Below are 56,673 nucleotides of genomic sequence, written 5' to 3'. Positions count from 1 at the left end.
ATCTGGGAGCCAAGCGCGCAGTGCTGCTGCCCGTCTCGGCGCCCTTCCATTGCCCGTTGATGCAGCCTGCGGCCGAGGCGATGGACGCGGCGCTGGCCGACGCGACGATCGGCGCGCCGCTGGTGCCGGTCTACGCCAATGTCGAGGCGGCCGCAGTCGCCGATCCGGGCGCGATCCGCGCGCTGCTGGTGGCGCAGGTGACGGGCATGGTCCGCTGGCGCGAATCGGTGCTGGCGATGCAGGATGCGGGCGTGTCGAACTTCGTCGAGTTCGGCGGCAAGGTGCTCGGCCCGATGGTCAAGCGCATTGCACCCGACACCAATGCGGTCAGTGTCGTGACCATGGATGACATCGAAGGGCTTCTAAAGACCCTGTAATTTGCTCACGCGAAGGCGCGAGGACGCGAAGATGAAAGACATTGAAACGATAGCGTTCGATGCAATCGATCTTTCCTTGCGCCTTCACCGTGAGCTCGGTCCGGGCCTGCTGGAGAGCGTCTATGAGACGATCCTGGCGGCCAAGCCGGGCGCCATGGGCTATCGGGTGGAACGCCAATGTCCCGTCGATTTCAGCTTCGATGGATTGCGGTTCGATGCTGCCTTTCGGATCGACCTGCTGGTCGAGGGGCAGCTCCTTCTTGAAATCAAATCGGTTGAGCGGCTGAACGCCGCTCATGCCAAGCAACTGCTTACCTATCTGCGCCTGACAAAGCGGCCCTTGGGGCTGCTGATCAATTTCGGCGGTGCTACCTTGAAGGAAGGGCTTCGCCGCATCGTCAACGACTACACGCCCATCGCGTCTTCGCGTGAACCATAGAATCGGAGAATAACCATGTTCGACCTGACAGGAATGACCGCCCTCGTGACCGGCGCGTCCGGGGGGCTTGGCTCGGCGGTCGCGAAGGCGCTGGCCGCGCAGGGCGCCAAGCTGGCGCTCTCGGGCTCCAATATCGACAAGCTGGAGGCGTTCCGCGCCGAACTCGGCGGCGATCATGTCGCGGTGCCGTGCAACCTCTCCGATCCGGCCGCCGTCGATGCGCTGATCCCGCAGGCGGTGGAGGCACTGGGCGGCAAGCTCGACATTCTGGTCAACAATGCGGGCGTCACCCGCGACAACCTGACCATGCGGATGAAGGACGAGGAGTGGGACCAGGTCATCAGCGTCAACCTGGAGGCGACCTTCCGCCTGATCCGCGCCGCCGCCAAGCCGATGATGAAGGCACGCTTTGGCCGCATCATCTCGATCACCTCGATCGTCGGCGCGACGGGTAATCCGGGCCAGGCCAATTATGCCGCGTCCAAGGCCGGGATCGTCGGCATGTCAAAGGCCGTGGCGCAGGAATTGGCCAGCCGCAACGTCACCGTCAACTGCGTAGCACCGGGCTTCATGCGCTCGGCAATGACCGACGTGCTGCCCGACGCACAGAAAGCCGCCTTGCTCAGCAAAATTCCGGCAGGCGATCTGGGCAAGGGCGAGGATATCGGCGCGGCGGTCGTGTACCTGGCGTCGAAGGAAGCGGGCTACGTGACGGGCCAGACGCTGCACGTCAATGGCGGCATGGCGATGCTATAAAAGGCATAATTGCCACGAATGACCTTATCCTGGCCCAAGTCCGTCGCTGGACGGGCTTGCCAGACATGGGCGCGCGTTCTACGTGCGTTCAGCAAGTATCAACCCCCGATGAATTACGAGAAGGGATTACCATGAGCGAGACCGCCGACCGCGTGAAGAAGATCGTCGTCGAGCATCTCGGCGTCGAAGCCGACAAGGTGACCGAGGACGCGAGCTTCATCGACGACCTCGGTGCCGACAGCCTCGACATCGTCGAGCTCGTCATGGCGTTCGAGGAAGAGTTCGGCGTCGAGATCCCGGACGATGCCGCCGAGAAGATCACGACCGTCAAGGACGCGATCACCTATATCGACGAGAACAAGGCCTGATTCCGGGGTCCGTCCGGCTCGCAGATCATGCGGGTCGAATGGGCCGCCAAGGCTAGGTTGAAAGCGGCTCCCCGACCCCGACATAGCGGGCGGGGAGCCGTTTCGTTTTGGAGTGGAGTGTAGTTATGCGGCGCGTCGTCGTCACCGGACTGGGTCTTGTCACGCCGTTGGGCGCGGATGTGGAAACCGCCTGGGCCAATCTGATCGCTGGCAAGTCCGGCGCCGGTCCGATCACGCGGTTTGATACCACGGGGCAGAAATGCACCATCGCATGCGAGGTGAAGCCCAAGGACCATGAATACGGCTTCGACCCCGACAAGCGCGTCGACCACAAGGTCCAGCGTCAGGTCGATCCCTTCATCGTCTATGGCATCGACGCCGCCGGTCAGGCGCTGGAAGACGCCGGTCTGACCGAGATGGATGAGGCGACCAAGCTGCGCGCGGGCGTGTCGATCGGCTCGGGCATCGGCGGCCTGCCGGGCATCGAGATCGAATCGGTGAACCTGCATGAGCGCGGCCCCGGCCGTGTCAGCCCGCACTTCGTCCATGGCCGCCTGATCAACCTGATCTCGGGTCAGGTCAGCATCAAATACGGCCTGATGGGACCGAACCATGCGGTCGTCACCGCTTGCTCGACCGGCGCGCATTCGATCGGCGACGCGGCGCGGATGATCCGCGACGACGATGCCGACATCATGCTGGCCGGGGGTGCGGAAAGCACGATCAACCCGCTCGGCGTGGCGGGCTTCGCCCAGGCACGCGCGCTCAACATGAGCATGAACGACCGTCCGACCGAGGCGAGCCGTCCCTATGACAAGGGTCGCGATGGATTCGTGATGGGCGAGGGCGCGGGCGTGGTCGTGCTCGAGGAATATGAGCACGCCAAGGCGCGCGGCGCGAAGATCTATGCCGAGGTCGTCGGCTATGGCCTGTCGGGCGACGCCTATCACGTCACCGCGCCGCATCCCGAGGGCAAGGGTGCCGAGAACGCGATGCGCATGGCGCTGCGCAAGGCGGGCATGGAGCCGTCGGACATCGATTACATCAACGCCCATGGTACCTCGACCATGGCCGACACGATCGAGCTGGCGGCGGCGAAGCGCGTGTTCGGCGACGACCTGTCGGGTGCGTCGATGTCGAGCACCAAGTCCGCGATCGGCCATCTGCTTGGCGGCGCTGGCGCGGTCGAGAGCATCTTCTGCATCCTCGCGCTGCGCGACCAGATCGTGCCGCCGACGCTGAACCTCGATAATCCGGATGAGGGCACCGAGGGCGTCGATCTGGTTCCACACACCGCCAAGAAACGGGAGGTGAAGGCGGTGCTGAACAACTCGTTCGGCTTCGGCGGCACCAATGCCTCGCTGGTGATGAAGGCGATCTGACGAGTTCGGACCCGAACCTCCGTTCCGCCTGACCATATTCGAAGGCCAAAGGACCTGGGCGGAGCTCAGGGCGTGCACCTTGACTTCGATCGGTGCGAACGGAGCGTGGGGCCTGGCACGGCCCCAAATAAGATTCCAACCCCGGCGATGTTCGGGTCCGGTTGCAAAATGGTTCGGCTCGCGTCATCGGGCGGACGAGCAAGCGGACCCGGATCATCGCCGGGGTTGTTCTATGTCCGGGCCTGTGCGCCCTTGTCGAAAACCGGGTGAGATATGCGCAAGGTCGGCTGTATCGGGTTGCTGCTGGGGCTGATCGGCATCGCCGTCTTCGCCTGGGTCGCGCATGACTGGGCGGGCAGCGGCCCGGCGGACAAGCCGCTGGCGGTAGTGGTACCGGAGGGCGCCAGCCTCGCCCGCGCCGCCAACGAATTGCAAAAGGCGGGTGCGATCCGCTCGGCCAGCCGCTTCCGCCTTTACGCCCGACTGTTCGGCGACGGCGGTGCGATCAAGGCGGGCGAATATGCGATCCCCGAACAGGCCAGCGCGTCCGATGTGCTGGCGCTGCTGCAGGAGGGCAAGGTCCGCCAGCGGCTGGTGCCGGTGCCGGAGGGCTATCCGTCGGTTCTCGTCCATGATGCGCTGATGCGCGCGGACGGGCTGACCGGCGATGTGCCCGTGCCTGCGGAGGGATCGGTCCTGCCCGACAGCTATGCCTATCAAAAGGGTGATACCCGCGCCTCGGTGGTCGCGCGGATGCAGAAGGCGATGAAGGATTACCTCGCCAAGGCCTGGTCGAACCGGAAGCCCGGCATCGCGGTCAAGACGCCGCAGGAGGCGATCATCCTCGCCTCCATCGTCGAGAAGGAGACGGGCAAGCCCTCCGAACGGCGGACGGTCGCGGCGGTCTATGGCAACCGCCTGCGCATCGGGATGCCGCTCCAGGCTGATCCGACCGTGATCTACCCGATCACCAAAGGCCGTCCACTCGGCCGCCGCATCCTGCGCTCCGAGTTGCACGCCAAGAACGGCTACAACACCTATGCCAGCCCCGGCCTGCCGGTCGGGCCGATCGCCAATCCGGGCCGCGCCTCGATCGACGCGGTGCTGGACCCGGCGGACAGCAAGGCGCTGTATTTCGTGGCGGACGGATCGGGCGGCCATGTCTTTGCGGACACGCTGGCCGAACATAACGCCAATGTGCAGAAATGGTATGCAATCCGCCGCCAGCGAGGAGAAATGTGAGGTTCAGCGCGCCTCGCTGTTGATCCGTTCGGCGAGTTTGCGCTGCGACGACAGGGCATAGGCGCGGCACGCTCCCGGCTTGGTCAGATAGCGTTCGGTAGCGCCGTCCTGATCGGCATGGGCGGTGATCAATATGTCGCAGGGCAGAGCGCGCATCGCCGCCTGACCACGCGCAAAGGCGGCCACGACGGCTTTGTGGGACGGGGCGGAAAAGCGATAGTCGTCGGTCGACACCGGGTTCAGGCTCGCGGCAAAGACGATGGCCTTGCAACGCTGACCTTCGCAGGCGCGCCAGCTCCAGCTCATGCTGCCCACGGTATGGCCCGGCGTCGCACGCGCGGTGATGACGGTGTTGCCCAGCGCCAGCCGCTCGCCGTCGCGGATGACCTTCACCATGGGCACAGCGGGAAAGCGGCTGTCATAACCACGCTGCGGATCGTCGGCGGCCAGCCGGCCGGTGCGCAGCGCTTCGGCCCCGCGCGGACCGGCGACGACCGTCGCGCCGGTATCCCGGGCCAGCGCCGCGATCCCGCCCGCATGATCGAAATGCGGCTCGGTGCTCAGAATATATTTGATGTCCCGAGGCGCGAAACCCAGCCTGCGGACATTGGCGAGGATGGCAGGAGCCGCTTGCGGCAGGGCGCCGTCGATCAGGATCAGGCCCTTGCCGGTATCGATCAGCGCGACGTTCAGCCCGCCAAAGCCGACCAGATAGGTCGAGCCGAAGACCCTCATCGGCGGACGCGGTGCCAGCCATTCGGCCGTATGCTCAGTGACGATCGGTCTGGTCAGGGGATCGGATGCCTGGGGCATGGCAGGCGCGGCGGCGATGGCCATCAGCGAGAGCAGGGTCGGTCTGGCGAGCATGGGGTGTCTCCTTGCCCGGCATGATGGATTGCTTCGACACGCGGCACAAAGCATCTTCGCTCGACAGACCCATGAGTAGAATTCATGATAAGACATGGACCGCGCCCAGCTTCCCCTTAATGCCTTGCGCGCTTTCGAGGCAGCGGCACGGCATCTGAACTTCACCCGCGCCGCGATCGAACTTTGCGTCAGTCAGGGGGCGGTCAGCCATCAGGTCGCGGCCTTGGAAAAGCGGCTTGGCGCGCGGCTGTTCCACCGGCTTCCGCGTGGCTTGGCGCTGACCGATGACGGCCATGCGCTGGTCCCGGTACTGGCCCAGACGTTCGACCGGATCGGCGCGACGCTCGATCGGTTTGCCGACGGGCGCTTCCAATATGCGCTGGGACTGGGGGTGGTGGGGACCTTTGCGACCGGATGGCTGCTCGAGCGGCTCGACGATTTCGCGGCGACCCATCCGCACATCGATGTCCGCGTGTCGATCAACAACAACCGGGTCGATCTGGCCGGGGAGGGGCTCGATTACGCCATCCGCTTTGGTGACGGGGCGTGGCATGGCACGCACGCCGAGCCTCTGCAGCCCGCCCCGCTGACGCCGTTGTGCTCGGCCGGGAGAGCAGGAGGTTTAGGCCGCCCCGAGGATTTGGCGCGCGAAAGGCTGCTGCGGTCCTATCGTGTCAGCGAATGGGAACGATGGTTCGATGCGGCTGGAGTTGCGCCGCCCGCCTTGCGTGGGCCGATGTTCGACAGCTCGGCCTTGATGGCGGGCGCGGCGATGGCGGGGCTGGGCATCGCGCTGGCCCCGCGTGTGATGTTCCTGCGCGAGCTGGCGGCGGAGCAACTGGTCCAGCCCTTTGCGCTGGAGATCGATGCGGGCCGCTACTGGCTGACGCGGTTGCTGTCACGGAAGGAAGGGCTGGCGATGCGGGCGTTTCGCCAGTGGTTGTTAGAGGCGGTACAAAGCTGATCCTCCCCGGTACGGGGAGGGGGACCGCCGCGAAGCGGTGGTGGAGGGGGAGTGCCACAATAGAAGTCCTATGTGGCTGGCCCCCCTCCGTCAGTCCTTCGGACTGCCACCCCCCCGAGCCGGGGAGGATTTGGGATTACCCGCGCAGAGCAGCCGCCGCACGGGCCTTTGCCTCCACATCGGCCATCGATCCGCCGGTCACCCAGCTACCACCGACGCACAGCACGCGATCGAAGGCCAGCCAGTCGGGCGCGCTCGCCTCGGTGATGCCGCCGGTCGGGCAGAAGCGCGCCTGATAGAAAGGCGCCGCCAACGCCTTCAGCGCCTTCAGGCCACCGCTCGTCTCGGCCGGGAAAAACTTGAAATGGGTCAGGCCCAGGTCCAGCCCGCGCATGATGTCCCCCGCATTGGCGATGCCGGGCAGATAGGGGATGCCGCTGTCGATCACCGCCGCGCCCAGGCGATCGGTCAGGCCCGGCGAGACGATGAACTCCGCGCCCGCATCGGCCACGTCGCGCAACTGCTGTTCGTTGACGACGGTGCCGGCGCCGACGATCGCGCCGGGAACCTTCTTCATTTCGGCCATCGCCTCCAGCGCGGCGGGGGTGCGCAGCGTCACCTCCAGCACCTTCAGGCCGCCCGCGACCAGCGCCTCGGCCAGCGGCTTGGCGGTGGCGGCGTCGTCGATGACCAGCACGGGGATGACCGCGCTGGTGCGCATGATGGTGGCGATGTCGGTCATGAATGCTCCTGGGCAAAGGCCGCGGCCGCGCCGAACAGGCCGGGCTGGGGATGGGTGATGAGCTTGACGGGGATGCGTGCCATCAGCGACTGGAACCGCCCCTTGGCGACGAAGCGCTGGTCGAAGCCCGAGCGCAGCAGCTTGTCCTTGATGCGGTAGCCGAGGCCGCCCGCGATCACGACGGTCTTGGCCCCCTGCGCCAACGCGAAGTCGCCCGCCACGGCGCCGAGCGCCAGGCAGAAGCGATCAAGCGCGGCGAGCGCGATCGAGTCGGTGCCCTCCAGCGCCTCGGTCCAGATTTCGCGGTCGTCGCGGCTGGGCACCGCGCGCCCTTCCAGCGAGGCGAGCGTCTCGTAGATCGCGATGATGCCGGGGCCGGAGCAGATGCGCTCGCACGAGACGCGGGTATAGGTCCGGCGCAGCCGTTTGAGGATCGCGTCCTCGATCCCGTCGAGCGGGGCATAATCCATATGCCCGCCCTCGGTCTCGATGACATGATAACGCTGCGGCGTCATCAGCACCTGCGCGACGCCCAGGCCGGTGCCCGGACCGCAGACGGTGACGACGCCCTGTTCGGGCATCGGCTCCTCGGGGCCGCAGATATGGAGGAAGTCCTCCTCCGGCACTTGCGCGACGGCATGGCCGACCGCGCCGAAATCGTTGATGACCGTATAGACGTCCGCGCCCAGCCGCTCAGGGATCAGCGAGGGGCGGATGACCCAGGGATTGTTGGTCATGCGGATCACGTCGCCGGTGATCGGCGAGGCGATGGCGAGCGAGGCGGCCTTGGGCAGCGGACGGCCGACATGCGCCTCGAACGCCTGCCATGCGGTCTGGAGCGAGGCATGTTCGGCGGTCTTCTGCGTGCACGGTTCGCCCAGCTTCACCACCCGGCCATTCTCGACCTCGGCGATCGCGAAGCGCGCATGCGTGCCTCCGATATCGACGGCTACGATTTCCATGATCCTCTCCCCCTTAGTCTTTTACAGGCCAGCGCCAGCGAGAATGGGCGATGCGCCCTTCTCGGCTTCGTCGGCGGCCTGGCGGAACAGCGCGAACAGCTCGCGGCCCATGCCTTGGATGGGGGCGGGCGTCTCGGCCAGCTCGCGCGACGCCCATTCCGCCGGATCGACCAAAGCGTCGAGCGTGCCCTCCACCGCGTCGAGCCGCACGATATCGCCATCGCGGATCAGGCCGATCGCCCCGCCACCGATCGCCTCGGGGCTGAGATGGATGGCGCAGGGCACCTTGCCGCTCGCACCCGACATACGGCCATCGGTGACGAGCGCGACCTTGAAGCCCCGGTTCTGAAGCACGCCAAGCGGCGGAGTCAGTTTGTGCAGCTCGGGCATGCCGTTCGCCTTTGGCCCCTGGAAGCGGACCACGACGACGACGTCGCGTTCCAGCTCGCCCGCCTTGAACGCGGCCTGCACTTCCGACTGATCGGAGAAGACGCGGGCAGGGGCCTCGATGACCCAGCGCTCGCGCTCGACCGCCGATACCTTGATGCAGGCACGGCCGAGATTGCCCGACAGGATGCGCATGCCGCCATCGGGCGAGAAGGGCGCGGCGGCGGGGCGCAGGATCGTCTCGTCACCGCTGTCGCCGACCGGGGTCCAGGCGAGTTTGTCGCCTTCGATCACCGCCGTCTGGCCGTAATCGGACAGGTCCTTGCCCGCGACCGTCATGATGTCGCGGTGGAGCAGTCCAGCGGACAGCAGTTCACGGATGACATAGGGCATGCCCCCTGCCGCCTCGAACCCGTTCACATCGGCCGAGCCGTTGGGATAGACCCGTGCGATCAGCGGTACGGCGGCCGAGAGGCGATCCATATCCTCCCAGTCGATGATGATCCCAGCCGCGCGCGCGATGGCGGGCAGATGGATCAGGTGATTGGTCGAACCGCCGGTCGCGAGCAGGCCGACCGCTGCGTTGACGATCGCCTTTTCATCGACGCAGCGCCCCAGCGGCCGATAATCGTCGCCCCGCTGGCCGATGGCCGCGAGCCGATGGACGGCGGCGCGACTGAGTTCCTGGCGCAGCTTGGTGCCCGGATTGACGAAGGCGGCGCCCGGCATGTGCAGCCCCATCACCTCCATCATCATCTGGTTGGTGTTGGCAGTGCCGTAGAAGGTGCAGGTGCCCTTGGAATGATAGGCTGCGATCTCCGCGTCGAGCAGTTCCTCGCGCCCCGCCTTGCCCTCGGCATAGGCTTCGCGCACCGCGGCTTTCTGCTTGTTGGGCAGGCCGGTTGGCATGGGGCCGCCGGGGACCAAGATCATCGGCAGATGACCGAAGCGCAGCGCGCCCATCAGCAGGCCGGGCACGATCTTGTCGCAGATGCCGAGCAGCGCGGCACCCTCGAACGTGCCGTGGGACAGCGCCACCGCCGTCGACAGCGCGATGGTGTCGCGGCTGAACAGCGACAGCTCCATGCCGGCATAGCCCTGCGTCACGCCGTCGCACATGGCGGGCACGCCGCCCGCCACCTGCGCCGTCGCGCCGACCTCGCGCGCCCAGACCTTCATCAGCTCGGGGTAGCGGTAATAGACGGCGTGCGCCGACAGCATGTCGTTATAGGCCGACACGATGCCGATATTCATGCCGCGATCTGCCTTCATGGCGTCGCGGTCTTCCTCGGTCCCGGCATAGGCATGGGCGAGGTTGGCACAGCCCAGATTGGGGCGGCGCACCGCCGTCTCGGCTTCGTGTGCGATCAGGTCGAGATAGGCCTGACGGCCCGGCCGGGAGCGTTCGATGACCCGGTCGGTGACGGCGGAAACGGCGGCGTTCAGGCTCATTGCTCGCTCCAGTGGATGTCGATCGGCAGTTCGACCTCGGCCAGCACGCGGCCCACCGGATAGGGCGAGGAAGCGCCTTCCTTGATCGCGTCCTCCAGCACCTTCTTCTTGGCCGGACCCGAAATGGCGAACATGATCGAGCGCGCCGAGACGATGCCTGCGCGGCTGAGCGTCACGCGCGCGACGGGCGCCTCGGGCGGCAGGGGCTCTGGCATCAGGCCCAGCGCGCGGCGCTCCTTGGGACCGTTGAGCGCTTCGTCATAGTCGGGGCCGGGGAAGATCGAGGCGGTGTGCCCGTCCGCGCCCATGCCCAGCAGGACGAGGTCGAGCGGCCAGTGAAGTTCCTGCATCAGCGCATCGGCCGAACGACCCGCCGCCTTATAGTCCTGCGTCGCCTGCGGCACGATCGGCAGCACGCGTGCGCCCTTGGGCAGGAAGATCTTGCCGATCATGGTCACGTTGGACAGCGGATCGCCCAGCGGCACGATACGCTCGTCGGCGGGGACGATGGTCACGCGCTTCCAGTCGAGCTTGGCCTGGGCCAGCTTCTCATAGACCGGGATCGGCGTCTTGCCGCCCGAAAGCGCGATCACCGCCGCGCCGCGTGCCTCGATCGCGCTTTCGATAATGAACTGGATGTCGCCCGCCAGCGCGTTCGCCATTTCGGTGGTGTCTTCATAATCCCACCATTCGATTTCGTCGGTCATGGTTCCTGTGTCCTAGATATTCGGGGCGCAAGATAGGACCCGCCGCGCAGGCGGGCCATATTGCGCCGATGTCTTTGCCCTCACGATCGGAAAGCGACGGCGGTCAGTCGTCCTGCCAGTGCACGCCGTCGCGCTCGGTCAGCGCGATGGCGGAGGACGGCCCCCAGCTGCCGCTCGGATAGTGCTTGGGCTTGACGTCATTGGCGTCCCAGCCGGCGCGGATCGCGTCGATCCAGGTCCACTGCGCCTCCACCTCGTCGCGGCGGACGAACAGCGTCTGGTCGCCCTCGATCAGGTCGAGTAGCAGCCGCTCATAGGCGATGCGGCGGCGCGTGCCGGCGAACTCCGCGTCGAGCGACAGGTTCAGGGGCACTTCGCGCAGGCGGATGCCGTCGCGGTCCAGACCCGGCTCCTTCGCCATCACCAGCAGCTGGATATATTCCTCCGGCTGCAAGCGGATGACGAGCGTATTCGGCTGGAGTAGGCCGCCGCGCCCGGCGAACATCGAATGCGGTACCGGCTTGAACTGGATGGCGATTTCCGAACGGCGCGCGGCCATGCGCTTGCCGGTGCGCAGATAGAAGGGCACGCCCTGCCAGCGCCAATTGTCGACATGCGCCTTGATCGCGACGAAGGTCTCGGTCTTGGACGGCTTGCCCAGCTCATCGGCATAGGAGCCGACGATCTTGCCGCCGACCGCGCCGTCCGAATACTGGCCGGTCACGGTGTTGTTGGGTACTTCCTCGGGCGTCATCAGGCGCAGCGAGCGGAAGACCTTGGCCTTCTCGTCACGGATCGCGGTGCCGTCATAGCGGGCCGGCGGCTCCATCGCGATAAGCGCGAGGAGTTGCAGGATATGGTTCTGCACCATGTCGCGCAGCGCGCCCGCGCCCTCGTAATAGCCCGCGCGATCCTCCAGCCCGACCGTCTCGGCAATGGTGATCTGCACATTGTCGATGCCGTGCGCGTTCCAGATCGGCTCGAAGAAGAAATTGCCGAAACGCAGCGCCAGGATGTTCTGGACGGTTTCCTTGCCGAGATAATGGTCGATGCGGAAGGTGCGCTCCTCCGGGAAGCCGAAGGCGACCGCGTCGTTGATCTCCTTGGACGAAGCGAGATCGTAGCCGAGCGGCTTTTCCAGGCCGATGCGTACCGTCTCGCCCGCCAGACCGACCGATTCGAGGCCCTTGATGGTCGACTCGAACAGGCTGGGCGCGGTCGACAGATAGATGGCGAGGCCGTTCGACACATCGCCGACCTTCTCCGCCAGCGCCGGGAAGCCGTCCATCGAGGAGGCGTCGAGCGACTGATACTGCAGCCGTTCGAGGAAGCTCTTGATCGTGTCGGCGTCCTTGCGGTCGTCGGGCAGGAAGGTGTCGAGCGCCTTGGCCGCAAACTCGCGGAAGCTGGCATCGTCATGATCGGACCGCGCGGTGCCGGTGATCGTCAGCCCATCGGGCAGCAGCCCGTCCGAATGGAGGTTGAACAGCGAGGGCAGCAGCATCCGCTGCGACAGGTCGCCGGTCGCGCCGAACAGCAGCAGCTTGCCAACGGGATTGCGCGTCATGACGTCTCCTTAGAGCACGAGGCCGGCGGTCGGATCGAGCCCGGCCATGATGTTCAAATTCTGGACCGCCGCACCCCCGGCACCCTTGCCCAGATTGTCGAGCGTGGCGATCAGTCGCGCCTGACCCGTGGCGGCATTGCCGCAGACGCGCAAGGTCATCCGGTCGGAACCTGCATTTTCCTCGATATTCACCGCCGCTACGGCATCCGGCGAAAAACGCACAATGCGGCTGTTGGCATAGGCCTCGGCCAGCACGTGCGCGACTTTGTCGAGCGACGGAGCACCGGGCAGCGCGTAGAGGGGCAGGGGGACTTCCACAACCATGCCGCGATAGGTATCGACCACGGACGGCGCGAAGATCGGCGCATGGCTCAGGCCCGAATGGCGCTGCATCTCGGGTGCATGTTTGTGCGCGAGAGAGAGGCCATAGGGGCGGAAGGCGCGGTGGGTCGCGCTTTCATATTCGGCGATCATCGCCTTGCCGCCGCCCGAATAGCCGGAGGCGGCGTTGACCGTCACCGGAAACTCGGCCGGAATGATCCCGGCCCGTACCATCGGACGGACGAGCGCCAGGAAGCCGGTGGGGTAGCAGCCCGGATTGGAAACGAAGCGCGCTTCGGCAATCCGCTCTTCCTGCTCCGGGTTCAGCTCGGCAAAGCCATAGACCCAACCCTCGGCGGTGCGGTGCGCGGTCGAGGCGTCGACCACCCGTGTCCGGTCATTGGCGATCAGCGACACCGCCTCGCGCGCGGCATCGTCGGGCAGGCAGAGAATGACGAAATCGGCGTCGTTGATCGCCTCACGCCGGGCCTCGGCATCCTTGCGGCGATCATCGGGCAGGGTCAGGATCGAAAGGTCGGCGCGACCCGCCAGCCGGTCGACGATCTCCAGCCCCGTGGTGCCCGCGCCGCCGTCGATGAAGACCGTCTTCGTCACTGCACCCGCTCCAACAACCCCGCATCGCAATAGCCGACCAGCCCGAGATTCGGCGCGATGCCCCAGGCGTTGCCTCCCGCCAACTCCAGCACCTCGAACGTCTCGCCGGACCGAAGCGCGGCCAGCACGGCGCTGCCGATGGGACGCCCCTCGCGAAGCGTCACCGGCGCATTGGTTCTATAGGGCAAGGGGGCGGCATAATGCGGCGCGAATACGTATTCAGCGAGCCGGACATCGGCAAGATCGGGGCGAACCGCATGGGTGCGCGGGTCCAGCCCGACGGTCCGCCCCTGAAGCGCGAAGCTCTTACGCGCTGGCTCGCTGGAGGCCGGGGGCGTCGCCGGCGCCGATGAAATGTCCGAATTCTTCAAGAAAGTCCGCCCCTTCAGGTGTCCTGGCGACAAAGATGTTACGCTTGTCGCTATCATCGCGTTGACGGCGCAGATAGCCCAGCGTTCCTAATCTATTCAAGGCGCGGGTGACGACCGGTTTCGAGACGTTCAAGGCACGGGCCAGACCGCGCACCGTATGGGGGCCGGGACGCAGATAGACGACAAGCAACAAAGCCATTTGTCGATTGGTCAGATCGGGCTCGCCCGACCGGACATAATCGACAAGAGCGCTCATCCAGGCGAACAGCGACTGCGGGTCGTGCGGATTGGACACGATGGCGATTCCAATGGCTGAGCCGGGCTTTGCCGGACGTTGTTTCGAAGTCATAACGCCCTTTATCGGCGGTGGTTTCACTCCTGTTCCAACGAGGTGAACAACTTAAGTCAGCGGATTTCTTCGGAATTCCCTGAAGCGCGTTCGGCACGGAATGAGATGCCGATCCGCCACATGGTTGATCCCGCCCCGCACGTCGCCTATGTGCGCGCTTTCGCACACCCCTCACTCGGGATCATACGCGCCTCATGTTCGCATTTCTGCTTGTCATCCACGCCATCATCGCCGCGACTCTGGTCACGGTGATCCTCATGCAGCGGTCGGAAGGCGGCGGTCTGGGCATGGGCGGCAGCCCGTCGGGGCTGATGTCGGCGCGGGGCGCAGCGGACTTCCTCAGCCGTGCGACGGCGGTGTTGGCCACGGCGTTCGTCGGCTTCTCGATCCTGCTGGCGGTCATGGCCGCTACGCGCGGCGCGCCCGCGATCGACACCTCACTGGCCCGCACGCCGGCGACTCAGGCACCGATCACCCAGCCCGCGCCCGCCCCGGTCCCCTCGGGCGCCGCTCCGGCTCCGGCGGACAATTCGGCAGTCCCGCTCGCCCGCTAATCCTCGTTTTCATCGCAGCTTAGGCCAACGTGCCGCCGACATTTTCCGGCGGCGCGCATCTTTGCTGTTGTCGTATCCCCCCCATCCAAGCTAGGCGATTCTTCCCATGGCGCGGTATATCTTCATCACCGGCGGCGTGGTTTCGTCGCTCGGCAAAGGCCTCATGGCGGCCTCTCTTGCGGCTCTTCTGCAGGCGCGCGGCTACAGCGTGCGCATCCGCAAGTTCGATCCCTATCTCAACGTCGATCCGGGCACGATGAGCCCGTATCAGCATGGCGAAGTCTATGTGACCGACGACGGGGCCGAGACCGATCTCGACCTGGGTCACTATGAACGTTTCACTGGCGTGTCCTCGCGCCAGTCGGACAACGTCACCTCGGGCCGTATCTACAAGACGATCATCGAGCGCGAGCGGCGCGGCGACTATCTGGGCGCGACCGTCCAGGTGATCCCGCACGTCACCGACGCGATCAAGGCGTTCGCGCGGGCCGACACGGTCGATGAGAATGGTGAAGAGATCGACTTCATCCTGTGCGAGATCGGCGGCACGGTCGGCGACATCGAATCGCTGCCCTTCATCGAGGCGATCCGCCAGCTCAAGAACGAGCTGGGTCGTGGCAAGTCGATCAGCATCCACGTCACGCTGGTGCCCTATATCGCGGCGGCCGGTGAGTTGAAGACCAAGCCGACCCAGCATTCGGTGCGCGAGATCGCGGCGCTGGGCGTTGCGCCCGACGTGCTGGTCTGCCGCTGCGAGCATCCGCTGCCCGCATCGGACCGCGCCAAAATCGGCCTGTTCTGCAATGTGCCGCCCTCGGCCGTCATCCCCGCACTGGATGCCAAGAGCATCTATGCGGTGCCTTTGCAGTATCACGCCGAGGGTCTCGATTCGGAAGTGCTGCGGGCCTTCGGCATCGAGCCCGAGGGCGCGCCGGACCTGTCGCGCTGGACCGAGATCGTCGATCGACTGGTCAATCCGGAAGGCGAAGTGACGATCGGCGTGGTCGGCAAATATGTCGGCTTGCAGGACGCGTACAAGTCACTGAACGAAGCGCTCGTCCATGGCGGCATCGCCAATAGGGTGAAGGTCCATATCCGGTGGATCGACGCCGAACTGTTCGAGGGCGACGAGAGCGAGATCGCCCAGCAGCTCGAACCCTGCCACGCCATCCTGGTCCCCGGCGCGTTCGGTGAACGTGGCGCGCAGGGCAAGATCGAGGCGGTCCGTTTCGCTCGTGAGCGCCGCGTGCCCTATTTCGGCATCTGCTTCGGGATGCAGATGGCCTGTGTCGAGGGCGCACGGAATCTGGCCGGGATCGCGGACGCCTCCTCGACCGAATTCGGCCCGGCCTCGGAGCCGGTTGTCGGCCTCATCACCGAATGGATGGGCCGTGACGGCCTGGAGAAGCGTGAGGCGAGCGGCGATCTGGGCGGCACGATGCGACTGGGCGCCTATCCGGCGAAGCTGGCGGGCAACAGCGTCGTGGCGTCGATCTATGGGTCTGAAGACATTTCCGAGCGTCACCGTCACCGCTACGAAGTGAACACAGGCTATAAGGACGCGCTGGAAAAAGGCGGCCTGGTGTTCAGCGGCATGTCGCCCGACGGCACGCTGCCCGAAATTGTCGAGCGGCCCGACCATCCATGGTTCGTCGGCGTGCAGTTCCACCCGGAATTGAAGTCCAAGCCCTTCGACCCGCATCCGCTCTTCGCCAGCTTCGTCGAAGCGGCGGTGAAGCAGAGCCGGTTGGTTTGATTTCGGAACCCCGCTCCCGGACGACGGGGGCGGGGTTTTCGTTGTTCGCGCCCAACCCCCGTTCAGCCTGAACGGAGGGTGGGCTGGAAAAGCGCGGGGCAAGCGCAACCGAAAAACAAAAGGCGCCCGGACCCGTCGGCCCGGACGCCCCGCGACGTCTTCAGGGAGAGAAAGACGTCGAGTGGTTTACGCCGCCTTGGCCTCGTCGGCCTTGTCGTCGGCGTGATGTTCGACCGCGGCGAGCGGCTGGCCCGTCTTGATCGCGATCGTCTTGGGCTTCATCGCCTCGGGCACCTCGCGGACGAGGTCGATGACGAGCAGGCCATCGTTCAGGCGCGCATCCTCGACGAACACGAAGTCCGCCAGTTCGAAGCGCCGCTCGAACGAGCGATTGGCGATGCCGACATGCAGGAAGTTGGGCGAATTCGCCTTGTCATCCTTCTTGCCGGTGACGAGCAGCATGTTTTGCTGCGCGGTGATCTCGATTTCGTCCCGGGCGAATCCGGCCACCGCCAGGGTGATGCGGTAACGGTCGTCGGCCAGACGCTCGAGGTTGAAGGGGGGATAGTTTTCCGCCGAATTGGCCCGCGAATTGGCCTCCAGCAGATCGAACAGCCGGTCGAAGCCGATGGTCGAGCGGCGGTACGGAGTCAGATCGATACGCATGTCAAAACCTCCATCAGAAGCGAATTGAAACGGGATCGGCCGGTTCACCCCGGCACGGGGCGGTTCGACCCATCCGTGCGGCCCGGTCCCGGCACCGCACGCGAACCGATATGGTTCAAGAAAATGTGGCTTCAAGGGCTTTTTTGGATCGAAAAGCAAATCTTCGCTCACCCCAAGCCATCGCTGGATTGAATGCCTACTAAAACGATGTGTGAATGGGAGATGAAATAAAAAGGGGAGCTTCCATGTCCTTGACCCTGGCCCTGATCCTGGCCGCCCAGACGGCCGCTGCCGCCAATCCGCAAGTCGATGTGACGGCCGAGCCGCAGACCAACCAGACCGCCCGCGACGAAGGGCGGCTGGGCACCGCGCAGCAGGGTGGGGGCGACGTCGTCGTCACCGCGCGCCGTCGGGCCGAGACGATCCAGAGCGTGCCCATCGCCATGTCGGTGATCGGCGGCACTGCGCTGGCCGAGACGGGGACGTATAATGTCAATCGGCTGACCCAGATCCAGCCGACGCTGCAATTCTACTCGACCAACCCGCGCAACTCGGCCGCCAATATTCGCGGGCTGGGCGCGCCTTTCGGCCTGACCAATGACGGGATCGAGCAGGGCGTCGGCATCTATGTCGATCAGGTCTATTATAGCCGCATCGCCTCGGCGACGTTCGACTTCACCGATACCGAGCGAATCGAGGTGCTACGCGGACCGCAAGGCACGCTCTATGGCAAGAACACCACGGCGGGCGCCATCAACATCATCACGCGTCCGCCCAGCTTCACGCCCGAGGCGCGAGTCGAGTTGAGCGCGGGCAATTACAACTTCTTCCAGGGCAAGGCGTCGGTGTCCGGCCCGCTGGTCGACGACAAGGTGGCGGTGCGGCTGTCGACCTCGATCACCACACGGCGCGGCACCATTTACAACACCCGCCAGCAGGAATGGCAGAACTCGCAGGACAATCTGTCGCTACGCAGCCAGTTTCTTTGGCACGCGACGCCGACGCTCGACCTGACCCTGTCGGGCGATTACGCGCGGCAGAACCCCAATTGCTGCGTGCAATATTATGCGCGGGTCGGTGCGACGCAGCGACCGCTCAACCGGCAATATGCGGCCTTGGCGGCGGCGCAGGGCTATAGCGTGCCCTCGACCAATGCCTTCGACCGGCTGACCGATGTCGATACCGATCTGCGCGCCAAGCAGGAGCTGGGCGGGCTGTCGCTGGTCGCCAATTGGGATGTGGGGGAGGCGACGCTGACCAGCGTGTCCGCGTGGCGTTTCTGGCATTGGGACCCGTCCAATGACCGCGATTTCATCGGCCTGCCGATCACCACGGTTTCGGCCAATCCGTCGCAGCAGAGCCAGGTCACGCAGGAACTCCGCATCGCGTCGAACGGCAAGCGGAAGCTCGATTATGTGCTGGGCGCCTTCTATTTCTGGCAGTCGATCGACACGCAGGGGCTGCAGGTACAGGGTCCGGCGGCAAGCGCCTTCCTGCTCAACCCGACCAGTGCGGCGGGGCGGAACCCGGCGACACTGAACGGGCTGACGTCGCGCAATACGATCGGTTTCACCAACACCTCGGCCGCGCTGTTCGGCAAATTGACCTGGCATGTCGACGACCGCCTGTCGGTGTCGCCGGGGCTGCGGCTGAATTACGACCGCAAGGATGGCTCCTATCTCTCGGTCGTGACCAATGGCGCAGGCTCGACCAGCCTGACCAGCGACCAGCGTGGGGTGTTGGCGCCGCAGAACTACACGCCGTCCTTCACCAACTGGAACCTGTCGGGCGATCTGACCGTCGCGTACGAGTTCAACCCCAACGTCCATTATTACGCCACCTATGCGCGCAGCTATAAGTCGGGCGGGATCAACTTGTCGGGCCTGCCGCTCGATGCGCAAAACAACCCGATCCTCGCGACTCAGACGGTGAAGCCGGAAAAGGTCAATCATTTCGAACTGGGGCTGAAGACGCAATTCGCCGATCGCCGCGCCACGGTGAACATCGCGGGCTTCTGGACCGAGATCGGCGATTATCAGGCGACGGTGAACAACCTCCAGGTCAACGTCCTGCGCGGATACCTCGCCAATGCGGGCCGGGTGCGGACACGCGGGATCGAGATCGACTCGGCCTTCCGCCCCACCGAGCGGTTCAACATCTATGCCAATGGTGCCTTCACCGATGCGCGCTACACCCGCTTCACCAATGCGCCGTGCCCGCCCGAACTGTCGGGCGGTACCGCACTGCCGGTGGTGAATGGCCAGATCGTCGGCACCCCGGCGGCGGCGGGGACGCCGGGCGCTTCGCTGCCCTATTGCAACATCTCGGGCCAGTGGCTGCCGGGCGTGTCGCGCTGGGCCTTTTCCTACGGCGCGGAATATGACCTGCCCGCGACCGTGGCGGGGACCGAGGGGCAATTCTATCTGGGCTATGACGGCAGCTACCGCTCGAAATTCTCGTCCAATCCGTCGCGCTCGACCTATACCGATATCAACGGCTATAGCCTGTCCAACGTCCGTGCCGGGTTCAAGGCGCCGGGTAGCTGGAACGCCTTCGTCTGGGTGCGCAACCTGTTCGACCACGATTATTACGAGCTGCTGGCGACCCAGTCGGGATCGACCGGGCTGATCGTGGGGCAACCGGGCGATCCGCGCACCTATGGGTTCACCATCTCCAAGTCGTTCTGATCGAATCCCCCGATGCTTGCTCGGAAAGGCCGGCCGGCGACAACTTTGGTGGCGGAGCAAAACAGATCGACGAATCCAGAATTCGTCCAGATTCGGTTCATCTTGATTTGCTATAGGTAAAGTCCCTTACGGGCGCCGGGCCGGCACCGGGGAACGGCAGTCTGGAAGCTCCCCGTTCCCTCGCCGGTTCCGGCGGCTTTTCAGGGTCGAAAGTGAGGGCGGTGTTGACGGAATGACAAACGCCCGGACCGTTTCCGATCCGGGCGCCTGCGTGACGATCGCTCGTCAGCCCCCTTTTCTCGCTCCCGCATCAACCTCATTGGGCGAGCGTTGGAGCAATCCCCGAACCACGGCCGTTTTTGCCTGTGTCTCAGTGCGATTGTGGTACGTTAGGACGGGCCGACTTGTCATCCCTCTTGCGGCATTCCCGCTACGATTGCGCGGCTTGTGTGGCGTGCGCGCAACAATGTGCCGGGTCGCCTATTTGGTCTGTCATAACGGGCTTGGCGGGGCGGGTGCCATTGCCAGTATCGGACCTGCCCCGTACAGCCGCCACAGCTTCAGGACTTTCCATGGATCGATCGGACCGCAATGATCCTCTCTCGCTATGAACGAATGATCGCCCGGCGCTATCTGCTGCCGGGCAAGGGAGAGGCGTTCATCTTCCTGGTCGCCTCGATCAGCCTGGTCGCGGTCATGCTGGGCGTCGCCGCGCTGGTCATCGTGATGAGCGTGATGAACGGCTTTCGTGCCGAGCTGTTCGACAAGATCGTCGGGTTGAACGGCCATGCAGTGGTGCAGGGGGTGGGCGGACGCCTGCCGGACTGGCGCGATATCGTGCGCGAGGCCAAGGTCACGCCGGGCGTCACCAGCGCGGTGCCGATGATCGAGCAGCCGCTGATGTCCAGCTATAACGGCCGGGTCGAGGCGGTGTTGGTTCGGGGGATGCGGGTGCAGGACATCCGGGGTAATTCCGCCATACGCTCCAAGATCATCATGGGCGATCTGAACCGCGTCACGCCCGGTAGCGGCCGGATCGCGATAGGCAGCCGCTTGGCGGAGGCGCTTGGCGCACAGGTCGGCTCGGAAATCTCCCTCATCAGTCCGCAGGGGCAGACCACGCCCTTCGGTACGGTCCCACGCATCGTCAGCTATACGGTCGGCGCGATCTTCGAAATCGGGGTGTACGACTATGACAAAGCGTACGTCATCATGCCGATCGAGGATGCGCAGACGCTGCTGTTGATGGGCGATACGGTCGGCATGGTCGAAATCCAGACGGTGGATGCCGACCGGGTCGGGCAAATCCTGGCACCGCTCGCCGAGAAGCTGGGCGGTCGTGCCGTCATCGCCGATTGGCGGACGATGAACGCCCAGTTGTTCGAGGCGCTGGCGGTCGAGAGGGTGGCGATGTTCACCGTGCTGTCGATCATCATCCTGGTCGCGGTGTTCAACATCCTGTCCTCGCTCATCATGCTGGTTCGCGCCAAGACGCGCGACATCGCGATCCTGCGCACCATGGGCGCGACGCGGGGCGGGTTGATGCGCATCTTCATGACGGTCGGCACCACCATCGGTGCGCTGGGGACGCTGGCCGGGCTGGTGCTGGGAGCGATCTTCCTTTTCTATCGCCAGGGGGTGGTGAACTTCGTCCAGTTCGTGACGGGGCAGAATCTCTGGGACCCGTCGATCCGCTATCTGACCGAGCTGCCGTCCAAGACCGATCCGGTCGAGATCATCGTGATCGCATCGATGGCGCTCGTCTTCTCTTTCCTCGCCACGCTCTATCCCGCCTGGAAGGCGGCGAGCACGGACCCGGTTCAGGTGCTGCGCTATGAATGATCCGATCATCCGCATGGGAACTGCAGTCGAGCCCCGCGCGGCCGAGCCGGTGCTGGCAACTCGCGAATTGTCGCGCAGCTTCACGCAAGGCGGCCAGACGATCGAGGTGCTGCGCGGTGTCGATCTGGCGATCGCGCCGGGCGAGATCGTCGCGCTGCTCGGACCTTCTGGTTCGGGCAAGTCGACGCTGTTGCAGGCGGTCGGGCTGCTCGAAGGCGGCTTTTCGGGATCGATCCGTATCGCGGGCGACGAGGTGTCCAAGCTCGACTCGCATGGCCGTACTATCGCGCGGCGGGACTATCTGGGCTTTGTCTATCAGTTCCACCATCTGTTGCCTGATTTCAACGCGATCGAGAATGTCGTCCTGCCGCAACTCGTCCAGGGCAAGCTGCCTGGCGAAGCCGAGGCGCGGGCCAAGGCTTTGCTGACTGCGCTGGGGCTGGGCCACCGGCTGACCCACCGGCCCAGCCAGCTGTCCGGCGGCGAGCAGCAGCGCGTGGCGGTCGCCCGTGCGCTCGCCAACCAGCCGCCGCTGGTGCTGGCGGACGAGCCGACCGGTAATCTGGACGAACATACCTCCGAAGTCGTGCTGGCCGAGTTCCTGCGGCTGGTGCGCGGCGAGGGTTCGGCGGCGCTGATCGCGACGCATAATGAGCGGCTGGCGATGAAGATGGACCGGGTGGTGCGCCTGCATGAAGGCCGTCTGCAATGAGCGTCTGGACCGATACGCCGACGCTGATCGGTCGCCATGTGACGCTGCGTCCTTTCATGGAGGCCGACCTGCCCGCGTTGGTCGAGGCGGCGCGAGAGGGCGATCTCTGGAACATCTTCTACGCCAATGTCTCCATGATGAAGACGCCCGAACGCTGGCTGGCGGCGGCACTCAAGGAGCGTGATGTAGGCCGCGCGCTGCTGTTCACGGTGGAGACGCCGGGCGGAGAGGTGGTCGGCACCACCCGCTATATGCGGATCGCGCCCCAGCATCGGCGGCTGGAGATCGGCGGCACCTTCTATGCCACGCGCGTCCAGCGGACCGGCGTCAATACCGAGGCCAAGCGGATGCTGCTCGCCCACGCCTTTGAGGTGATGGCAGCGCAGGCCGTCCAGATCCGCACCGATGCGCTCAACAAGCGCAGCCAGACCGCGATCGAGCGGCTGGGCGCGAAGAAGGACGGCGTGCTGCGCGGGCATCAGGTGATGGCCGATGGGCGCATTCGCGACAGCGTCATCTATTCGATCATCGACCGCGAATGGCCTGGCGTCCGCGCCAATCTCGACTATTTGCTGGGGAAGCACGCATGAGCGGTATTTCGGATTTCACGGTCAAGGCGGCGGAAGGTCAGGCGGTCGACATGGCGGCCTATGAGGGGCGCGTGCTGCTGATCGTCAACACCGCGTCGAAATGCGGTTTTACCCCCCAATATGAGGGGCTGGAGGCGCTGCACCGCCGTTATGCGGACCAGGGGCTGACCGTGCTGGGCTTTCCCTGCAACCAGTTCGGCGCGCAGGAGCCGGGCGATGCGGCGGAGATCGCGAACTTCTGCTCGCTGACCTATGACGTCAGCTTCCCGGTAATGGCGAAGATCGACGTCAACGGCGACGATGCCCACCCGCTGTTCCAGTGGCTGAAGGCGCAGGCCCCCGGCGTGCTGGGGACCAAGGCGATCAAGTGGAACTTCACCAAGTTCCTGGTTGACCGGGACGGCAAGGTGGTCGGCCGCTATGCCCCGACGACCAAGCCCGAGGATTTGGTCAAGGACATCGAAGGGCTGCTGTAACCCCACCTCCGTTCAGCCTGAGCGCAGTCGGAGGCCCCGCGTATTCCTCACATCGAAAAGGCGCTCGCGCCTTTCTTGTGATCCAGCGCGGAGGCGATGGCGGTGATCCCGCCGAACAGGAAGCTCAGCCCCAGGATATAACCGGGCAACGTCATCGCACTCCATGGCAGGGTCGCGAGCACGAACAGCGCCAGGATGATGTTCAGCACGCCCAGGCCGATCATCCACCCACGCCGCCGCCGCATCCGTGCGCCAAGGCCGATTTCCAGCGCGCCGCGCAAAGCAAGCCATACCGCGACCAGCAGCGTGAGCGAGATCGCGCCTGTCGCAGGCTCGAACGCCATGATGAGGCCGATGACGAGCGACACCAGGCCGAACCCGATCGCATAGCCGCGCCCTTCATGGCCTTTGCCGAAAATGCCAGCACCGATCGACACCAGGCCCGCGGCGATGAAGAACGCCCCGATCACCAAGGTCGCGGCCAGCGTCGCAGGCACCGGAAACAGAAAGGCGGCAAGCCCCAGCAAGGCCGACAAAATGCCATAGGCCAATATCCAGCCCCAGCCCGCGCCGGGCCGGAAAGCGGTGGCAAAGGAACGGTCGGTATCAGTCATCGTTGCCTGCCCTGATCTGGATTGGTCCTTCTGTTGCCGTAACGGATCGGCCTGGAGCGGGTTCCGCGCTGGTCGAATCATGCGAGGTCGGATAGGGATGGGCGATGCATTCCGGATATGTGCCGCTTCGTATTTTCTCGTCCTTCACGATGCTCGACGGCGCGATCGATCCCAAGGCGATCGCGGCACAGGCCAAGGCGAATGCGTTTCCTGCCGCCGGGCTGACCGATCGCAACGGGCTGTACGCCGCGATGGCCTTTTCGGACGCGGCGAAGAAGGCGGGGGTTCAGCCGATCATCGGCACGATGCTGGGCATCGCGCGTCCCGATATGCCCGAGAACGTCGGCGCAATGGTCGACTGGATCGCGCTCTATGCGCAGGACATGGAGGGATACGACAATCTGTGTGCGCTGGTTTCGGCGGCGCATCTGGACCGCCCGATCGAGCTGGCCGCGCATGTCGGCTTCGACGTGCTGGAAAAGTTCAGCAAGGGTCTGATCGCACTAACCGCAGGCGGCGAGGGCGGCGTCGCGCGCCTATTCGCGGAAGGTCAGCCGGATCGCGCCAAGGCCTATGCCGACCGGCTCCAGGCGATCTTCGGCGACCGGCTCTATGTCGAACTGGCGCGCCGCGACGACGCAATCGAAATGGCGGCTGAGCAGGACCTGATCGACCTGGCCTATGACCGCGACCTGCCCTTGGTCGCGACCAACCCCTGCTGCTTCGCCGATAGCGGCTTCCGCGATGCGCATGACGCCATGCTGTGCATCGCCAATTCGACCTATGTCGAAATGGACGACCGCCCCAAGAGCTGCCCCGAGGCTTGGCTCAAGCCCGCCGAGGTGATGAAGCAGCTGTTCGCTGACCTGCCCGAGGCGATCGACAACACGCTGGTCGTCGCGCAACGCTGCGCGGTGATGGCGCCGTGGCGCAAGCCCATCCTGCCCAGCCTGGCAGGCGACCGGGAGGGGGAGGCCGCGATGCTGCGCCGCGACGCGACCGCGGGCCTGGAGGCTCGGCTCGACCGTATTGCCGAGCTGGAGGGCGAGGGCGAACCCGGCTGGCGCGAGGCCTATCACGAGCGACTGAAGTTCGAGGTCGACATCATCATCCAGATGGGCTTCCCCGGCTATTTCCTGATCGTCGCCGACTTCATCAAATGGGCCAAGGACCACGACATCCCCGTGGGGCCGGGCCGTGGTTCGGGCGCGGGCTCGGTCGTCGCCTGGGCGCTGACCATCACCGACCTCGATCCCCTGAAGCTGGGCCTGCTGTTCGAGCGCTTCCTGAACCCGGAACGTGTGTCGATGCCCGACTTCGACATCGACTTTTGCGAAACCCGGCGTGGCGAGGTCATCCGCTACGTCCAGGAGAAATATGGCCGCGATCAGGTCGCGCAGATCATCACCTTCGGTAAGCTGAAGGCGCGCGCAGTGCTCAAGGACACCGGCCGTGTGCTCCAGATGAGCTATGGCCAGGTCGACCGCCTCGCCAAGCTGGTGCCCAACCACCCGACCGACCCCTGGGACCTGAAGCGCGCACTGAACGGCGTGCCCGAGTTGGCGAAGGAATATGCCAACGACAATCAGGTCCGCCGTCTGCTCGACCTCGCGACCAAGCTGGAGGGTCTGCCGCGCCACTCGTCCACCCATGCCGCGGGTGTGGTGATCGGCGATCGGCCGCTCGCGCAGCTGGTCCCGCTCTACCGCGATCCGCGTTCGGACATGCCGGTCACGCAGTTCGACATGAAGTTCGTCGAGGGCGCGGGGCTGGTGAAGTTCGACTTCCTCGGCCTCAAGACCCTGTCGGTCCTGCAAAAGGCGGTGCAGCTGCTCGCCAAGCGCGGGGTCGAGGTCGATCTGGGCGCGCTCGCCTGGGACGACGATGCGACCTACGCGCTGCTCCAGAAGGGCGACACCGTCGGCGTGTTCCAGCTGGAATCCGAAGGGATGCGGCGCACCCTGTCCGCCGTGCGTCCGACCAATTTCGGCGACATCATCGCGCTCGTGTCGCTGTACCGGCCGGGTCCGATGGACAATATCCCCAGCTTCGGTCGCCGCAAGCAGGGCACCGAGGAGATCATCTACCCGCATCCCCTGCTCGAACAGATATTGTCCGAAACCTACGGCATTTTCGTCTATCAGGAACAGGTGATGCAGGCCGCCCAGATATTGGCGGGCTATTCGCTCGGCGGCGCAGATCTTCTCCGTCGCGCGATGGGCAAGAAGGTGAAGGCGGAGATGGACGCGCAGCGTGCCATCTTCGTCAAGGGATGCCAGGAGGTGAACGGCATCCCCGCGCAAAAGGCCAATGAGCTGTTCGACTTGATCGACAAGTTCGCAGGCTATGGCTTCAACAAGAGCCACGCAGCGGCCTATGCGCTGCTCGCCTATCAGACGGCTTGGCTGAAGGCGCATCACCCGCACGAATTCTATGCCGCGTCGATGTGCTACGACATGGCGCTGACCGACAAGCTCGCGATCTTCGTCGACGACGCGCGGCGCATGGGCGTGACGATGCTGCCCCCCTGCATCAACGCCAGCCAGGCCGAGTTCGATGTCGAGCCGCATGAGGATGGCCTGGCCGTCCGCTATGCGCTGGGCGCGCTCAAGTCGGTGGGCGAGGGCGCCATGGAGAAGCTGGTCGCCGAGCGCGAGGCCGGCGGCCCGTTCGCCTCGCTCGACGCGCTCGCCAAGCGGGTCGATCCCCGGCTGATGAACAAGCGCCAGCTGGAAACGCTGGCCTCGGCGGGTGCGTTTGACGGGATCGAGCCTAACCGCGCGGGCGTCCATGCGGTCGCCGAAATGGTGCTCGCCATCGCCGCACGCACCCATGAGGGGCGGACCAGCGGGCAGGGCGGTCTGTTCGGCGAAACCGAAGTCGCGGGCGACGCGATCAAGCTGCCGACCGGCGCCCGCTGGAGCTTGTCGCAGCGGATGGAGCAGGAGAAGGAGGCATTCGGCTTCTATTTCTCGGCGCATCCGGTCGACCGCCATGCGCATATCGCCAAGATGCACGGCGCGCGGACCTATACCTCGCTGACCGAACTCGTCATCCCCGACGACGGCGCGCGGATCGGTGCGACCATGGCGGCGCTGGTCGAGGATGCGCGCTGGCGGACCTCGGCGCGCGGCAAGCGCTATATGATGGCGCAACTGTCCGATGCGACGGGGCAGTTCCTGGCGACCTGTTTCGATGACTCGGTCGCCGCCGACCTCGAAAAGGCGGCCAAGGAAGGCGACTGCGCGCTCATCACCGTCGAACTGGACCGCCGACCGGGCGAGGAAGCGCCGCGTGTCAGCGTCAAGCGGGTTCAGTTGTTCGACGGCCTGGCGAGCACCGCCAAGTTCGTGGTCGAGGTCACGGTGACTGACAAGGTCGCCTTCAAGGCGCTCCACGCCATGCTCGACCCGCTACGCAACGGTCGGGGCGAAGTCCGGGCGCGGATCGAGGGATCGGCCGGTGATACGCTGCTGACGCTGGGCCGGAATTTCCTGCTCGATGCCGAACTGGCGAGCCATATCGAGGATTTGCCGGGCGTGAAGGCGGTGGCGATGAAATCGTCGGAGGCGCGGCTGGCCCTGGTGGGATAAAGGACCCCACCGTCATCCCGGCCTGCGCTGGGATGACGGCGTTGGGCCGGATTTTAGGAATGGGGCGGGACGATCAGCCGCCGACTTCGCGGCGATCCTGCTCGTCCTCGCCAGCCTCGCCATGATTGCCATAGCCGCCGCCCGAGCTGTCCGCCTCATCCTCGTTGGGCAGATTTTCCGGGCTGGTCTGTTCGGGATCGGTCATCATTTTTTCTCTCCTTCGCTGGCATAACGCTCCGGGGAAGCGGGACGATCCTCAGAACAGCTCGCCCTGTGGGCCTTTGGGCCGGCGGAACCAGGTTATATCGAGTTGGGGCCGGTCGAGGTTGAGCCCGTGCAGACGACAGGCGCGGTGAAAGCGGACCCGCAGAAGCTCGGCCCATGGCCCTTGCCCCTTCATCCGGGTAAAGAAATCGGGATCATTGTCGCGTCCGCCGCGCAGCGACTGGATGATCGCCATGACCTTGCCCGCCCGATCGGGAAAATGTGCGTCGAGCCAGGCGCGGAACAGCGGGGCGACTTCGTGCGGCAGGCGGACGGGGATGAAGAAGGCGTGGCGCGCGCCGGCCTCGGCCGCGCGGGCGACCAGATGCTCGATTTCATGGTCGGTAATCGCCGGAATGACCGGTGCGATCGAAACATAGGTGGGAATACCTGCGGCCACCAGTTTCGCCACGGCGGCCAACCGCCGCTCGGGCGTCGGCGCGCGGGGTTCCACCGTTCGTGCGACCTTCGCATCGAGTGACGTCACCGAGATACAGACGGTCGCCAACCCCTTGGCGGCCATGGGGGCCAGGATGTCGATGTCGCGCAGGACGCGGTCGGACTTGGTGGTGATCGCGACCGGATGATCGGTTTCGGCCAGCACCTCCAGGACCGCGCGCGTGATCCGCCATTCGCCCTCGATCGGCTGATAGGGATCGGTATTCGTCCCCAGCGCGATCGGCGCGACGCGGTATCCGGGCTTGCCCAACTCGGCACGCAGCAATTCGGCGGCGTCAGGCTTGGCGAACAACCGGCTTTCGAAGTCCAGGCCCGGTGACAGGTCGTGATAGGCATGGCTCGGTCGCGCGAAGCAATAGATACAGCCATGCTCGCAGCCGCGATAAGGATTGATCGAGCGGTCGAACGGTATGTCGGGAGAGCTGTTGCGGCTGAGGATCGTCCGTGCCCGCTCCACCGTCACGCTGGTGCGCAGCGGCGGCGGCGCGCCATCGATGGTGCCCTGGGCGTCGAGCCAGTCGCCGTCGCTTACGCTTTCAGGCAGCGCGAAGCGGCGGCTAGTCGCATTGATCGTCGCGCCGCGCTGCGTCCGTTTCGAGAAATCGGGCTTGCCCATCGTTGGAAACTAGGGCAGCTTTCAGAACATAGCAAGAACGATGGAGGGTCAGGTGGCACGCTTGGATTATTTGGAATTGCCGGTCGGCGACCGGGCGGCGGCGAAGCGGTTCTATGCGGAGGCGTTCGGCTGGACCTTCGCCGATTTTGGGCCGGACTATGCCGCGACGATGAGCGGGGATACCGATCTGGGCCTCGACGCCGCTGCGGACAAGGTGAAGGCGCCGCTGCCGGTGATCCGGGTCGACGATCTGGAGGCGACATTGGCTGCCGTCGAGGCGGCGGGCGGGTCGGTCGTCGTGCAGATCTTCGCCTTTCCCGGCGGGCGGCGCTTTCACTTCCGCGATGTCGACGGGCACGAACTCGCGGCGATGCAGGCCGACTGATTACCGCTCCAACAGGCGCGGCATAAGCTCGACAAAGTTACAGGGGCGGTGGCGGCTGTCGAGCTGGTCGCGCAGGATGCCGTTCCATGCATCTTTCACCGCGCCGGTCGAACCAGGCAGCGCAAAGATATAGGTGCCGCGCGCGACGCAGGCGCAGGCGCGCGACTGGATCGTCGAGGTGCCGATCGTCTGATAGCTGAGCCAGCGGAATAGCTCGCCGAAGCCCGGGATCATCTTGGTCGCGACGCGCTCGACCGCCTCGGGCGTGACGTCGCGGCCGGTGACGCCGGTGCCGCCCGTGGTCAGGATGCAGTCGATGCTGGCGTCGTCGATCCAGCGGTTCAGCTGCGCCACGATCTGGTCGGCGTCGTCACGCAGGATGGTGCGGTCGGCCAGTTCATGACCGGCATCGGCGAGGAGGCCGACCAGCGTGTCGCCGGAACGGTCCTCCGCCAGCGAGCGGGTGTCGGAAACGGTGAGCACCGCGATGCGGACGGGCGTGAAGCTGCGGCTGGTGTCGATGGGCATGGCGGGATGAACGTTCGATCGCGGATTTTGGGGGCGGCGTGGTGAGCGACGTCGTAGGCTAAGCGAATCCCTCTGGCCGCAAACCCGATCAATTGGCCTGCGGCATCGCCGTATGCGACTGAGGGCTGACCGTCGCGTTCAGCGCGATGGTCGTCTTCGGCGTCACGCGCGCCTGCGCCACATTGGGACGTTGCAGGCGGATCGCCGACGCGCCCGGCAGGCCGGGGAAGCGCGGCCACATCCCTTGTGCCAGCGCAGCGCGGCTAGGCGATTTCGACTTGCCGGTCTGACTCTCGTACATCCAATAGTTGCGCAGCACCATGGTGACATAGCCGCGCGTCTCCCAATAGGGGATGCTCTCGATATAGAGCAGCGGATCGCCACCGTCGCGGACCAGGCTGTTCCATTCGCCGACCGGCTTCGGCCCGGCATTATAGGCGGCGATCACCTTGGGCAGAAGGCCGCCGGTGATACCCGTCATGTCGCGCAGCCGCTCTAGATGGCGCTGGCCGATATCCATGTTGGTCGAGGGCTTGGTCAACGCCGAGCGATCGATCGACACGCCGCGTTCGCGGGCGAAATCGGTTGCCGCCGCGGGCATGATCTGCATCAGGCCATAGGCACCTGCCGGACTGACCACCTTGTTGCGGAACCCACTCTCTTGCAGGGTATGGGCATAGACGAGCGCCTTTTCGACCCGCCAGCCGCTGTCGGGCTTCCAGCTGGGCGTCGGATAGCGCGCCTCGGCCGTGGCGGTAACGCCCGCGGGGCAATTATGCGCCAGCCAGACGGTGGTGGCGGGCAGGTCGAGCGATTCAGCGAGGCGGACCAAGCTGCGGAACTCGGTCGGCTGGCCGATCCGCGCCTGCTGGCGGATCACTTGATCGGCAAGGTCGGTCTCGCCGATCTCGACCAGAGCAGCGGCGACCAGGATATTGGGGCGACGGTCGAGCGCGGCCCAGTCAGTCGCGACCAGCTGCCCCCTAGGCTCTCGGTCGCCGTGCATCCCCAGCGCCTGGCGGGCGAGCTGGCCGTAGAAGCTCTCGCGGAATTGCGAGGCAGAGCGCAGGCGACCCTCGATCTTGTCGGGGCGGCCACACACCATGTCCGCGCGCGCGGCCCAATAGAGCGCGGCGGCGCGCAGATCGACATCGGTGGCGCGCGCCGCCGTGCCCTCGAACGCGGTGGCGGCGGCCTGGCAGTCATTCTGCCGCCATGCCGACAGGGCGACGGTCCAGCGCCCCTGCACCGCCCAGTCGCCGTACCCTTCGGCGGCCTGGGCGGCGAGCGCGCGGGCATTGGCGTCGTCGCCGCTAAGGAAATAGATCCAGGCGACCTTCTGCTGCCACTCGGTCAGCGCCTCGGGCGACAAACCTTGCGTCGATTCGAGCAGCGCGCGCGCCGAGGGGCCATCATCCGCCTTGACGAAGGGCTGCATCTTGGCGGCCAGATCGGCGGCGATCTGATCACTGCGCACGCTCTTGGCACGGGTGCGGCGGGGGGCGCCGTCCTGCCAGATCAGCGTGTGGGTCTCGGGAAGGGGGGGCAGGTCATGCGCGCCGCGCGACCGGGCAAGGCGGGCCAGCTGTTCGGCCTGGGGCAGCTCGGGTGCTTCGTTGAGCAGCGCGACCAGCCGCTCGACATCGACCTTGGGCGATCCCTTGGCGGTGTAAAGCTCGGCGCGGGCGATGGCGTGGAGCGGACCGGGCTTGAGCGAATCCAGTTCCAGCTGCGCGTCGGTCCAGCGGCTGTCCCGGATCGCGGCGAAGACGCGCTCATAGCCTGCCTTCTGATCGGCATCGAGCAGCGCGGGGATGGCGGGCGGAGCCTTGAGCGCGGTGGAGCTGCGGACGTCAGCGTTGGTGACGGGTTCGGCAGCGATGGCTGCACCACTGGCGACCGTCAACAAAGCCCCGATGGCCGCGCCCTTCGCGATCGCCCGCCCCAGCTTCATGCGTTCAATTCCCCCATGACCCTTTGCAAATCCTTCCAGCTTTCCGCCTTTGCCATCGGCTTCTCGATCAGGAAGCGCGGATGGAATGTGGCGACAGCCCGGCAATTTCCGCTTTTATGGTCAACGACATGCGAATGTCCGCGCGCGTCCGTCAATTCGGTCCCAAGCACGGCACGGCTCGCCGCATTGCCGAGCAGCAACAGCCCGCGCGGGGCGATCAGACCGACATGATGCAGCGCGATTTCGGCAAGCCTCGCTTCCAGTCCGGCGGGCGTCCGTCCCGCGATCGGCCGCCGCGCGCAGACCGAGGCGATATGCACCGTCTCACGCGACTGGCCCATGGCGACGAGCATCCGGTCGAACAACCGGCCCGGCGCGCCGGACAGGATCTGCCCCGCCTCGCCATCTTCGCGATCGGGACAGTCGACCAGCACCATCAGCGCGGCATCGGCGGGGCCGGTGGCGGTCAGCGACACGCCGTCCCATGTCGCCTCCGGCGCGGCATCGGACAGCCGCCAAGCCAGAAAGGCTTCCAGCGTGTCGGGCAGTAGCGCCACCGGTGCCGTGATGGGCGCGGCAGCCGGCGAATGCTGGGGCGAGAGGGCTGGAGCACGGGCAGGCTCGGGCGCCCTCCAGTCGCGGGGCTCGTCCTCGACCAGCAGGTCGACGCCGGCATCATGCCACCAGTCGAGGATGCTGGCCGCGAGGGCACCGTCGAGCGGTGCGGTGTCGAACGTTGGAATAGCCCCCATATGACACAGGTTCATGCTGCAAGGTTGACGTGCGCGTCAATCTGTCGGATCGGCTGTCAGGACAAGATGTTTACCGTCCGCGCCCGGACGAGCCCGCCAGACGGGACGCTACGGCAGCGGCGCGGTCACAAAGCGAGGATGCCATGAGCGAACGCGAATCGATGCCCTATGACGTGGTGATCGTCGGCGCTGGCCCAGCGGGCCTGTCGGCGGCGATCCGGCTGAAACAGCTGGCGGCCGAAACCGGCGGCGAGCTGGCGGTCTGCGTCCTCGAAAAGGGGTCCGAGGTCGGCGCGCACATCCTGTCGGGCGCGGTGATCGATCCGATCGCGCTGGACGAGCTGCTACCCGACTGGCGCGACGATGGCTGCCCGCTGGCCGAGGTGCCGGTGACCGAGAACCTCCACTGGGTCCTGAGCGCGACCAAGCAGCGCAACCTGCCGCACGCGCTGACCCCGCCCTTCATGCACAATAAGGGCACCTATACCGGCAGTCTCGGCAATCTGTGCCGCTGGCTGGCGGGCAAGGCCGAGGAACTGGGTGTCGAAATCTTCCCCGGTTTCGCCGCCGCTGAAATCCTGTTCCATGAGGATGGCCGGGTGAAGGGCGTCGCGACCGGCGATATGGGCGTGGCGCGCGACGGCACGCACAAGCCTGATTACCAGCCGGGCCTGGAGCTGCACGCCAAATACACCTTCTTTGCCGAGGGCGTTCGCGGCCATCTGTCGAAGGAAATCATCCGCCAGTTCGACCTCGCGCGTGACAGTGATCCGCAGGTCTATGGTCTGGGCATCAAGGAATTGTGGGACATCGACCCCGCCAAGCATGTGCCGGGGCGCGTGATCCACACGCAAGGCTGGCCGCTGGGCGACGACGCCAATGGCGGCGGCTTCATCTATCACCAGGCGGGCGGGCAGGTCGCACTCGGCTTCGTGACATGGCTGAACTACACCAACCCGTATATCTCCCCCTTCCAGGAGATGCAGAAGTGGAAGACCCACCCCGCCATCGCCGAGCTGCTGAAGGGCGGCAAGCGTGTCTCCTATGGCGCGCGGGCAATCAATGACGGCGGGTTGCAGGCGATCCCGAAGCTGACTTTCCCCGGTGGCGTGCTGGTCGGCTGTTCGGCGGGCTTCCTCAACGTGCCCCGCATCAAGGGCACGCACGGCGCGATGAAGTCGGCGATGCTGGCGGCCGAAGCGGCGTTCGCCGCCGTGCAGGCGGGGCGCGAGGGCGACGAGCTGACCGATTACCCGGCGGCGTTCCGCGCATCGTGGCTCTACAAGGAGTTGTCGACCGTCCGCAACGTCGTGCCGCTGGTCAAGAAATATGGCGATACGCTCGGCTCGGGGCTGGCGGGCGTGACCATGTGGGCCGAGCATTTCGGCCTCAAGATGCCCTTCACGATGAAGCACAAGCCCGATCACGAAAGCCTGTGGCGCAAGGATCAGGTGAAGAAGCCCGATTACCCCAAGCCCGACGGCGTGCTGACCTTCGATCGGCTGTCCTCGGTGTTCCTGTCGAACACCAATCATGAGGAGGACCAGCCGGTCCACCTGACGCTGAAGAATGCCGACGTGCCGATCGAGCACAACCTGCCCTTGTTCGACGAGCCTGCGCAACGCTACTGTCCCGCAGGTGTTTACGAGGTGGTGGGCGTGGAAGAGGGCGATCCGAAGTTTGTGATCAACGCCCAGAACTGCGTCCACTGCAAGACGTGCGACATCAAGGACCCGACCCAGAACATCAACTGGGTCGTACCGGAAGGCGGCGGAGGACCGAATTATCCCAATATGTAAGCGTCCGTTTTCTCGTGCCCTGACTGGATTGCTGCTGGTCGGGACCTGCTGGTCTGCTCCCGCGCTGGCCGCAGTCGAAATTCCCCGTTCGCCGCTATCGGCCTATCTGGCGGCGCGGGTGGCGGCGTCGGAAGGGCGCTCGGGGGCGGCCAGTAAGGACTATGCCGTAGCGCTGGCCGGTTGGCCCGACGATCCGGCGGTCGCCGTGCGCGCCTATCGTGAGGCGATGACCAGCGGCGACGTACCTCTGGCGCTGAAGGCCGCGCGTGTCATGGAGGCGGAGAATGTCGCGCCGATTGACGTCGCGCTGCTCGATCTGGCGATCGCGGCGCGCAAGGACGATCGGGCGGCCTATGACGCGGCGCTGACGCGGATCGACGGCGGCGCGCTGCGCATCCTGTCGCCGACCTTGCGCGCCTGGGCCGCCTGGGATCGTAAGCAGCCGGTCGAGCCCGGCCTCGACAGCGCGGGCAAGGAGCCGGTCGCGCGGCGGCTGGCCGAGGAGCATCGCATTCTCTTGGCGCTGGCAGGCAAGCGGATCGACCCGGCCTCGGCCCGCGTGCTGCTGGAGACGATGCGCGCGGCCCCCGACACCCGCATCGCGGCGGCCGAGATGATCGCCGGGCGCGGCGACGAGGCCAATGCCCGCGCGCTGCTCAGCGATCCGCTCGTTACGTCCGACCGCAAGGCGCTGGGGATCAAGCCTGATCTGGGCTTCGGCGTCTCGCAACTTCTGGTGCGGATCGGGGCAGAACTGGCGAGCGAGGGGCCGCGTCCGCTGGTGATCGCCCTGACGCGCACCGCCCTGATCGCCGACCCGGACAATGACCGTGCCCGTCTGGTGATGGCCGAGGCGCTGTCGAAGGACGAGGCCTGGGACGCCGCGATCGCCGCCATTCAGGACGTGCGCCCGCGCGGCGCCTTTGCGCACCGTGCCGCGATCGTCCGTATCGGTTTGCTCGCCGAGGCGGGGCGGCAGGGTGAGGCGCTGATGCTTGCCCGGGGATTGGCCACCGCGAAGGATTCGTCAATCGATGACTGGCAGGTCTATGCCGACCAGCTGATCGCCGCCAAGCGCCCTGCCGACGCGGTGCCCTGGTATGAACGGGTGACTCGCGCCGACCCCGCACTCCCCTGGGCGGCGTGGCTGCAATATGGCGGCGCGCTGGATCAGGCGGGGCGTAAGGACGAGGCCGACGTGGCGCTGGCCAAGGCGGTCGAACTCGGCCCCGACGAGCCGTTGGCGCTCAACTATCTGGGTTATGCGCGGATCGAGCGCGGCAAGGATGTACCGGGCTCGCTGGCGCTGCTCGAAAAGGCGAGCAAGCTGGCGCCCGACGATGCCTCGATCACCGATTCGCTCGGCTGGGCGTACTATAAGGCCGGGCAGACCAAGCGCGGCCTGCCGCTGGTCGAACGCGCCGCCATGGCCGAACCCGCCAATAGCGAGATCAACGACCATCTCGGCGACATCTATTGGGCGCTCGGACGGCATTATGAGGCACGCTATGCCTGGCGTGCGGCGGCACTGACGGCGGACGATAGCGAACAGGCCCGGCTGGCGGCGAAGATCGCGGGCTGACCGGCCTTGCCGCGCGGAGCCGTGCGACGCATGGGATGGGTATGACCGCTATCGTCGAGACCGCCCCCGCCAAGATCAATCTGGCGCTCCATGTTCGCCGTCGCCGCAACGACGGCTATCACGAGCTGGAGACACTGTTCGCCTTTTGCCGCGACGGCGATGTCGTGACGGTGGAGCGGGCCGACACTGACAGCCTGACGCTGACCGGACCCTTTGCGAGCGTGCTGGCAGGCGAGTCGCAGGACGACAATCTCGTCATGCGCGCGGCGCGCGGGTTCGGCGCGCGGTTCGGCGTGGACGATGGCCATGCTATCACCCTCGACAAGCATTTGCCGGTCGCCTCGGGCATCGGCGGGGGCTCGGCGGATGCGGCGGCGACGCTGCGGGCGCTGGCGCGGTTGCACGGCGTCGCGACGGACGACCCCGCGCTGTTCGCGCTGGCGGCCGAACTGGGCGCGGATGTTCCTGCCTGCCTGCTGGGTCAGACCGCGCGCGGCGAGGGGAAGGGCGATGCCCTTCAACCGCTGGAGCCGCTGGGGGAGCGGCCGGTCCTGCTGGTCAATCCGGGCGTCGGCGTTTCGACGGCGGCGGTCTTCGGCCGCTGGGACGGTGTGGACCGGGGGGCGCTGGGGCAGGGCGATGTGATGACGGTCGCGGCGGCTGGTCGCAACGACCTGGAGCCGCCAGCCCGTGTCATCGCGCCGCAGATCGATGCGGTCCTCGCGCTGCTGACCCGTTCGCCCGGCGTCGAACTGGCACGCATGTCGGGATCGGGCGCGACCTGCTTCGCGATTTTTGGCGACGCCGAGGCGCGCGATGCCGCAGCGGGGGCGGCGCGGGAACAGGGATGGTGGGTGCTGTCGACTTTTTTGCGATAGGCTTTGTTCGCATCTTGTTCTCGTGGAACAAAGCGCATACATTGCAGATGCGTTGAATGGACCACCAGGTTGGTCTAGCGAGGGAAGCATCTGATGGCCGCCAATCTGAAAGTGATCGAAACAGGCATGGCAACCGCAAACGCAGACCGGCAAAAGGCGCTGGACGCCGCACTCGCCCAGATCGACCGGGCATTCGGCAAGGGCTCGGCGATGAAGCTGGGGCAGAAGGAGGCGATGCAGGTCGAGGCGATCTCGACCGGCTCGCTCGGCCTCGACATCGCGCTGGGCGTCGGTGGCTTGCCGCGCGGCCGCGTGATCGAGGTTTATGGGCCTGAATCGTCGGGCAAGACCACGCTGGCGCTGCATGTCATCGCCGAGGCGCAGAAGATGGGTGGCACCGCCGCCTTTGTCGACGCCGAACACGCACTCGACCCTGTCTATGCCAAGAAGCTGGGCGTCAACATCGACGAACTGATTGTGTCGCAACCGGATACCGGCGAGCAGGCGCTGGAAATCACCGATACGCTGGTCCGCTCGAACGCGATCGACGTGCTGGTGGTCGACTCGGTGGCAGCCCTGGTGCCGCGCGCCGAGATCGAGGGTGAGATGGGCGACAGCCATGTCGGCCTTCAGGCCCGTCTGATGTCGCAGTCGCTTCGCAAGCTCACCGGCTCCATCAGCCGTTCGCGCTGCATGGTGATCTTCATCAACCAGCTGCGCATGAAGATCGGCGTGATGTACGGCAATCCGGAGACGACGACGGGCGGCAACGCGCTGAAATTCTATGCCTCGGTCCGGCTTGACATCCGTCGTACCGGTCAGATCAAGGATCGCGAGGACATCACCGGCAACACGACTCGCGTGAAGGTGGTGAAGAACAAGGTCGCACCGCCGTTCAAGCAGGTCGAATTCGACATCATGTATGGCGAAGGCATTTCGAAAATCGGCGAAATCCTGGACCTGGGCGTGAAGGCTGGGCTGGTCGAGAAATCGGGCAGCTGGTTCTCCTACGACTCGGTACGGATCGGGCAGGGGCGTGAGAACGCCAAGAATTATCTGCGCGAGAACCCCGACATGGCTGACCGGCTGGAACGGGCGATCCGCCAGCGGACCGAGAAGGTGGCCGAGGAGATGATGACCGGCCCCGATGCCGAGGACGATATCTGAAGCCATGCGGCCCGCCGGTGACGGCGGACCGTTTTTTTATCCGTATCGCGATATGGGGGGACGACGAGGCGGGCTATGACCAGCGGAATGGATTGGCAGGGCCAGATTGGCGATGTCTGGGCTGCGGAGTGGCGTCGGACAGAGCGCAGCCTGGCCGATCTCGCCCGGCATCTCGACGCGGCCATCGTCAGCGTTGCGCCGGACACGGGCGCCGTACTTGATATCGGCAGCGGAGCCGGGTCGACCAGCCTGGCGCTGCATGCGGCGCGACCCGCCCTTCGCATCACCGGGGTCGACTTGTCCTCGGAGCTGGTCGCTCTTGCGCGAGGGCGCGATCGCGAAGCCCTTGCCGATGGTCCGCAGTTCCTGTGCGGTGATGCGGTTGCCGTGGCGGCGCGCGAAGGGCCGTTCGACCTGTTGGTCTCCCGCCATGGGGTGATGTTCTTTGCCGATCCCGTTGCGGCTTTTGCCGGTCTGCGCGCGGCGGCGCGGGATGGAGCTCGGATGGTCTTTTCCTGCTTCGACGACCGATCGCGCAATATATTCGCGACCATCGCGGACGAGGCCATCGGGGCGCCTCCCGCGCCCGAAGCCGGCTATCAGCCGGGTCCCTTCGCCTTTGCCGACTTGGAACAGGTCGAACGGTGGCTGACACAAGCCGGATGGCGGCCTGACCTCGCGACGCGCGTGCCGTTCGATTATGTCGTGGGTGGAGGGGCTGACCCACTTGGGGATGCGCTGGCTTTCCTCTCCCGCATAGGTCCCGCCGCGCGCGCCATGGCGCAGGCAGCACCCGACGAACGGGCGCGGATCGAGGGTCGATTGCGCGACGCCTTGGCGGGCTACCGGGTGGGTGACAGGATCGCGCTGCCCGCGTCCGCCTGGATCTGGCGATTGAGCGCTGCCTGACGGCGACGATGTCGGGCCTTATCTCGCCTGGCACAGGGACCCCATTCGTGAACCCGCTTCCCCGCCTGACGCGTTGTCGTGCCCGAATATGGGAAACAGCCATGACCATCATCGTTCATCATCTTGAAAACAGTCGGTCACAGCGCATCCTGTGGATGCTGGAGGAACTGGGCCTTCCCTATGAGGTCAAACGCTATGCGCGGGATCCCAAGACGATGCTGGCGCCCCGCGAGCTCCGCGCCGTGCACCCGCTCGGCAAGTCGCCGTTGATCGAGGATGATGGGCTGGTCATCGCGGAGACGGGCGCGATCATCGAATATCTAGTGGGCAAGGGGGATGGCCGCCTGGGGCCACCAGCGCACCGTGAGGCGATGCAGCGCTGGCGCTTCTGGCTCCATTATGCGGAAGGGTCGCTTATGCCGCCATTGTTCGTGCTGCTGGTACTCAGCCGCATTCCCGTGATGGGCAAGGCGGCGGTGAAGCGCTTCCGGCCGATGGTCGACCGCCATCTCGATTATGTCGAAAGTGAACTGGCGCGTTCGCCCTGGTTCGCGGGCGAGCAGATGACGGCGGCCGACATCATCATGAGCTTTCCGCTGGAGGCCGCCCGATCGCGCGCCGGGCTGGACGAGCGCCGCCCCGCGACCATTGCCTGGCTCGAGCGGATTCACGCCCGCCCGGCCTATCAGGCGGCGCTCGCCAAGGGCGGACCCTATGCCTATGCGTGAGGCATAGGGTCCGGCGATCAATGCCCCCCGATCTGGCGGAAGCTGTCGGGCGCCGGCTCGGCGGGCGTGCCCGAGGGGGCGTGAAGCGAAGATACATCGACCGGTTCGGGCGGATCCAGCGGCCCTTCCCATTTGGCGATGACCGCGCTCGCCACCGCATTGCCGATCACATTGGTCGCCGAGCGCCCCATATCGAGGAAATGGTCCACCGCCAGGATCAGCAGCAGCCCGGCCTCGGGAATGTTGAACATCGGCATGGTCGCCGCGATCACGACGAGCGAGGCGCGCGGCACGCCCGCAATCCCCTTCGACGTGACCATCAGAACCAGCAGCATCGTGATTTGCTGCCCGATCGATAGATCGATGCCGTAAGCCTGCGCGATGAACAGCGACGCGAAGGTCATGTACATCATCGAGCCGTCGAGGTTGAACGAGTAGCCCAGCGGCAGAACGAAGCTGGCGATGCGCGGCGGCACGCCGAACCGGTCCAGCCCCTCCAGGATGCGGGGATAAGCGGCCTCGGACGAGGCGGTCGAAAAGGCAAGGATCAGCGGTGCGCGGATATGCGCTATGAGGTCGCGAACGCGTGGGCCAATGAACAGAGCGGCAACGCCGAGCAGAACGCACCACAGCAGAATGAGGCCCAGATAGAAGCTGCCCATGAAGATGGCGAGCTTGCCGATCACCGACGGGCCTTGTTCGGTCAGCGTTCCCGCGACGGCGGCGAACACCGCGATCGGCGCGACCCGCATGACATAGTCCGTCACTTGCAGCATCACCGCCACGAGTGCGTCGACCGCGCGGACGAGTGGCGCGGCGCGCTCGCCGACCGCCGTGATCGCGACGCCCAGGAACAGCGATCCGATGACGATCTGGAGCACCTCGTTGGTCGCCATCGCGTCGATCAGCGAGGCGGGGACGAGGTGGGTGACGAATTTCTGCAGGTCGAACCCGGCCTTCACGACCCCAGTATCGGCGGTGACGGCGGGAAGCGGGAGGTTCAGGCCGACGCCCGGATGCAGCAGGTTGACCAGCAACATGCCCAGGCTGAGCGACACGAGGCTGGCCGAGATGAACCAGGCGAGCGAGCGCACGCCGATCCGGCCCAGCGCCTTGGTATCGCCCATCTGCGCAATGCCCGACACCAGGGTCGCAAAGACCAGCGGCGCGATAATCATCTTGATAAGCCGCAGGAACAGGCCGGTGACGATCGCGAAATAGCTGGCGATCGTCTTCAATTGTGCCGCCGCCTCCGCACTGCCGTCGTTCAGCGACAGGTTGAGCGAAAGCCCCACGACGAGCCCCAGGACGAGGCCGATGAAGATGTACAAGGTCAGCCGCTTGGCCATGCATACCCCAAATTAAAATCTGCGCGGGAGCCAAGGGCATTGCGGCGCTCAGGTCAAGAATTCTATCGTCACGGTCATGCAGACCACGTTATCCCGCCGCGCGATGATCGCGGCCGCCGCCCTGCCGTTCCTCGTCCGGCCGGGCCTGCTGCGCGCGGCCGAGCCCGATCTGTCGGCGCTGTCGGACATGACCGGCGGCGCGGTGCCGATCGGCCCGGAGGAGCGGGCGCGGCGATTGACGCGAGCACAAAGCCTGATGAAGGCGAATGGGATCGGCGCGATCCTGATCGAGCCGGGATCGAGCATGATCTATTTCACCGGCGTGCGCTGGGGCCGCAGCGAACGGCTGACCGCCGCGATCCTGCCGGTCGAGGGCGAGCCGTGCATCGTCACGCCCTTTTTCGAGGAACCCTCGGTCCGCGAAACACTGGCCGTACCCGCTGAGGTGCGCGTGTGGCAGGAGGATCAGAACCCGCTGGCGATCGTCGCGGGCTTTCTACGCGACCGCAAGCTCGCGGAACGCCCGGTCGGCATCGAGGAGACGGCGCGCTTCTTCGCGTTCGACGGACTGCAAAAGGCGTTGCCCGGCGCTCGCCTCGTCTCGGCCAATCCTGTGGTGCGTGGGTGCCGGATGGTGAAGACCCCTGCCGAGATTGCGCTGATGCAACTGGCGACCGATGTGACGATGGCCGCCTATCGCTGGGTCTACCCCCGCGTCGAGGCGGGGATGACCGGTACGGAGGTCGGCGCGCTGATGAGCGCGGCAACCCGCAAACTGGGCGGCGCGCCCGAATTCAGCATGGCGCTGATCGGCGAAGCCTCGGCCTATCCGCATGGCAGCAAGCAGGTTCACCGGGTGGCGGAGGGCCAGGTCGTGCTGATGGACTGTGGCTGCACTGTCCAGGGCTATCAGTCGGACGTGTCGCGAAGCTGGGTCCATGGCGCCCCGAGCGCGGAGCAGCGCAAGGTCTGGAACACCGTGGCAAAGGGCCAGCGGGTCGCGCGGGCGGCGGCGCGGATCGGCGCGCCGGCCGGCAGCATCGACGACGCGGTGCGGCGCTTCTATGAAGCCCAAGGCTATGGCCCCGGCTATCGCCTGCCCGGCCTGTCGCACCGAACCGGGCACGGCATCGGCCTGGACGGGCATGAGCCGGTCAACCTGGTGCGGGGCGAAGCGACGCCGCTGGCGCCGGGTATGTGCTTTTCCAACGAACCAGGCCTCTATCTGCCGGGCAAGTTCGGCATCCGGTTGGAGGATTGCTTCCACATGACGGAGGCGGGGCCGGTCTGGTTCTCGACGCCGCCCCAGGCGATCGAGGCGCCGATCGGGTGAGCGCAGCACTTGACGACGCGGGCTATACGCTCTGGGCCACGACTTACCCATGCGGAACGCGCCGAATTGGCGGAACTGTTCGCGGACTGGCCTGCCGGACGCCCCGGCCAGCGGATCGACCTGGCACGGGCTGCGGCGCTCTCCGGTGTACGGCGGTTGATCGCCGACCAGGCTCCGGCCATGCGTCCGGTTCGTGCGCTGCTGTTCGACAAGGCGGACGGCGCGAACTGGGCCTTGGCCTGGCATCAGGACCGGACCATCGAGGTGGCGGAACGGCGTGAGGTCGCGGGCTTCGGCCCCTGGACCGTCAAGCGGGGACGGGTGCATGTCGCGCCGCCCGTTGCGCTGCTGGAGCGCATGGCGACGGTGCGCTTTCACCTCGATCCGGTCGATGCCGACAATGCCCCGCTGCTGGTCGCGCCGGGATCGCACCGGCTGGGGCTGATCCCTGAAGCGTCGATCGAGGCGGTGGCGGCGGATTGCGGCGAGGCGATGTGCCTGGCGGAGGCGGGTTCGGTCTGGCTCTATCGCACCCTCATCCTGCATGGCTCGGCGCGGTCCAGGCCGGAACGGCATCGGCGGGTGCTCCAGATCGACCTGTCGGCGGAGGACCTGCCCGGCGGACTGCGCTGAGCCAGCAACGGGCAAAGCGCCGGTGCGATGAACTGCCCCGAACGCGCGGGCGCTTGAGCGAGGACAAATCCTCGCCTAAGCCGCGTCCATGACCTCGACCAATGACATCCGCCGCGGCTTTCTCGACTATTTCGGTTCGCAAGGGCACCAGATCGTGCCCTCCGCGCCGCTCGTGCCGCAGAACGATCCGACGCTGATGTTCGTGAATGCGGGCATGGTGCCGTTCAAGAACGTGTTCACCGGCCTGGAGTCGCGCCCCTATTCGACCGCGACCAGCTCGCAGAAGTGCGTGCGCGCGGGTGGCAAGCATAACGATCTCGACAATGTCGGCTACACCGCGCGCCACCATACCTTCTTTGAAATGCTGGGCAATTTCTCGTTCGGCGACTATTTCAAGGAACAGGCGATCACCCATGCCTGGACCCTGCTGACCAAGGTCTGGGGCATCCCGGCCGAAAAGCTGACCGCCACCGTCTATCACACCGACGACGAGGCGTTCGAGCTGTGGAAGAAGATTGCCGGGCTGCCGGATCATAAGATCATCCGCATCCCGACCAAGGACAATTTCTGGGCGATGGGCGAGAATGGGCCGTGCGGTCCGTGCTCGGAAATCTTCTACGACCATGGCGACCATATCTATGGCGGCCCTCCCGGCAGCCCGGAAGAGGATGGCGACCGATTCGTCGAGATCTGGAACCTGGTCTTCATGCAGTTTGAGCAGGAAGCCAATGAGATCGTCGGCGAGCTGCCCAAGAAGTCGATCGACACCGGCATGGGTCTGGAGCGGATCGCGGCCGTGCTGCAGGGCGTGCATGACAATTACGACACCGACACCTTCAAGGCGCTGATCGCCGCCTCGTGCGAGCTGACGCACACCAAGGCCGAGGACGGCCAGAAGGCGTCGCACCGTGTCATCGCCGACCATCTGCGCTCGGCGGGCTTCCTGGTCGCGGACGGTGTGCTGCCCGCGAACGAGGGGCGTGGTTATGTTCTGCGCCGCATCATGCGCCGCGCGATGCGTCATGCGCATCTGCTGGGCGCCAAGGAGCCGTTGATGCACCGGCTGGTCCCCGCGCTGGTGTCGGAGATGGGCGCGGCCTATCCCGAACTGGTCCGTGCGCAGCCGCTGATCGAAGCGACGTTGAAGCAGGAAGAGACGCGCTTCCGCCAGACGCTCGACAAGGGGTTGAAGCTGCTCGACGAGGCGACCGCGGGCATGGCGCCCGGCGCGACGCTGGCGGGCGAGACGGCGTTCAAGCTCTACGACACCTATGGCTTCCCCTATGACTTGACCGAGGACGCGCTGCGTGCGCAGAACCTGTCGGTCGACCGCGCGGGCTTCGATGCCGCGATGGCCGAGCAGAAGCGCGCCGCGCGCGCCGCCTGGAAGGGCTCGGGCGCCAAGGCGTCGGACGATGTCTGGTTCGACATCGCCGAGGAAACCGGCTCGACCGAGTTTCTGGGCTATGCCTCGGACACCGGCGAGGGCGAGGTGCTGGCGCTGGTCAAGGATGGCGCGCGGGTCGACAGCGCGGCCGCTGGCGAGAGCGTCGCGATCATCGTCAACCAGACGCCTTTCTATGGCGAGAGCGGCGGCCAGGTCGGCGACAGCGGCACCATCTCCAGCGAGACCGGGCTGAAGGCGGTCGTTACCGATACCTCCAAGCAGCTTGGCCGCGTGTTCGTGCACAATGCCGAAATCCAGGAAGGCGGGATCAAGGTCGGCGACAGCGTGAAGCTGGCCATCGACACCAATCGCCGCGCCGCGATCCGCGCCAACCACTCGGCGACGCACTTGCTGCACGAAGCGCTTCGCCAGCGGCTGGGCACGCATGTCGCGCAGAAGGGTTCGCTGGTCGCGCCGGAGCGGCTGCGTTTCGACTTCTCGCAGCCGGTCGGTATGACCGCCGAGGACATTGCCGAGGTCGAGACGAGGGTGAACGAGCAGGTGCGCGGCAATGGCCCGGTCGTCACCCGGCTGATGACCCCGGACGAAGCGATCGAGATGGGTGCGATGGCGCTGTTCGGCGAGAAATATGGCGATGAGGTTCGCGTCGTGTCGATGGGCGAGGACGCCGATGGCACCTACTCGCTGGAATTGTGCGGCGGCACGCACGTCAATGCGCTGGGCGAGATCGGCGTGTTCAAGATCGTGTCGGAAGGCGCGGTGTCGAGCGGCGTTCGCCGGGTCGAGGCGCTGACCGGCGAGGGCGCGCGCGCCTATCTGTCGCACCGCGACGACATGCTGAAGGCCGCCGCCGCGACGCTGAAGACCACGCCAGACGAGGTGCCCGCGCGTATCGCCGCACTGGTCGAGGATCGCCGCCGTCTGGAGCGCGAACTGGCCGAGGCCAAGAAGGCGCTCGCCATGGGTGGCGGTGCCGGTGGTGCGGCCGCCGGACCCGAGCAGATCGGCGATGTGGCCTTTATCGGCCAGGTGCTCGACGGCTTCGAGGCCAAGGGGCTGCGTGGGGCGGTGGACGACGCCAAGCAGCGTCTGGGCGGTTCGGGCGTCGCGGTGATGGTCGCGATCAACGACGGCCGCGCCTCGGTCGCGGTCGGTGTCACCGACGACCTGACCGCCAAGCACAATGCGGTCGACCTGCTGCGCAAGGCGGTGGCGGCACTGGGCGGGCAGGGCGGCGGCGGTCGCCCCGACATGGCCCAGGGCGGCGGCCCGGACGGCACTAAGGGTGATGAAGCGGTCCAGGCGGTTCGGGACGCGATCGCGGGCTGAAACAACGAAGATGGAGGCAAGTCATGCGAAGGACGGTCAGGACGACTTTGGCATGGCTTGCCTTGATGGCAGGGTCTTTTACGGCGGTATCGGCGACGGCGCAGACGACGGGCGATCCCGTCGTCGTCACGGCCCGACCGCTGCCCACGCGGGCGGTCGTCGACAAATGGGTGCGTGACCTGTCGATCCGGCGGTCGTCGGACGAGCCCCTGTCCCGCATGAACGAGCCGTTGTGCGTCGCGACGGCGGGTCTGGCGTCGTCGGTCGGGAAGCTGCTCGCCGATCGCGTGCTGTCCAATGCCCAACGGCTGAAAATTCCGCTGGCGGGGGGCAAATGTCGGCCCAACGTCCTGATCCTGTTCGTCGACAACGGCGCGGCGCAGGTCGATTGGCTGGTCAAGCACCGGCTCGGCATGTTTGGTGACCTGCCTTATTCCACGATCCGGGCGTTGCGGCATGATCCCGGCCCGGTCCATGCCTGGCATATCACCGCCATCGCCAGCCGGGACGGCGACAAACTCGTGCAGGGGGAAGGTGGTTTTCCCATGCTGCATATCCCGAGTGCGAGCCGCATCGATGCGCCGATACAGTCGATGATCGTGGCCGCGGTCGTCCTGATCGATCGCTCCTCCATCGTGGGCCACGGAATCGATCAGATCGCCGATTACGCGGCGATGCGCACGCTGGCGGTCGTCAATCCGCAGCCGAGCGCTTTGGAGGGGGATCGTACCGCCACGATCCTGTCCCTGTTTCGCGGCGGAGACGTTCCGGCGCAGCTGACGGCGTTCGACTGGGGCTATCTGACTGGGCTTTATTCTGGGCGGGCGACACGGCGAACCCCAGCGCAATATGCCGATATGGCGCGTTCCATCGAGAAGGAACTGGCTGCCGGAGACAACAAGCCTTGAAGCCTGACCATGCACGCCGCGACCTGGCCGCCGGGCCGATCGGCAAGACCCTGTTGCTCTTTGCATTGCCGACGCTGGGATCCAGCGCGCTGCAATCGCTGAATGGGTCGATCAACGCCATCTGGATCGGCCAGTTTCTGGGCGAGCGCGCGCTGGCCGCGACGACCAACGCCAATATCATCATGTTCCTGCTCGTCGCCGCGACCTTTGGCTTCGGCATGGCGGCGACCATCCTGATCGGCCAGAATATGGGACGTCGCGACGTGAATGCGGTGCGCCGCGTATTGGGGGCGGCGTTGGGCCTGTTCGCGGTCATCTCGACCGCGACGGTGTTCGTCGGCTGGCTCGCCGCGCCCATGATCCTTCGCGCGCTGGCGACCCCGGCTGAGGTGTTTCCGCTCGCGCTTGCCTATCTGCGGGTGATCTTCGTCGCGATGCCGCCGGGCTTCATATCGGTCCTGCTGACCATGGCGCTGCGCGGCGTTGGTGATTCGATCACGCCCCTGAAGTTCATGGCCCTGGGCTCGGTCCTTGATGTCGCGTTGAACCCCGTCTTCATCCTGGGGCTGGGGCCGGTGCCCGCGCTGGGGATCGAGGGGTCGGCAATCGCCACCTTGATCGCCAATGCCGGATCGCTGCTGGCGCTCGTCACCTATATCTATGCCAAGGATCTCGTCATTCGGCTGCGTGGGGCGGAGTGGCGCAATCTGTTGCCGACCGCGCAGCTGCTCAAGACCATCGTGGTCAAGGGGTTTCCGATGGGCTTGCAGATGCTGGTCGTCTCGACCTCGGCGCTGGCGATGATGGGGCTGGTCAACCGGCATGGCACCTCCACCACCGCGGCCTACGGTGCGGCGAACCAGCTTTGGACCTATATCCAGATGCCCGCTATGGCGGTGGGCGCGGCGGTCAGTGCGATGGCGGCGCAAAATATCGGGGCGGGGCAATGGGATCGGGTCGATCGGATCACCCGTGCCGGGCTTCGCATGAATTTGCTGCTGACCGGCGTGCTCGTCCTGGTCGTGACCCTGCTCGACCGGCATGTGCTGTGGCTGTTCCTGGGCGATGAGCAGGGGGCGATCGGCATCGCGGCCAAGATCAACTTGATCGGCGGGTGGAGCTTCATCCTGTTCGGCGTGTCGATGGTGCTGGCGGCGACCGTCCGCGCCAATGGCGCGGTGGTGGGGCCGCTGGTGATCCTCGCGATTGCGATGTTCCCGGTGCGCTTTGGTCTCGCCAATCTGCTGGAGCCAAGCCTGGGTGCGGACGCGATCTGGTGGAGCTTTCCAGCGGGCTCGCTTGCTTCGATGCTGATGACCATCGGCTATTATCGATATGGCGGATGGCGCAGGGGACGGCTGACCGCGGTGGCGGGCAAGGAGGAATGCGAGGAACAGGCACTGGCCGAAGGGCAGCCGACTAATAAGGTGATGCCGGTGGGGTAGGATAGATGTTCCTCCTATATAAGAGACCTTGTCATTCGGCCGGCGCGATGACCTCGATGATCCCCGGTGCGATGCGTGCGGTAACCGGCGTGCGGGCCAGCACCTCGCCGTCGATCGAGATGGGCAGCGGCGGGATGGTGGTCAGCTTGATCTCACGCCCCCGGAAGTCGCGAACCTTTTCCTTGCGATAGTCACTACGCAGGATGCTGGCCGCCCAGTTGACGATCAGGCGGCGCTTCACATGGCCGCACACCGCCTGGACGACGATCTCGCCCGAATCGACCGCCGCCGCGTCCACCAGCTCGGTGCCGCCATGATAGGGCCCGTTGGAGATACGGACTTCGACCACGCGTAGCCGCTCGCGCTTGCCGTCCTGCTCGACGATCAGCGTGAAGGGGCGGAACCGGAGAAACTGATACGCCGCCCAGCCCAGATAGCCCAGCCGCCCGGCGACGCGCTTCAGGCCGTGCGGCACCGTCTCGGCGATCTTGGGGCTGATACCCATCGCGGCGCAATTGGCGTAATAGTCATTGTCGATCATGCCCAGGTCGATCCGGCGCGGGCGGCCGGTACGGATCACCTCGATCGCGCCCTCGATGGTCAGCGGGATGCCGAGTGACCGCGCGAAACTGTTCGCGGTGCCGAGCGGCAGCACACCCAGCATCACGTCATGCCCGACCATCAGATCGACCAGCCCGCTGATCGTCCCGTCGCCGCCGCCCAGGATCAACAGATCCGGCTTGGCAGCCAGCAATTCGCGAACGGTCGGCTCAAGGTCCTCTGGGTTCTCCACCGCACGGGCGTCAACCGGATAGGGGAGGTCGGCCATCGCGGCACTGGCGCGACGGAACAAAGCCTGGCCTCGCCGCGACTTGGCATTCACCACCATCGCCGCCGATCGAATCTCTCGCAACCTTCAATTCCTTTCGCGCCCGCAACGCTTTGCACGCAACGCTTGGCAAGCGCTGTCCGATCCCGCAAAAGCCCTTTTGATGACCGCATCCTTTCCCGCGCTTCGCCTTCGCCGTACCCGCGCCTCGCAATGGAGCCGTCGGCTTCATGCTGAAACGGTGTTGACCCCGGCGGACCTGATCTGGCCCCTGTTCGTCACCGAGGGACAGGGCGTGGAAGAACCGATCGCCAGCCTGCCCGGCGTGTCGCGCTGGTCGCTGGACGGCATCGTGGCGCGCGCAAGAGAAGCGGCGGCGTTGGGTATTCCTTGCCTGGCGCTGTTTCCCAATACACCATCCCATCTGCGCACCGAGGACGGGCGCGAGGCGCTGAACCCCGATAATTTGATGTGCCGCGCCATTCGCGCGATCAAGGATGCGGTGCCGGAGATCGGTGTGCTGACCGACGTTGCGCTCGATCCCTATACGACCCACGGGCATGACGGGCTGGTCGATGCGGCGGGCTATGTCGTCAACGACCGCACGGCCGACGCGCTGGTCGAGCAGGCGCTGACCCAGGCCCGCGCGGGCTCGGACGTGATCGCGCCGTCCGACATGATGGACGGCCGTATCGGCATGATCCGCGCCGCGCTGGAGGGTGAGGGCTTCGTCAACGTCCAGATCATGGCCTATGCCGCCAAGTACGCCAGCGCCTTTTACGGGCCGTTCCGCGACGCGGTGAACACGCGCGGGCTGCTGAAGGGCGACAAGCGCACCTATCAGATGGATCATGCCAATGCCGAGGAGGCGCTACGCGAGGTCGCGCTCGATCTGGCCGAGGGCGCGGACAGCGTGATGGTGAAGCCGGGGCTGCCCTATCTGGACATCATCCGCCGGGTGAAGGAGGAATTTCGCGTGCCGACCTTCGCCTATCAGGTGTCGGGCGAATATGCGATGATCGAGACGGCGGTAGCGGCGGGCGCGGCCGATCGCGATGCGATGGTGCTGGAGACGCTGATGGCGTTCAAGCGCGCCGGATGTTCGGGAGTGCTGACCTATCACGCCGCCCATGCCGCCCGATTGCTGAACGCCTGATCCCGTTTCCGGTGACACGCCGCATCCCGGATCTGGCGGCGCGCGCGCTGTTCGTGGCGACGATCCTGACGGGATCGTTTCTGCTGTTCCTGGTCCAGCCGCTGGTCGCGCGCATGGCGCTGCCCCGGTTGGGCGGCGCGCCCGCCGTCTGGAACTCGGCGATGTTCGTCTATCAGGCGCTGTTGCTGGGCGGCTATGCCTATGCCCATGCGCTGGGGCGGTGGCGGCCCAAGGAGCAGGCGGGGGTTCATATCCTGGTGCTGGCGGTGGCAGCGCTGTGGCTGCCGATCGGGCTGATGGCGGTCGACCTGCCGCCCGATGCCGAACCGGCATTATGGGTACCCTGGCTGCTCGGTTTGTCGATCGGACCGTTGTTCTTCGCCGTGTCGGCGCAGGCCCCGCTGATCCAGCGCTGGTTCGCGCTCGCCCAGCCGGGGCGCAATCCTTATGCGCTATACGCCGCATCCAATCTGGGCAGTTTCGCCGGATTGATCGCCTACCCCCTCCTCGTCGAACCGGCGATGACGCTTCACGGCCAGAGCCGGTTGTGGAGCCTGGGCTACGGCGTTCTCGCGCTACTGGTCGTGGTCTGCGCGGCGCGGTTGCCAGCCTCGAGCGATCCCATCGCCGACCCCGCACCGACCTCGGTCGCGCCCAGTTGGCGGCGCATCGCGTACTGGGTCGCGCTGGCGGCGGTGCCCTCCGGCTTGGTGCTGGCGACGTCGACCTATATCACGACCGACATCGTCGCGATGCCGCTGCTCTGGGTGCTCCCGCTGGGACTGTATCTGGCGAGCTTCATCATCGCCTTCGCCACCCGGCGCGGCGCGGCCGACACGCTGACCCGGATCGCGCCCGTAACGCTGCTGCTGTTCGGCGGGGTCATCATGGGCGGCTATCCCGAGCGGCCCTATTCCAATGTCGCGGTCGCGCTGCTGCTGCTGTTCATGGTGTCGGTCGCGCTGCACACCGCCATGTACCGTGCGCGGCCGGCGGTCGACCGGCTGACCGGCTTCTACCTGTGGATGGCGGTCGGTGGCGCGCTGGGCGGCGTGTTCGCGGGCATAGTGGCGCCGGTGCTGTTCGACTGGACCTATGAATATCCGCTGCTGATCCTGGCCGCGGGAATGCTGATCCCGCAGCAATTCATCCTGCCGGTGATCCGCGATCTGTGGTGGCGGCATCCCCGGGCGATGCTGGTCGCGCTGGCGGTGGTGATCGGCCTGCTGCTCGACCTCCGACTGGTCGGGCCAGCGGCGTGGTTCGGCGAGGAACGGCAGGGGACGGTGTTCCTGGTCATCGCTGCCTTGGGTTTCCTGACGATCGGGGCGCGAGCCGGTTTCGTGCTGTTGCTGGCAGCCGCGCTGGTGCTGTTCGGTGGATACCGGGCGCTGTCGCTGTCGATGGAGCGCGATGCACGGATGCGCAGCTATTTCGGCGTCTACACCGTCCGCGATGGGCCGGGCTATCGCGAGCTGGACCATGGCTCGACCGTGCATGGCATCCAGCTGCGCGGCTCGGTGGCGCGCGAGCGGACGCCGACCACCTATTATGCCCCCTATTCCGGGGTCGGCCGGGCGATGCGGGCCGCGCCGATGCTTTATGGTCCGGGGGCGCGGATCGGCGTCGTTGGACTGGGGACGGGAACGCTCGCCTGCTATGCCAAACCGGGCCAAAGCTGGCGCTTCTACGAGATCGATCCCGTCATCGTCCGTATCGCGCGCGATACCGGTCAGTTCAGCTATCTGCGGCGGTGCCAGCCCGATCCCATCATCCGCATCGGCGACGCGCGCATCCGCCTCGCCGCCGAGGCACCGGCCAGCCTCGACCTGCTGGCGCTCGATGCCTTTTCCTCCGACGCGGTCCCGGCGCATCTGCTGACCCGCGAGGCGTTCGCGACCTATGCCCGGGTTCTGTCGCCGCGCGGGTTGCTGCTGGTGCACATCTCCAACCGCTTCGTCGATCTGGAGCCGCTGGTCGCCGCCGCCGCCCGCGAGGGGGGCTGGAAGATTTCGCGGCTGAGCTATGTGCCAACCGATCTGGACCGTGAGGTGCAGGCAACGGCCTCGGTCTGGCTGGCGCTCTCGCGCGGTGCCCGTGTGCTGAAGGCGCTGGAGGCGCAGGGCGGTGACTGGACCCCGGCGGTGGCGCCACCCGGTCTGGCCGCCTGGACCGATAACTATTCCAGCATCCTGCCCTTTATCCGCCGGTTCTGACCCGAGTCAGGCGGCGGGCAGGGTATCGTTGATCGCCTTGATCTGCTCAGCCTGCCGCGTCACCGCCGCCGACGCCCGCTCACGTAGAGCATTTAGCGTCGGATAATCCGGTTCCAGCGCGGCAGCACGCTGGATCGCGCGATCGTCGATTTCGGTCAACAGTGACGAGGTCCGCGCACGGATTTCGTCGAGCGTCGCCAGCGCGGTCTGTGCGGCCAGCCAGGCATCGCTGCCCACCGCCGCCCCGCGCGCCCTGGCGGCGTCCGCGCGCGCCTGGTCATGCGCCGTGCCGAACTCCTGCTCCACGCTCGTCAGGCGGCGGGCCAGCTCGGTGATCTGGGTATCGAGGGTGGGATCGGGGCGAAGCACGACCGGCTTGGCCGCAGGTTCGGCAAAGCCCTGTTTTTCGACCGGCCGCACCGCCAGCGACGGATAGGGGGTGGTGCCACGATCGCGCGCGCACCCCGCCAGGCTCAGGCCGACGAGAAGGATGGAGGCGCGCAGGATATGAGCGGGCCGGGCGAACGGGGCGGGGCGATAGGGCGTCATCGCGATCTTCCTAGCCGCAACAGGATGCCGGACCAAATGCCGCAAAGCCCTGGCCCGGTCCTGCAGGACAAAAAATGTGGATAACCGTTGCAAAGGGGTTGCCAAGATTCGGAAGCGCTTCTATCAGCCCACCTCCACAGCGCGCCCGTAGCTCAGCTGGATAGAGCATCAGACTACGAATCTGAGGGTCGGACGTTCGAATCGTTCCGGGCGCGCCAGTGGATCACATCCGGTCTCTTGAGACCCCATGCGCGCCCGTAGCTCAGCTGGATAGAGCATCAGACTACGAATCTGAGGGTCGGACGTTCGAATCGTTCCGGGCGCGCCATTTTCCCCGACATCATTGGCACCACGGCGCTTCGGCCCCGACCGCAGCCGGGGCCTGTCCCGTCGTCAGCGCCAGCCGAGCGCGGGCGCGATGTGGTGCAGGATGTTTTCGAGCACATGCACGTTGTAATCCACGCCCAGTTGGTTGGGGACCGTCAGCAATAGCGTATCGGCCTCCGCGATCGCTTCATCGGCGCGCAATTGTTTGATCAGGCGCTCCGGCTCGGCAGCGTAGGAGCGACCGAAGACCGCGCGCATATTGTCGATGACGCCGACCTGATCCTGGCTATCGTCACGGCCGAAATAGGCGCGGTCCTGATCGGTGGTCAGTGCAAAGATCGAACGCGAGACCGATACGCGTGGGGCGCGATAATGCCCGGCCGCCGCCCAGGCTTCGCGATAGGCGCGGATCTGCTTGGCCTGCTGGACATGGAAGGGCTCGCCGCTTTCATCGGCCTTCAGGGTCGAGCTTTGCAGGTTCATGCCTTGCTTGGCCGCCCAGATTGCGGTGGCGTCGGAGGCGGAGCCCCACCAGATACGGTCGCGCAGGCCCGCCGAATGCGGCTCCAACCGCAACAGGCCCGGCGGGTTGGGGAACATCGGACGGGGATTGGGCTTGGCAAATCCCTGCCCCTTTAGCAGGTGCAGGAATACCTCGGCATGGCGGCGGCCCATATCGGCGTCCGTCTCCCCTTGCGCGGGGCCATAGCCGAAATGTCGCCATCCCTCGATCACCTGTTCGGGCGAGCCCCGGCTGATGCCAAGCTGCAATCGTCCGCCGCTGATGAGGTCGGCCGATCCGGCATCCTCGACCATGTAGAACGGATTTTCGTAGCGCATGTCGATCACGCCGGTCCCGATCTCGATCCGGCTGGTCCGCGCGCCGACGGCGGCGAGCAGCGGGAAGGGGGAGGCGAGCTGCTGCGCGAAGTGATGAACTCGGAAATACGCCCCGTCCGCGCCCAATTGCTCGGCCGCGACGGCGAGGTCGATCGACTGGAGCAGTACGTCTTGCGCCGACCGCGTGGCGGACTGGGGCGAGGGCGACCAATGGCCGAACGACAGGAAACCGATTTTTTTCATACGCTCAAGATAAGGCGAATGTGCGGCCGGTCCACCGACGTGGGGGAAACGGTCGCTTTCCGAAATCACAGGTCAGCGTGCTCGCCAGTGGCTTGCGATCGCCTTTTTCTCCCCCGCCGCGTCGAGCGGCATGTCGGCCATCATGTTCTGCGCGGTCGCCATCAACTCGACATCGGACGACCCTGCCTGTACATAACCGCCACCCGAGCGCGGCGCGCTGCCCGGCATGGTCCGGCGCAGCGCCCAGCCCTTCGGATCGCGACAGGCTATACCGTCCGCCTCTGCCGACTGGAACACCCGGCAAAAGCCATTGTCCTGTGCGCGGAAGCTGACCGCGATGCGCACCGGCCCCTTTGCCCCGCTGGCCTGATCGTCGAGTGCCTGGGCAAGCGATCCGGCGGCGTAGAGACCATGGTCGGTCGCCATGACCGACCCTTCCCGATCCATGCCGCGCCCGACCACCACGCCGACGACAAGGCACGCGGCCATCGCCGCCGCCGATTGCCAGGCAGCCGACACGCGCCGGGCGCGCGGCGGGCGTTTTGGCATCTGCACGACATTGCTGGTCAGCATCGCCGCCAGCCGGTCGGGCACGGGATCGTCGGCGATCGGCGCATAGGCCTCGCTCAGCTTGGATTTCAGGCGGCGATGGCGCGCGACCTGTTCGGCCAGGGCGGGATCGTTGGCGATGGCGCGTTCGACGCGTTTCGTCGTCAGCGGATCAAGCGCGCCGTCGGCATAGGCCATCAGCAATTCGGGTTCGATCGTCATGCCGCTTCTCCCAGCCGCGCCATCAGCGCCTGTCGCCCACGTACCAAGCGTGAGGTCAGGGTTCCCATCGGAATGTCCAGTATCTCGGCGGCTTCCTTATAGGCCAGCCCCTCGACCAGCACGAGCGCCACCGCTTCGCGCTGTTCATCGGGCAGGGTGCGCATCGCCGCGTCGACCTCGTTCAGCGCGACCCGCGCTTCGGCATTGCCCGTGCCGCCGACGCTCAAGCCCGCCTCTTCGGCGACGAAGGTCTCCGCCGCGCGCGACCGGGCACGGGCGGTGTCGATCCAGGCATTGCGCATGATCCGGTACATCCAGCTGTCCAATCGCGTCCCCACCTGCCAGGACCCTCGCGCCAACAGCGCCTTTTCGATCGTGACCTGACACAGATCGTCCGCATCCGCCCCGTCATGGGTGAGTGATCGCGCAAACCGCCGCAGTCGCGGAAGCAGCGCCAACAGCTCGGTCTCGAAAGCGGCCAAACCTGTTTTCCTTGTTGCCGGGATGAAACGGATGAGGTTCATCGTTTAATCCATGTCGGCATGAATTTTGACAATGGGTGAACGGCGATGAAGCGGACGACCCGCTATCTGGCACTATCGATGGCAGCGGCGGGTCTGGTGCTGGGCGTGACGGCGGGGCGAGCGCAGCTGGTGCCGTCGCTGCCGGGGATGCCGTCACTTCCCGGCGGCCTGCCCTCGGTCGGGCGGAGCATCACGTCTCTGGCCGATCCGGTGATCGACCGGGTCGAGGCGGCGTCTCGAACAACCGCGCGACAGCTGGCGCAGGTTCGCCGTGCCACCTTCGCGCAGCTGGTCCGCGACCATCCGAACGCCATTGCGCTGGATCCGATGGGCTTTCCGGCCCGGGCGGGCGAGGTGGTAGTCGATGCCCCGAGCGACGCGCTGCTGGCGGCCGTCGGGCGGCTGGGCTTTACCGTCATAGAGCGCGACGACGTGCTGGGCGTCGGCTTCGTCCGGCTGCGCGTGCCGCCGGGCCAGTCGTTGAAGGCGGCGTTGGCCGTCCTCGAAAAGTTGGGCGGAGAAGTGAGCGCCGATCAGCTCCATCTGCCAAGCGGTAGTGGCGCTTCGATTGGCATGTCCGCCGGGGAAGGAAGTGGCGCGCGCGGTACCATGGTCGGCGTAATCGACGGAGGCGCCGAGGGCGCGGCAGTGACGAAGGGCTTCGCGACGGGAGCACCGCGCGCCAACGATCATGGCACCGCGGTCGCCTCGCTGATCGCGGGGAGCAACGGTATCCACGGATCTCTGCCCGGTGCGCGGATCGTCTCGGCCGATGTCTATGGCAGCGATCCGGCGGGCGGTAACGCGACCGCTATCGCCAAGGCGCTGGGCTGGCTGGTCGAGCAGCGCGTGTCCGTGGCGACGATCAGTCTGGTCGGCCCCACCAACCCGCTGCTCGCGCGCGTGGTCGCGGCGGCGCAGAAGCGCGGGCTCATCATCGTGGCGGCGGTCGGCAATAACGGACCCGCCGCGCCGCCCGCCTATCCGGCCTCCTATCCCGGCGTCATCGCCGTGACCGGCGTCGATGGACGCGGGCGTCCCCTGATCGAGGCGGGACGGGCGAGCCATGTCGATTATGCTGCACCCGGCGCGGACATGCTGGCCTCTGGGGTCGGCGGCCGTCGGCTCAAGGTGCGGGGCACGTCCTTTGCCGCGCCGCTGGTCGCCGGGCGGGTGGCGGCGGCTTACCCATCCCTCGATCCGGGCCGCATCCATGCCGCGCAGGCCGAAGTCGATGCCGAAGCAAAAAAAATCGGGCGTAAAGCGGAGGAAAAATTCATAGGCCGCGGAATAGTTTGCGCCGATTGCCGGACGCCTGCGCAGTAAAAGGCGAATCTTTCTAGGGTCAGGACTCGTTGATCAAAGCCAGAAGATGATGGTGGCAGCGAGGGCGACGGCGGAGAAGAAGGCGGTTGGGCACCGATCGTAGCGGGT

At 66.0% G+C, this 56,673-nt stretch carries 52 protein-coding genes and 2 tRNA genes (1 of these 54 only partly in view); 32 read left to right on the top strand and 22 right to left on the bottom strand.

The window, feature by feature from the left end; translation table 11 throughout:
- The 6 genes from fabD to mltG all read left to right on the top strand — a co-directional run.
- On the top strand, positions 1-377 hold the 3' portion of the coding sequence (gene fabD / locus GGR45_RS08925; RefSeq protein ID WP_175311319.1) for an ACP S-malonyltransferase. 583 nt of this gene lie to the left of the window's left edge; only the last 377 of its 960 coding nucleotides appear in the window; its start codon lies off the left edge, out of view; it ends in the stop codon at positions 375-377.
- 31 nt (positions 378-408) lie between these two features.
- Positions 409-816, top strand: coding sequence for a GxxExxY protein (locus GGR45_RS08920; protein WP_175311318.1), 408 nt, complete (start codon positions 409-411; stop codon positions 814-816).
- 15 nt (positions 817-831) lie between these two features.
- On the top strand, positions 832-1,572 hold the full coding sequence (gene fabG / locus GGR45_RS08915) for a 3-oxoacyl-[acyl-carrier-protein] reductase (protein WP_175311317.1): 741 nt from the start codon (positions 832-834) through the stop codon (positions 1,570-1,572).
- 131 nt (positions 1,573-1,703) lie between these two features.
- Positions 1,704-1,940 carry an acyl carrier protein gene (locus GGR45_RS08910; protein ID WP_007403554.1) on the top strand — a complete coding sequence of 79 codons (237 nt, stop codon included), beginning with the start codon at positions 1,704-1,706 and terminating at the stop codon, positions 1,938-1,940.
- 125 nt (positions 1,941-2,065) lie between these two features.
- Positions 2,066-3,322, top strand: coding sequence for a beta-ketoacyl-ACP synthase II (gene fabF, locus GGR45_RS08905; RefSeq protein ID WP_175311316.1), 1,257 nt, complete (start codon positions 2,066-2,068; stop codon positions 3,320-3,322).
- Positions 3,323-3,595: 273 nt separating this feature from the next.
- On the top strand, positions 3,596-4,564 hold the full coding sequence (gene mltG / locus GGR45_RS08900; RefSeq protein WP_175311315.1) for an endolytic transglycosylase MltG: 969 nt from the start codon (positions 3,596-3,598) through the stop codon (positions 4,562-4,564).
- 3 nt (positions 4,565-4,567) lie between these two features.
- Here mltG and bla read toward each other — a convergent pair whose 3' ends face one another.
- Entirely contained in the window at positions 4,568-5,431 is an 864-nt protein-coding gene (bla, locus tag GGR45_RS08895) for a subclass B3 metallo-beta-lactamase (RefSeq protein WP_175311314.1), read from the bottom strand.
- Between the two features lie 94 nt (positions 5,432-5,525).
- Between bla and GGR45_RS08890 the strand changes: the two genes are divergently transcribed.
- Complete coding sequence (locus GGR45_RS08890; RefSeq protein ID WP_175311313.1) at positions 5,526-6,395, top strand: LysR family transcriptional regulator; 870 nt, start codon at positions 5,526-5,528, stop codon at positions 6,393-6,395.
- Positions 6,396-6,531: 136 nt separating this feature from the next.
- Here GGR45_RS08890 and eda read toward each other — a convergent pair whose 3' ends face one another.
- The 8 genes from eda to GGR45_RS08850 all read right to left on the bottom strand — a co-directional run bounded on the left by eda (position 6,532) and on the right by GGR45_RS08850 (position 13,775).
- Positions 6,532-7,137 (bottom strand): bifunctional 4-hydroxy-2-oxoglutarate aldolase/2-dehydro-3-deoxy-phosphogluconate aldolase, encoded by a 606-nt coding sequence (gene eda, locus GGR45_RS08885; protein ID WP_058744040.1) that lies wholly within the window; start codon positions 7,135-7,137, stop codon positions 6,532-6,534.
- Entirely contained in the window at positions 7,134-8,099 is a 966-nt protein-coding gene (gene glk, locus GGR45_RS08880) for a glucokinase (protein WP_175311312.1), read from the bottom strand. The genes eda and glk overlap by 4 nt, the downstream gene beginning before the upstream one ends.
- Positions 8,100-8,120: 21 nt before the next feature.
- The gene (gene edd, locus GGR45_RS08875) at positions 8,121-9,938 is read right to left on the bottom strand and encodes a phosphogluconate dehydratase (protein ID WP_175311311.1); all 1,818 of its coding nucleotides are present in this window, start codon (positions 9,936-9,938) and stop codon (positions 8,121-8,123) included.
- Positions 9,935-10,645 (bottom strand): 6-phosphogluconolactonase, encoded by a 711-nt coding sequence (pgl, locus tag GGR45_RS08870; protein ID WP_175311310.1) that lies wholly within the window; start codon positions 10,643-10,645, stop codon positions 9,935-9,937. The genes edd and pgl overlap by 4 nt, the downstream gene beginning before the upstream one ends.
- Before the next feature lie 103 nt (positions 10,646-10,748).
- The gene (gene zwf / locus GGR45_RS08865) at positions 10,749-12,212 is read right to left on the bottom strand and encodes a glucose-6-phosphate dehydrogenase (protein ID WP_175311309.1); all 1,464 of its coding nucleotides are present in this window, start codon (positions 12,210-12,212) and stop codon (positions 10,749-10,751) included.
- 9 nt (positions 12,213-12,221) lie between these two features.
- Positions 12,222-13,148: an N-acetyl-gamma-glutamyl-phosphate reductase gene (gene argC / locus GGR45_RS08860; RefSeq protein ID WP_175311308.1), complete on the bottom strand. Its 927-nt coding sequence runs from the start codon at positions 13,146-13,148 to the stop codon at positions 12,222-12,224.
- Complete coding sequence (locus GGR45_RS08855; protein ID WP_336621459.1) at positions 13,145-13,519, bottom strand: SH3 domain-containing protein; 375 nt, start codon at positions 13,517-13,519, stop codon at positions 13,145-13,147. Before GGR45_RS08855 ends, argC begins: the two co-directional genes overlap by 4 nt.
- Positions 13,455-13,775, bottom strand: a complete 321-nt coding sequence (locus GGR45_RS08850; protein ID WP_175311482.1) for a MarR family transcriptional regulator — start codon at positions 13,773-13,775, stop codon at positions 13,455-13,457. Before GGR45_RS08850 ends, GGR45_RS08855 begins: the two co-directional genes overlap by 65 nt.
- A 287-nt stretch (positions 13,776-14,062) precedes the next feature.
- Here GGR45_RS08850 and secG point away from each other — a divergent pair, with 287 nt between their 5' ends.
- Together secG and pyrG are read left to right on the top strand one after the other, a co-directional pair.
- Positions 14,063-14,422 (top strand): preprotein translocase subunit SecG, encoded by a 360-nt coding sequence (gene secG / locus GGR45_RS08845; RefSeq protein WP_175311307.1) that lies wholly within the window; start codon positions 14,063-14,065, stop codon positions 14,420-14,422.
- A 106-nt stretch (positions 14,423-14,528) separates the two neighbouring features.
- Positions 14,529-16,178: a CTP synthase gene (pyrG, locus tag GGR45_RS08840; RefSeq protein ID WP_175311306.1), complete on the top strand. Its 1,650-nt coding sequence runs from the start codon at positions 14,529-14,531 to the stop codon at positions 16,176-16,178.
- Positions 16,179-16,364: 186 nt separating this feature from the next.
- Here pyrG and GGR45_RS08835 read toward each other — a convergent pair whose 3' ends face one another.
- Positions 16,365-16,844 carry an Hsp20 family protein gene (locus tag GGR45_RS08835; RefSeq protein WP_175311305.1) on the bottom strand — a complete coding sequence of 160 codons (480 nt, stop codon included), beginning with the start codon at positions 16,842-16,844 and terminating at the stop codon, positions 16,365-16,367.
- Between the two features lie 245 nt (positions 16,845-17,089).
- Between GGR45_RS08835 and GGR45_RS08830 the strand changes: the two genes are divergently transcribed.
- From GGR45_RS08830 to GGR45_RS08810, 5 genes are all read left to right on the top strand, one after another.
- Complete coding sequence (locus tag GGR45_RS08830) at positions 17,090-19,531, top strand: TonB-dependent receptor (RefSeq protein ID WP_175311304.1); 2,442 nt, start codon at positions 17,090-17,092, stop codon at positions 19,529-19,531.
- 591 nt (positions 19,532-20,122) lie between these two features.
- Positions 20,123-21,373, top strand: coding sequence for a lipoprotein-releasing ABC transporter permease subunit (locus tag GGR45_RS08825; RefSeq protein WP_175311303.1), 1,251 nt, complete (start codon positions 20,123-20,125; stop codon positions 21,371-21,373).
- 13 nt (positions 21,374-21,386) lie between these two features.
- Positions 21,387-22,085 carry an ABC transporter ATP-binding protein gene (locus GGR45_RS08820; protein WP_175311481.1) on the top strand — a complete coding sequence of 233 codons (699 nt, stop codon included), beginning with the start codon at positions 21,387-21,389 and terminating at the stop codon, positions 22,083-22,085.
- Complete coding sequence (locus GGR45_RS08815) at positions 22,082-22,675, top strand: GNAT family N-acetyltransferase (RefSeq protein WP_175311302.1); 594 nt, start codon at positions 22,082-22,084, stop codon at positions 22,673-22,675. The genes GGR45_RS08820 and GGR45_RS08815 overlap by 4 nt, the downstream gene beginning before the upstream one ends.
- Entirely contained in the window at positions 22,672-23,151 is a 480-nt protein-coding gene (locus GGR45_RS08810; protein WP_175311301.1) for a glutathione peroxidase, read from the top strand. The genes GGR45_RS08815 and GGR45_RS08810 overlap by 4 nt, the downstream gene beginning before the upstream one ends.
- A gap of 47 nt (positions 23,152-23,198) precedes the next feature.
- On the opposite strand, the gene GGR45_RS08805 is transcribed toward GGR45_RS08810, so the two are convergent.
- The gene (locus GGR45_RS08805) at positions 23,199-23,765 is read right to left on the bottom strand and encodes an HdeD family acid-resistance protein (RefSeq protein WP_175311300.1); all 567 of its coding nucleotides are present in this window, start codon (positions 23,763-23,765) and stop codon (positions 23,199-23,201) included.
- Between the two features lie 104 nt (positions 23,766-23,869).
- Between GGR45_RS08805 and dnaE the strand changes: the two genes are divergently transcribed.
- Positions 23,870-27,358, top strand: coding sequence for a DNA polymerase III subunit alpha (gene dnaE, locus GGR45_RS08800; RefSeq protein ID WP_175311299.1), 3,489 nt, complete (start codon positions 23,870-23,872; stop codon positions 27,356-27,358).
- A 73-nt stretch (positions 27,359-27,431) separates the two neighbouring features.
- Here the strand turns inward: dnaE and GGR45_RS19820 are convergent, their stop codons facing one another.
- Together GGR45_RS19820 and GGR45_RS08795 are read right to left on the bottom strand one after the other, a co-directional pair.
- Positions 27,432-27,566, bottom strand: a complete 135-nt coding sequence (locus GGR45_RS19820; protein WP_281394119.1) for a hypothetical protein — start codon at positions 27,564-27,566, stop codon at positions 27,432-27,434.
- Positions 27,567-27,614: 48 nt separating this feature from the next.
- Complete coding sequence (locus tag GGR45_RS08795; protein WP_175311298.1) at positions 27,615-28,697, bottom strand: PA0069 family radical SAM protein; 1,083 nt, start codon at positions 28,695-28,697, stop codon at positions 27,615-27,617.
- Positions 28,698-28,749: 52 nt separating this feature from the next.
- Between GGR45_RS08795 and GGR45_RS08790 the strand changes: the two genes are divergently transcribed.
- On the top strand, positions 28,750-29,082 hold the full coding sequence (locus GGR45_RS08790; protein ID WP_175311297.1) for a VOC family protein: 333 nt from the start codon (positions 28,750-28,752) through the stop codon (positions 29,080-29,082).
- Here the strand turns inward: GGR45_RS08790 and moaB are convergent, their stop codons facing one another.
- The 3 genes from moaB to GGR45_RS08775 all read right to left on the bottom strand — a co-directional run bounded on the left by moaB (position 29,083) and on the right by GGR45_RS08775 (position 32,316).
- A complete protein-coding gene (gene moaB, locus GGR45_RS08785; protein ID WP_175311296.1) occupies positions 29,083-29,610 on the bottom strand; it encodes a molybdenum cofactor biosynthesis protein B in 528 nt (175 codons plus the stop codon).
- Positions 29,611-29,698: 88 nt separating this feature from the next.
- Positions 29,699-31,564 carry a lytic transglycosylase domain-containing protein gene (locus GGR45_RS08780; protein ID WP_175311295.1) on the bottom strand — a complete coding sequence of 622 codons (1,866 nt, stop codon included), beginning with the start codon at positions 31,562-31,564 and terminating at the stop codon, positions 29,699-29,701.
- On the bottom strand, positions 31,561-32,316 hold the full coding sequence (locus GGR45_RS08775; RefSeq protein WP_175311294.1) for a uracil-DNA glycosylase: 756 nt from the start codon (positions 32,314-32,316) through the stop codon (positions 31,561-31,563). The genes GGR45_RS08780 and GGR45_RS08775 overlap by 4 nt, the downstream gene beginning before the upstream one ends.
- A 143-nt stretch (positions 32,317-32,459) precedes the next feature.
- Between GGR45_RS08775 and GGR45_RS08770 the strand changes: the two genes are divergently transcribed.
- From GGR45_RS08770 to GGR45_RS08745, 6 genes are all read left to right on the top strand, one after another.
- Complete coding sequence (locus GGR45_RS08770; RefSeq protein WP_175311293.1) at positions 32,460-34,115, top strand: electron transfer flavoprotein-ubiquinone oxidoreductase; 1,656 nt, start codon at positions 32,460-32,462, stop codon at positions 34,113-34,115.
- Positions 34,116-34,143: 28 nt separating this feature from the next.
- Positions 34,144-35,697, top strand: a complete 1,554-nt coding sequence (locus GGR45_RS08765) for a tetratricopeptide repeat protein (protein ID WP_246358130.1) — start codon at positions 34,144-34,146, stop codon at positions 35,695-35,697.
- A gap of 41 nt (positions 35,698-35,738) precedes the next feature.
- Positions 35,739-36,575: a 4-(cytidine 5'-diphospho)-2-C-methyl-D-erythritol kinase gene (locus GGR45_RS08760; protein ID WP_175311292.1), complete on the top strand. Its 837-nt coding sequence runs from the start codon at positions 35,739-35,741 to the stop codon at positions 36,573-36,575.
- Between the two features lie 93 nt (positions 36,576-36,668).
- Positions 36,669-37,742: a recombinase RecA gene (recA, locus tag GGR45_RS08755; RefSeq protein WP_175311291.1), complete on the top strand. Its 1,074-nt coding sequence runs from the start codon at positions 36,669-36,671 to the stop codon at positions 37,740-37,742.
- 75 nt (positions 37,743-37,817) lie between these two features.
- The gene (locus tag GGR45_RS08750) at positions 37,818-38,651 is read left to right on the top strand and encodes a class I SAM-dependent methyltransferase (RefSeq protein ID WP_175311290.1); all 834 of its coding nucleotides are present in this window, start codon (positions 37,818-37,820) and stop codon (positions 38,649-38,651) included.
- A gap of 101 nt (positions 38,652-38,752) precedes the next feature.
- Positions 38,753-39,379, top strand: coding sequence for a glutathione S-transferase family protein (locus tag GGR45_RS08745; RefSeq protein ID WP_175311289.1), 627 nt, complete (start codon positions 38,753-38,755; stop codon positions 39,377-39,379).
- 17 nt (positions 39,380-39,396) lie between these two features.
- Here the strand turns inward: GGR45_RS08745 and GGR45_RS08740 are convergent, their stop codons facing one another.
- A complete protein-coding gene (locus tag GGR45_RS08740) occupies positions 39,397-40,728 on the bottom strand; it encodes a dicarboxylate/amino acid:cation symporter (RefSeq protein ID WP_175311288.1) in 1,332 nt (443 codons plus the stop codon).
- A gap of 76 nt (positions 40,729-40,804) precedes the next feature.
- Between GGR45_RS08740 and GGR45_RS08735 the strand changes: the two genes are divergently transcribed.
- From GGR45_RS08735 to GGR45_RS08715, 5 genes are all read left to right on the top strand, one after another.
- Entirely contained in the window at positions 40,805-42,061 is a 1,257-nt protein-coding gene (locus GGR45_RS08735; protein ID WP_175311287.1) for a M24 family metallopeptidase, read from the top strand.
- Positions 42,062-42,127: 66 nt separating this feature from the next.
- Positions 42,128-42,694 carry a phytanoyl-CoA dioxygenase family protein gene (locus tag GGR45_RS08730; protein ID WP_246358129.1) on the top strand — a complete coding sequence of 189 codons (567 nt, stop codon included), beginning with the start codon at positions 42,128-42,130 and terminating at the stop codon, positions 42,692-42,694.
- Between the two features lie 88 nt (positions 42,695-42,782).
- Positions 42,783-45,431 (top strand): alanine--tRNA ligase, encoded by a 2,649-nt coding sequence (alaS, locus tag GGR45_RS08725; RefSeq protein WP_175311286.1) that lies wholly within the window; start codon positions 42,783-42,785, stop codon positions 45,429-45,431.
- Positions 45,432-45,496: 65 nt separating this feature from the next.
- Positions 45,497-46,339: a hypothetical protein gene (locus tag GGR45_RS08720; RefSeq protein WP_175311285.1), complete on the top strand. Its 843-nt coding sequence runs from the start codon at positions 45,497-45,499 to the stop codon at positions 46,337-46,339.
- Positions 46,336-47,784, top strand: coding sequence for an MATE family efflux transporter (locus GGR45_RS08715; protein ID WP_175311284.1), 1,449 nt, complete (start codon positions 46,336-46,338; stop codon positions 47,782-47,784). Before GGR45_RS08720 ends, GGR45_RS08715 begins: the two co-directional genes overlap by 4 nt.
- A 31-nt stretch (positions 47,785-47,815) precedes the next feature.
- Here GGR45_RS08715 and GGR45_RS08710 read toward each other — a convergent pair whose 3' ends face one another.
- Complete coding sequence (locus tag GGR45_RS08710; RefSeq protein WP_175311478.1) at positions 47,816-48,673, bottom strand: diacylglycerol/lipid kinase family protein; 858 nt, start codon at positions 48,671-48,673, stop codon at positions 47,816-47,818.
- A gap of 103 nt (positions 48,674-48,776) precedes the next feature.
- Here GGR45_RS08710 and hemB point away from each other — a divergent pair, with 103 nt between their 5' ends.
- Both hemB and GGR45_RS08700 read left to right on the top strand, forming a co-directional pair.
- Positions 48,777-49,769: a porphobilinogen synthase gene (gene hemB, locus GGR45_RS08705; protein ID WP_175311283.1), complete on the top strand. Its 993-nt coding sequence runs from the start codon at positions 48,777-48,779 to the stop codon at positions 49,767-49,769.
- 11 nt (positions 49,770-49,780) lie between these two features.
- A complete protein-coding gene (locus GGR45_RS08700) occupies positions 49,781-51,985 on the top strand; it encodes a spermidine synthase (RefSeq protein ID WP_285138855.1) in 2,205 nt (734 codons plus the stop codon).
- 6 nt (positions 51,986-51,991) lie between these two features.
- Here the strand turns inward: GGR45_RS08700 and GGR45_RS08695 are convergent, their stop codons facing one another.
- Positions 51,992-52,534: a hypothetical protein gene (locus tag GGR45_RS08695; protein WP_175311281.1), complete on the bottom strand. Its 543-nt coding sequence runs from the start codon at positions 52,532-52,534 to the stop codon at positions 51,992-51,994.
- A 141-nt stretch (positions 52,535-52,675) separates the two neighbouring features.
- Between GGR45_RS08695 and GGR45_RS08690 the strand changes: the two genes are divergently transcribed.
- Positions 52,676-52,752 (top strand) — tRNA-Arg (locus GGR45_RS08690).
- Between the two features lie 33 nt (positions 52,753-52,785).
- Positions 52,786-52,862 (top strand) — tRNA-Arg (locus tag GGR45_RS08685).
- Between the two features lie 65 nt (positions 52,863-52,927).
- Here GGR45_RS08685 and GGR45_RS08680 read toward each other — a convergent pair.
- The 3 genes from GGR45_RS08680 to GGR45_RS08670 all read right to left on the bottom strand — a co-directional run bounded on the left by GGR45_RS08680 (position 52,928) and on the right by GGR45_RS08670 (position 55,239).
- Positions 52,928-53,944: an LLM class flavin-dependent oxidoreductase gene (locus tag GGR45_RS08680; protein ID WP_175311280.1), complete on the bottom strand. Its 1,017-nt coding sequence runs from the start codon at positions 53,942-53,944 to the stop codon at positions 52,928-52,930.
- A 72-nt stretch (positions 53,945-54,016) separates the two neighbouring features.
- Entirely contained in the window at positions 54,017-54,715 is a 699-nt protein-coding gene (locus GGR45_RS08675) for an anti-sigma factor family protein (protein ID WP_175311279.1), read from the bottom strand.
- Positions 54,712-55,239, bottom strand: a complete 528-nt coding sequence (locus GGR45_RS08670; RefSeq protein WP_175311278.1) for an RNA polymerase sigma factor — start codon at positions 55,237-55,239, stop codon at positions 54,712-54,714. Before GGR45_RS08670 ends, GGR45_RS08675 begins: the two co-directional genes overlap by 4 nt.
- Positions 55,240-55,284: 45 nt before the next feature.
- Between GGR45_RS08670 and GGR45_RS08665 the strand changes: the two genes are divergently transcribed.
- The gene (locus GGR45_RS08665) at positions 55,285-56,565 is read left to right on the top strand and encodes a S8 family serine peptidase (RefSeq protein ID WP_246358128.1); all 1,281 of its coding nucleotides are present in this window, start codon (positions 55,285-55,287) and stop codon (positions 56,563-56,565) included.
- Positions 56,566-56,673: the final 108 nt, after the last annotated feature.

Origin of the sequence: Sphingomonas zeae, assembly GCF_014197135.1 — a bacterium.
Taxonomy (GTDB): Bacteria; Pseudomonadota; Alphaproteobacteria; order Sphingomonadales; family Sphingomonadaceae; genus Sphingomonas; species Sphingomonas zeae.
The sequence above is the reverse complement of the archived record's forward strand: the minus strand, read 5'-3'. Positions and strand labels throughout refer to the sequence as shown.

Coding starts and splice junctions, on each gene's coding strand:
- GGR45_RS08920 (WP_175311318.1), top strand. CDS start 409: ATGAAAGACATTGAAACGATAGCGTTCGATGCAATCGATCTTTCCTTG.
- fabG (WP_175311317.1), top strand. CDS start 832: ATGTTCGACCTGACAGGAATGACCGCCCTCGTGACCGGCGCGTCCGGG.
- GGR45_RS08910 (WP_007403554.1), top strand. CDS start 1,704: ATGAGCGAGACCGCCGACCGCGTGAAGAAGATCGTCGTCGAGCATCTC.
- fabF (WP_175311316.1), top strand. CDS start 2,066: ATGCGGCGCGTCGTCGTCACCGGACTGGGTCTTGTCACGCCGTTGGGC.
- mltG (WP_175311315.1), top strand. CDS start 3,596: ATGCGCAAGGTCGGCTGTATCGGGTTGCTGCTGGGGCTGATCGGCATC.
- bla (WP_175311314.1), bottom strand. CDS start 5,431: ATGCTCGCCAGACCGACCCTGCTCTCGCTGATGGCCATCGCCGCCGCG.
- GGR45_RS08890 (WP_175311313.1), top strand. CDS start 5,526: ATGGACCGCGCCCAGCTTCCCCTTAATGCCTTGCGCGCTTTCGAGGCA.
- eda (WP_058744040.1), bottom strand. CDS start 7,137: ATGACCGACATCGCCACCATCATGCGCACCAGCGCGGTCATCCCCGTG.
- glk (WP_175311312.1), bottom strand. CDS start 8,099: ATGGAAATCGTAGCCGTCGATATCGGAGGCACGCATGCGCGCTTCGCG.
- edd (WP_175311311.1), bottom strand. CDS start 9,938: ATGAGCCTGAACGCCGCCGTTTCCGCCGTCACCGACCGGGTCATCGAA.
- pgl (WP_175311310.1), bottom strand. CDS start 10,645: ATGACCGACGAAATCGAATGGTGGGATTATGAAGACACCACCGAAATG.
- zwf (WP_175311309.1), bottom strand. CDS start 12,212: ATGACGCGCAATCCCGTTGGCAAGCTGCTGCTGTTCGGCGCGACCGGC.
- GGR45_RS08850 (WP_175311482.1), bottom strand. CDS start 13,775: ATGAGCGCTCTTGTCGATTATGTCCGGTCGGGCGAGCCCGATCTGACC.
- secG (WP_175311307.1), top strand. CDS start 14,063: ATGTTCGCATTTCTGCTTGTCATCCACGCCATCATCGCCGCGACTCTG.
- pyrG (WP_175311306.1), top strand. CDS start 14,529: ATGGCGCGGTATATCTTCATCACCGGCGGCGTGGTTTCGTCGCTCGGC.
- GGR45_RS08835 (WP_175311305.1), bottom strand. CDS start 16,844: ATGCGTATCGATCTGACTCCGTACCGCCGCTCGACCATCGGCTTCGAC.
- GGR45_RS08830 (WP_175311304.1), top strand. CDS start 17,090: ATGTCCTTGACCCTGGCCCTGATCCTGGCCGCCCAGACGGCCGCTGCC.
- GGR45_RS08825 (WP_175311303.1), top strand. CDS start 20,123: ATGATCCTCTCTCGCTATGAACGAATGATCGCCCGGCGCTATCTGCTG.
- GGR45_RS08820 (WP_175311481.1), top strand. CDS start 21,387: ATGGGAACTGCAGTCGAGCCCCGCGCGGCCGAGCCGGTGCTGGCAACT.
- GGR45_RS08815 (WP_175311302.1), top strand. CDS start 22,082: ATGAGCGTCTGGACCGATACGCCGACGCTGATCGGTCGCCATGTGACG.
- GGR45_RS08810 (WP_175311301.1), top strand. CDS start 22,672: ATGAGCGGTATTTCGGATTTCACGGTCAAGGCGGCGGAAGGTCAGGCG.
- GGR45_RS08805 (WP_175311300.1), bottom strand. CDS start 23,765: ATGACTGATACCGACCGTTCCTTTGCCACCGCTTTCCGGCCCGGCGCG.
- dnaE (WP_175311299.1), top strand. CDS start 23,870: ATGCATTCCGGATATGTGCCGCTTCGTATTTTCTCGTCCTTCACGATG.
- GGR45_RS19820 (WP_281394119.1), bottom strand. CDS start 27,566: ATGATGACCGATCCCGAACAGACCAGCCCGGAAAATCTGCCCAACGAG.
- GGR45_RS08795 (WP_175311298.1), bottom strand. CDS start 28,697: ATGGGCAAGCCCGATTTCTCGAAACGGACGCAGCGCGGCGCGACGATC.
- moaB (WP_175311296.1), bottom strand. CDS start 29,610: ATGCCCATCGACACCAGCCGCAGCTTCACGCCCGTCCGCATCGCGGTG.
- GGR45_RS08780 (WP_175311295.1), bottom strand. CDS start 31,564: ATGAAGCTGGGGCGGGCGATCGCGAAGGGCGCGGCCATCGGGGCTTTG.
- GGR45_RS08775 (WP_175311294.1), bottom strand. CDS start 32,316: ATGGGGGCTATTCCAACGTTCGACACCGCACCGCTCGACGGTGCCCTC.
- GGR45_RS08770 (WP_175311293.1), top strand. CDS start 32,460: ATGAGCGAACGCGAATCGATGCCCTATGACGTGGTGATCGTCGGCGCT.
- GGR45_RS08760 (WP_175311292.1), top strand. CDS start 35,739: ATGACCGCTATCGTCGAGACCGCCCCCGCCAAGATCAATCTGGCGCTC.
- recA (WP_175311291.1), top strand. CDS start 36,669: ATGGCCGCCAATCTGAAAGTGATCGAAACAGGCATGGCAACCGCAAAC.
- GGR45_RS08750 (WP_175311290.1), top strand. CDS start 37,818: ATGACCAGCGGAATGGATTGGCAGGGCCAGATTGGCGATGTCTGGGCT.
- GGR45_RS08745 (WP_175311289.1), top strand. CDS start 38,753: ATGACCATCATCGTTCATCATCTTGAAAACAGTCGGTCACAGCGCATC.
- GGR45_RS08740 (WP_175311288.1), bottom strand. CDS start 40,728: ATGGCCAAGCGGCTGACCTTGTACATCTTCATCGGCCTCGTCCTGGGG.
- GGR45_RS08735 (WP_175311287.1), top strand. CDS start 40,805: ATGCAGACCACGTTATCCCGCCGCGCGATGATCGCGGCCGCCGCCCTG.
- alaS (WP_175311286.1), top strand. CDS start 42,783: ATGACCTCGACCAATGACATCCGCCGCGGCTTTCTCGACTATTTCGGT.
- GGR45_RS08720 (WP_175311285.1), top strand. CDS start 45,497: ATGGCAGGGTCTTTTACGGCGGTATCGGCGACGGCGCAGACGACGGGC.
- GGR45_RS08710 (WP_175311478.1), bottom strand. CDS start 48,673: ATGGTGGTGAATGCCAAGTCGCGGCGAGGCCAGGCTTTGTTCCGTCGC.
- hemB (WP_175311283.1), top strand. CDS start 48,777: ATGACCGCATCCTTTCCCGCGCTTCGCCTTCGCCGTACCCGCGCCTCG.
- GGR45_RS08695 (WP_175311281.1), bottom strand. CDS start 52,534: ATGACGCCCTATCGCCCCGCCCCGTTCGCCCGGCCCGCTCATATCCTG.
- GGR45_RS08680 (WP_175311280.1), bottom strand. CDS start 53,944: ATGAAAAAAATCGGTTTCCTGTCGTTCGGCCATTGGTCGCCCTCGCCC.
- GGR45_RS08675 (WP_175311279.1), bottom strand. CDS start 54,715: ATGACGATCGAACCCGAATTGCTGATGGCCTATGCCGACGGCGCGCTT.
- GGR45_RS08670 (WP_175311278.1), bottom strand. CDS start 55,239: ATGAACCTCATCCGTTTCATCCCGGCAACAAGGAAAACAGGTTTGGCC.
- GGR45_RS08665 (WP_246358128.1), top strand. CDS start 55,285: ATGAAGCGGACGACCCGCTATCTGGCACTATCGATGGCAGCGGCGGGT.